This is a genomic window from Rhodopseudomonas pentothenatexigens, assembly GCF_900218015.1.
GTDB classification, from domain to species: domain Bacteria; phylum Pseudomonadota; class Alphaproteobacteria; order Rhizobiales; family Xanthobacteraceae; genus Rhodopseudomonas; species Rhodopseudomonas pentothenatexigens.
The window spans coordinates 1-55,599 of record NZ_UFQQ01000013.1 but is presented as its reverse complement, the minus strand read 5'-3'; the positions used below and the strand labels follow the sequence as shown (position 1 = coordinate 55,599).

Sequence of the window (55,599 nt, the reverse complement as noted above, 5' to 3'; positions counted from 1 at the left end):
GGCCACCCCAAGATCGTCTCGATGGAGGAGACCGACATCCGCAAGCTCGAAGGCACCCGTCTGCCGCAGCGGCCAGATGTGGTGGTGATCGATGCCAGCTTCATTTCGCTGAAGCAGGTGCTGCCCGCTGCGCTGTCGCTCGCCGCATCGCCGATGAGTCTGCTGGCGCTGATCAAGCCGCAATTCGAGGCGCCATCGAAACGCGGCATCGTCCGCGACGCCAAGGTGCATCGCGCGGTGTGCGACGAAGTCATTGCCTTTGCCGCCTCGCTCGGCTGCCGCGACATCGAGGTGTTTGCGTCCTCGATCTCCGGCGGGGACGGCAACGTCGAATTCTTCCTCGGTGCAAAGCGCGGCTAAGAGCTTCCAAGGCGCGACGTCTTGGCCGGAACCAAAGTCTTACTCCGGCCGCAACTTCGGTTATGGTGCGCGCTATGACCGTACCTGGTTCCAACATCGCCGCCGGCGCGCTCGCGCCGGCGAAGTCGTCTGCGTGGCGGACAGAGCTGATCGAAACGCTGTGGCTCGCGTGGCCGATGGCGCTGACCCAGCTCGGCCAGATCGCGATGATGACCACCGATCTGGCGCTGATCGGCCGGCTCGGCGACACCGCCGTGGCCGCGGCGGCGCTGGCGCATATCGTGCTGTTCTCCACCTTCACCATGGGGCTCGGCTTGGTTTCCGCGGTGACGCCGCTGGCCGCGCAGGCGTTCGGCGCCCGCGCGCCGCGGCAGGTCCGCGCGTCGCTCCGCGTCGGGCTGTGGGCGGGCGTGATCGCCGGCATTCCGCTGACGCTCGGCCAGTTGTATGGCGAGGAGTTGCTGGTCGCGCTCGGCCAGGACGCAACGACGTCGCGCCTCGCCGGCGACTATCTCGACGGGCTGGCGTGGTCGCTGGTGCCGGGCTGGCTGTTCATCGCGCTGCGCGGCTTCATGGGCGCGGTGAACCGGCCCGAGCCGGCGCTGTGGATCATGCTGACCGCAATCCCGATCAATCTCGGCCTTGCTTACGCGCTGATCCACGGCTCGCTCGGCCTGCCGCGGCTCGAGATCTTCGGCGCCGGCCTCGCCACCACCATCGTGTCGTGGGCGATGTGCATCGCCGCCGCAGTAGTATGCGTGACGATGCGGCCGTTCCGGAAGTACCAGGTGTTCGGCGAGCTGTTCCGGTTCGACGGCGAGCTGATGCGACGGCTGCTGCAGCTCGGCCTGCCGATCTCCGGCGCCTCCGTGCTCGAATACGGCGTGTTCGGCGCCGCCGCTCTGCTGATGGGCCTGTTCGGCACCACCGCGCTCGCGGCACACCAGATCGCCCTGCAGGTCGCAGCGATCATGTTCATGGTGCCGATGGGGATTTCGGTGGCCGCCACGGTGCGGGTCGGCCACGCGGTCGGCCGCGGCGATCCGCCCGGCGCGCGGCGCGCCGGCTTTGCGGCGATCGGCCTCGGCTTTGCGTTCATGGCGGCGATGACGCTGCTGGTGGCGCTGACCCGGCACCAGATCCCGTATCTGTTTCTCGGGGAATCCGACACCGCCGCCGCGACCGCGGCGCTCACCGCATCGCTGCTGATCGTCGGCGCCAGCTTCTTCATTGCCGACGGCCTGCAGGTGGTCGCCAATGGCGCGCTGCGCGGGCGCAACGATACAAAGATACCACTGCTGTTCGCGGTGCTCGGATTCTGGCTGATCGGCTTTCCGTTCTGCTGGGTACTCGGTTTCCACACCGCGCTCGGCCCGTTCGGCGTCTGGATCGGATTGGCGATCGGCCTGACCGTCTACGCCGCGCTGCTGATGTGGCGCTTCCACCGGCTGACGCGGGACTCGATGGCCGCCGCCGTCGCCGCCTGATCAGTTCCGGCTTTACGGCCTGCCGGCCGGAGACTATCGCATCGCCATGATCCAGACCCTGACGATCGATCAGCTCGGCCACCGCGGCGACGGCGTCAGCCTGTCGCCAGGCGGCGCGACTTACGTGCCGTTCGCGCTGCCCGGCGAAACCGTCGAGGCCGAACCGGTGCAAGGCCATCCCGATCGCCGCAAGCTGCTGCGCGTCGAGGTGCCGAGTCCCGACCGGATCACGCCGTTCTGTCCGCATTTCGGCGTGTGCGGCGGCTGCGCGATCCAGCATCTGCGCGACGAGCCGTATCGGACGTGGAAGCGCAACCTGGTAATCGAGACGCTGACGCAAGCGGGAATCGACGTTGCGGTCGATCCGCTGATCGACGCCCACGGCGCCGGACGCCGCCGCATCACGCTGCACGCCCGCAGGGGCACGCACGACATCCTCAAAGTCGGCTTCAGCGCCACCGCCAGCCACGAGATCATAGGCATCGATCACTGCCCGATTCTCGATCCGGCGCTCGGCGGCGCGCTGGAAGCGGCTTGGGCATTGGCCGAAGCGCTGACGCCGGTCGGCAAGCCGCTCGACATTCAAGTCACCGCCACCGAGAACGGCCTCGATATCGACCTGCGCGGCTCGGGGCCGCTGCCGCCGAAGATGATCACCTCGCTGTCGCAGCTCGCCGAGCAACACAAGCTTGCCCGGCTGACGCGCCACGGGGAATTAGTTCTGCTCCGCCGGCCGCCGGTGGTGACGATCGGCAAGGCCAAGGTGACATTGCCGCCGGGCGCATTCCTGCAGGCGACGGCGTTCGGCGAACAGACGCTGGCGGAGCTGGCGATGGCGCATCTCGGCCGCGCCAAGCAGGTGGCGGACCTGTTCTGCGGCGTCGGTCCGTTCGCACTCCGCCTCGCCGAGAAGGCGCGGGTGTTCGCCTGTGACAGCGACGCGCCGGCCGTCACCGCGCTGCAAAAAGCCGCACCGGCGACGCCGGGGCTGAAGCCGGTGAAGGCGGAAGCGCGCGACCTGTTCCGACGCCCGCTGGCGCCGCCCGAACTGCGCGACTTCGACGCCGTGCTGTTCGATCCGCCGCGCCAGGGCGCGCAAGCGCAGGCCACACAGCTCGCCGCCGGCCGCGTGCCGCTGGTGATCGCGGTGTCGTGCAACGCCACCACCTTCGCCCGCGACGCCAAGCTGCTGATCGACGGCGGCTACAAACTGGAACGCGTGACCCCGGTCGATCAGTTCAAGTACACGCCGCATGTCGAGCTGGTGGCGGTGTTCAGGAAGTGGTAGTTCAAAGCGTTTCTCCGGGACGCTCGCGAACGCGAGCGAACCCGGAATCTGGAGCTGTCGAGCAACCGGCATTCAACATGTCGGGATTCCGGGTTCACGCGCTCTGCGCGTGCCCCGGAATGACCGAGTAACAACTACCCGATCGCGATGCCGCCGCCGATGGTGCGGTTGAGGACTTGGGTGGTGCGCTCGATGCGTTCGGCTGCGCTGTTGAGTGCGGCGGCGACGGCGCGGTTGGTGGTCACGGTACGGTCGAGCGAAGCCGCACGATCGTTGCGCAATGCTTCCACTTCCTGCTGCAGGGCGGCGATGCGGCCATGAGCATCGAGCAGTTCGTCGGCCATCATCAACGCCGCCATCACAGTGAGCCGCGCATCGCCGATTTCGCCGAACCGGCCGCGCAGGCTCTGGATCCGCATTTCGAGATTCTCGGCGAGCCCGAGCAGCTGCGGCTCCTGACCCGGTTCGCAGGCCATCCGGTATTGCCGGCCGTTGATGGTGACGCTGACGTGGTTGGCGGATCCAGCGGAGTCGTTCGAGCTCATGACTCCTCCTCGGCCGGCTGCGGATCACCCGCTTCCGTATCGAGCACGTGGCGGATGGTATCGATGGCCGAATCGAGCCGCTGCGCGATCTCGCGGTTGACCCTCTCCAGCTTGCGGCTGCGCACCAGCGCGCCATCGAGTTCGTCGGCGAGCCGCGATCGATCGGCGCCGAGCGCCTGAATCCGCGATGCCAACTCGTCTTCGTCTCGATCAGCCTCGGCACGGCGCTCCACTGCGCTTTCCAGCGCTTCGAGCGCCGCGGAGAGGCGACGCGCCGCCGCAACGATCTCGGCCGGCGCCTGATCGGAAGCGATGGAACCGTGGGCAGGACGATCCGTCATGCTCGTTGCGCGACCCCTCGCAAGCTCCCACACCCGAGGTCTTTGCCGACCCCCACAAAAGGCACGATTGAACAAGCCTTTAGAGCGCGAAATTTACGTGGCAAGGAAGCCCAGCGCAACGCTGCCGCTGAACTATGCACCGCAAAGCGGCCGTTCCGGCTCCGGTTCCGCGCGCCCATGTTGGCCTGAGCGGTATCGGGTGCTATGCCGAACTGGCTTCCCGGCTATTCAGCCCCATCTGTTCTGTTCATCGCCTTGCCATGGAGGCAGGGCACGTTCCGATTCCACCGGAACACAGGCAACCCTCATTCTCAGGCGGATCCATCATGGCGCAGGTCGATCATTCCCGTATGGCAAACGCAATCCGGGCGCTGGCGATGGACGCCGTGGAAAAAGCGAAATCCGGCCATCCCGGCCTGCCGATGGGCGCCGCCGACGTCGCGACCGTGCTGTGGACGCAGTTTCTGAAATTCGACGCGGCTGATCCGCACTGGCCGGATCGCGACCGTTTCATCCTCTCCGCCGGCCACGGCTCGATGCTGCTCTATGCCCTCCTCTACCTCACCGGCAACGAGGAGGTGACGCTGGATCAGATCAAGAATTTCCGCCAATTGGACTCCAAGACCCCCGGCCATCCGGAGAACTGCATCACTTCGTCGGTCGAGACCACGACCGGCCCGCTCGGCCAGGGCGTCGCGTCTTCGGTCGGCACAGCGCTGGCGGAGCGGCTGCTGCAGGCGGAGTTCGGCGACATCGTCGATCACTTTACCTATGTGCTGTGCTCCGACGGCGACCTGATGGAAGGCGTCAGCCACGAGGCGATCGCGCTCGCGGGGCATCTCAAGCTGTCGAAACTGATTTTCCTGTACGACGACAACGGCATCTCGATCGACGGCCCGCTGTCGCTGACCGACAATGTCGATCAGGTCGCGCGTTTTCAGGCCCACGGCTGGAATTCGTTCCGGATCGACGGCCACGACCACAAGGCGATCGCCGATGCGATCCGCAAGGCCCAGGCCTCCGACCGGCCGACTATGATCGCCTGCAAGACCACGATCGGGTTCGGCGCGCCGCACAAGGCCGGCACGTCGAAGGCCCACGGCGAACCGCTCGGGGCCGAGGAACTCGCCGGCGCCAAGAAGGCGCTCGGTTGGGATTACGGCCCGTTCGAGATCCCCGACGACGTGCTCGGTGCCTGGCGCAACGTCGGCAAGCAGGGCGCTTCGGCGCGCACCGACTGGCTGACCCGGTTCGACGCCCTGCCGGCGGACAAGCGCGACGATTTCAAGCGCCGTGTGATCGACCGCAAGCGCCCGACAGCGATCGCGGATGCTATCCGCACGCTGAAGGACAAGCTGGTCTCCGAGCCGCAGACCATCGCGACCCGCAAGGCCAGCGAACTGGCTCTGGAAGCGCTGACGCCGGTGGTGCCGGAACTGCTGCTCGGCTCCGCCGACCTGACGCCGTCCAATAACACCCGCGTCAAACAGGCCAAGGACGTGACGCCGGACGATTTCTCCGGCCGCTACATCCACTACGGCATCCGCGAGATGGGCATGGCGGCGGCGATGAACGGCCTCGCGATGCATGGCGGTTTCGCGCCGGCGGGCGGCACCTTCCTGTGCTTCACCGACTACGCCCGGCCGTCGATGCGGGTGGCGGCGCTGTCGCATGTGCCGGTGGTCTACATCATGACCCACGATTCGATCGGGCTCGGCGAAGACGGCCCGACCCATCAGCCGGTCGAGCATCTGGCCGCGCTGCGGGCGATTCCGAACATGCGGGTGTTCCGTCCGGCCGACGCGGTGGAGACCGCAGAGTGCTGGCAGCTCGCGCTGGAGAACACCAACGGCCCGACCGTGCTGGCGCTGTCGCGGCAGAACCTAGCTCAGGTGCGCACCGCCACGTCCGAAGCCAACCTCAGCGCCACCGGCGGCTACGAGCTGATCCCGGCCCCCGGCAAGGCACAGGTGTCGATCTTCGCCACCGGCTCCGAAGTGGAGATCGCCGTCGCCGCGCAGAAGCTGCTCGAAGTGCAGGGCGTCGCCGCCCGCGTGGTCTCGGTGCCGTCGCTCGATCTGCTGCTGGCTCAGGACGACGCCACCCGTGCCGCGATTATCGGCGACGCGCCGGTCAAAGTCGCCGTCGAGGCGGCGGTGCGGTTCGGCTGGGATGCGGTGATTGGTCCGGACGGCGGCTTCGTCGGAATGACCGGCTTCGGCGCCAGCGCTCCGGCGAAGGACCTTTACAAGCATTTCGGAATTACCGCCGAGGCCGTGGCGGACGCCGCCAAGCGCCGGCTCGCGGCCTAATAACGCGGCGCCCACCGGCGGGCGATTAAGGATCGCGCAATTTCTGTGGGCGCGGCGGTTCACCGCATCAGGTGAGCCGCGCCTGCGGTAAGGCTTTGATCTGAATCATGAACGAGCGGATTGCAACTGCTCGGCATTTTGGGCATGAAACCGCGCAAGAGTACGGGGAGCGCCCCGTCATAGAACTGAAAATCATCGGCAGCGAGGAGAAATTGGATGGCAGTCCGGGTCGCGATCAATGGGTTTGGCCGCATCGGCCGCAACGTTATGCGGGCGATCTACGAGTCCGGTCGTAAGGACATCGAAGTCGTTGCGATCAACGATCTCGGCCCGGTCGAGACCAATGCCCATCTGTTGCGCTTCGACTCGGTGCACGGCCGGTTTCCGCACGAGGTGAAGGTCGACGGCGACACCATCGATGCCGGCCGCGGCAAGATCAAGGTGACGGCGATCAAGGATCCGTCGGCGCTGCCCTACAAGGAGATCGGCGTCGACATCGCGCTGGAATGCACCGGCATCTTCACGGCGCGCGACAAGGCCGCCGCGCTGCTGACCGCCGGCGCCAAGCGCGTGCTGGTGTCGGCTCCGTCGGACGGGGCGGATGCGACCATCGTCTACGGCGTCAACCACGAGACGCTGTCCAAGGACCACATGGTGGTGTCGAACGGCTCGTGCACCACCAACTGCCTGGCCCCGGTCGCCAAGGTGCTGAACGACACCGTCGGCATCGAAACCGGCTTCATGACCACCATCCACGCCTACACCGGTGACCAGCCGACCCTGGACACCATGCACAAGGATCTGTACCGCGCCCGTGCCGCGGCGATGTCGATGATCCCGACTTCGACCGGCGCCGCCAAGGCGATCGGCCTGGTGCTGCCGGAGCTCAAGGGCAAGCTCGACGGCGTCGCGATCCGCGTGCCGACCCCGAACGTCTCGGTGGTCGACCTCAAGATCATCGCCAAGAAGGCCACCACCAAGGAAGAGATCAACGAGGCGATCAAGCGCGCCGCCGAGCAGGAGCTGAAGGGCATCCTCGGCTACACCAACGCGCCGAACGTCTCGATCGACTTCAACCATGATCCGCACTCGTCCACCTTCCACATGGACCAGACCAAGGTGCAGAACGGCACGCTGGTGCGCGTGATGTCGTGGTACGATAACGAATGGGGCTTCTCCAACCGCATGGCCGACACCGCCGTGGCGATGAGCAAGCTGATCTGACGACCTGGTACTTGTGAACTCATGGTTCGAGACGCGGGCTTTCGCCCGCTCCTCACCATGAGGACTATGTCCGGCGCGAGGAGTTCGTCTCCTCGCCGCTTTGGAAGCCTCATCCTGAGGAGCCGAGCGCAGCGAGGCGTCTCGAAGGATGGGCCCCACACACAGGGTTCATCATGACCAAATCATTCCGCACCCTCGACGACGTCGACGTCAAAGGCAAACGCGTCCTGCTGCGCGTCGATCTCAACGTGCCGATGGATTCCGGCAAGGTCACCGACGCGACGAGGCTGGAGCGCGTCGCGCCGACCATCACCGAGCTGTCGGGCAAGGGCGCCAAGGTGATCCTGCTGGCGCATTTCGGCCGACCGAAGGGCCGCGACGACAAGAATTCGCTCAAGCCGGTCGCCGCTGCGCTGGCCGAGGTGATCAAGAAGCCGGTCGGCTTTGCCGAGGACTGCGTCGGCGAGCCCGCCGCCAAGGCGATCGCCGCGATGGCCGACGGCGACATCCTGTGCCTGGAGAACACCCGCTTCCATCCCGAGGAAGAGAAGAACGATCCGGCGTTCGTTGAGAAGCTCGCCGAACTCGGCGACATCTGGGTCAACGACGCATTCTCGGCGGCGCATCGCGCCCACGCCACCACCGAGGGCCTCGGCCACAAGCTGCCGGCCTATGCGGGCCGCACCATGCAGGCCGAGCTGGTCGCGCTGAACAAGGCGCTGGAAGCGCCGGTCAAGCCGGTGATCGCGATCGTCGGCGGTGCCAAGGTGTCGAGCAAGATCGATCTTCTCGAAAACCTGGTCACCAAGGTGCAGGCGCTGGTGATCGGCGGCGGCATGGCCAACACCTTCCTGCACGCCCAGGGCGTCAAGGTCGGCAAGTCGCTGTGCGAAAAGGATCTGGCGGAGACCGCGCTGCGGATCATGAACAAGGCCGAAGCCGCCAACTGCGCCATCATCCTCCCCGTGGACGCCACCGTGGCGTATCATTTCGAGGCCAACGCGCCGTCGTTCGCCTACGGGCTCGACGCGATCCCGCCGGACAGCATGATCCTCGACGTCGGCCCGCGCTCGATCGAGCGCATCCACGCCGCGATCGACGACGCCGCCACCCTGGTGTGGAACGGGCCGGTCGGCGCGTTCGAACTGACGCCGTTCGACAAGGGCACGGTCGAAGCCGCCAAGCACGCCGCCAAGCGCACCAAGGCCGGCAAGCTGGTATCGGTCGCCGGCGGCGGCGACACCGTCGCGGCGCTCAACCATGCCGGCGTCGCCGACGATTTCACCTACATCTCGACCGCCGGCGGCGCCTTCCTGGAATGGATGGAAGGCAAGCCGCTGCCGGGCGTCGAGGTGCTGCGGGTCAAGTAGGCCCCAACTCACGCCCACTCGGTCTCGAAGAACGCCCAGGTTGTAGACGCCTCGTTCCGCACCTACATTCCGAACGGGATGTGGTGCGGATCGCAGGACCAAGTTCCGCAGAGGTCATCACGGTGGGCACCAGTGACGATCGCGATTCTGAAGAGCGGGCTCGGGAGGCTGCGCGGCAGCTCCGAGCCGAGATGACGGCACCTGGACTGCGGCCGACCGATCCGCCGCTCCCTGACTTGGACGCTCCAGAGATCAAGGCAAAAATTCGCCGGGCCTGCGCCGCCATCAATGCAAGTGCAGGAGAACAAGAGCTCCTTGAGCAGCTTGGCGTTATGATGATCGAAGTCTGGGGCGACGACGGGAAGTGACGCGCCCGTCCTTACTGCATTCTTTCTCGTCATCGCCCGCGAAGGCGGGCGATCCAGTATGGCAGTGAACGGCGGATCGAACACGAGCGCTCTGGAATACTGGTTCCCCCGCCTTCGCGGGGGATGACGTTGGCCGCCGTTCTACCAACGACATGGCCGCGGTCAATCGCGCCCTCGCCATCTTCCTCGGCATTGTCTAAGACCCTGTCCGAACGGCTTCCCACCTCAACAAGAACAGCCAAAGGAGAGACGCGATGAACCTCGCTGACTTGAACCAGATCGCTCGCGCCATGGTCGCGCCCGGCAAGGGCATTCTCGCCGCCGACGAATCGTCGGGGACGATCAAGAAGCGGTTCGACGTGATCGGGGTGGAGTCGACCGAGACCAACCGCCGCGACTATCGCGAGATGCTGTTCCGCTCCAACGAAGCGATGAGCGACTACGTCTCCGGCGTCATCCTGTACGACGAGACGATCTGGCAGAACGCCGCCGACGGCACCCCGCTGGTGAAGCTGATCGAGCAGGCCGGCAGCATCCCCGGCATCAAGGTCGACGAAGGCACCCAGCCGCTGCCGAACTGCCCGGGCGAAACCATCACGGTCGGCCTCGACAAGCTCGCCGAGCGGCTCGCCAAATACTACAAGCAGGGCGCCCGCTTCGCGAAATGGCGCGCGGTGATCGACATCGACACCACCCGCGGCGTGCCGACCCACACCGCGATCATGACCAATGCCCATGCGCTGGCGCGCTATGCGGCGCTGTGCCAGCAGGCGCAGATCGTGCCGATCGTCGAGCCCGAGGTGCTGATGGACGGCGCCCACGACATCGACACCTGCTACAACGTCACCGAATGGGTGCTGAAGGAAACCTTCCAGCAACTGTACTTCCAGCGCGTCGCCCTCGAGGGCATGATTTTGAAGCCGAACATGGCGGTTCCCGGCAAGAAGTCGGCTAACAAGGCCTCGGTGCAGGAAGTCGCCGAGAAGACCGTGAAGCTGCTGAAGGCCTGCGTGCCGTCGGCAGTGCCGGGCATCGCCTTCCTGTCCGGCGGCCAGTCGGACGAAGAAGCCACGGCGCACCTCGATGCCATGAACAAGATCGGCGGCCTGCCCTGGGGCCTCACCTTCTCTTACGGCCGCGCCCTGCAGGCCGCGCCGCAGAAGGCGTGGTCGGGCAAGGCCGAGAATGTCGCGGCCGGTCAGGCCGCGTTCACGCACCGGGCCCGGATGAACTCGCTCGCCGCCAAGGGCGAGTGGAGCGCCGAGCTCGAAACCAAGAAGGCCGCCTGAGCCGCAATGAACGCCAAGCCTGCCCCATCGCGTCCGGCGCCGCGCCTGTATCTGGCGACGCCGGTGATCGCCGATCCCGCTGCGATCGTCCCAGCCCTGCCGAAGCTGCTGGCGGCCGCCGATGTGGCGGCGGTGCTGCTGCGGCTGGAACCGTCCGATCCACGCACCCTGACGTCGCGGATCAAGGCGGTGGCGCCGGTGGTGCAGGCAGGCGGCGCGGCGCTTCTGGTCGACGGCCACGCCGATCTGGTGGCGCGCGGCGGCGCCGATGGGGCGCATCTGACCGGCCTCGAAGCGATGCAGGAATGGCTGCCGCAATTGCAGCCATCCCGCATCGCCGGGGTCGGCGGGCTGGAAACCCGCCATGATTCGATGATCGCCGGCGAAGCCGGCGCCGATTACGTGCTGTTCGGCGAGCCGGGAACCGACGGCACCCGGCCTTCGGCGGACGCCATCGCGGAGCGGCTGGACTGGTGGGCGGAGCTGTTCGAGCCGCCGTGCATCGGCTATGCGGCCAGCCGCGAGGAAGTCCATCAATTCGCCACAGCAGGTGCCGATTTCGTGCTGGTCGGCGACTTCATCTGGAGCGCCGACGATCCCACGGCCGCGCTGGCGGACGCCGGCGAAGCGCTCCGCCAAGGCTTCGCTGCCGCCCCCCGGCAATGACACATTGGATTCGACGATGAAGGCGCTGCGCGCATTCGCGATTGTTGCGGCTTCGCTGCTGTTCGCCACCGGCGCCGCGGCGCAGATCTCGCTGTCGCCGCCGTCCGGGCCGAACCCGTTCCCGAAGCCGCTGGAGCCGGACAAGCCGAAGCCCAGGCCGGCGGCCCCTGCCAAGGCGCCCGCCACCGAGGCCAAGGACAAGGCCAATAAACCGGCCGCCAAGCCCGACGCCAAGGCTGCGAACGGCGCCGGCGCCACCGAAGCCGATGATCCCAACATCGATCTGGTCTACGGCGCCTATCAGCGCGGCTTCTACAAGACCGCTTTCGAGCTGGCGCAGAAGCGCGCCGCCGACAACGACGCCAAAGCCATGACCATGCTGGGCGAGCTTTACGCCAACGCCCTCGGGGTCAAGCGCGACTACAAGAAGGCGGTCGAGTGGTACCAGCGCGCGGCCGATCTCGGCGACCGCGAGGCGATGTTTGCGCTGGCGATGGCCCGGATGGGCGGCCGCGGCGGCCCGCCGAACCGCGAGGAAGCCGCCAAATGGCTGGCGCAGGCCGCCAAGCTCGGCGAGCCGAAGGCAGCCTATAATCTGGCGCTGCTGTATCTCGACGGCCAAACCTTCCCGCAGGACGTCAAGCGCGCCGCCGAGCTGCTCAGGATCGCCGCCGACGCCGGCAATGCGGAAGCGCAATATGCGCTGGCGACCTTCTACAAAGAGGGCAACGGCGTGCCGAAGAACGTCGAGCAATCGGTGCGGCTGCTGCAAGCCGCGGCGCTCGCCGGTAACGTCCCGGCGCAGGTCGAATACGCGATCGCGCTGTACAACGGCACCGGCACGCCGAAGAACGAGCCCGCCGCCGTGGCGCTGCTGCGCAAGGCTGCGCGCGCCAACAATCCGATCGCCCAGAACCGCCTCGCCCATGTGCTGGTCACCGGCCAAGGGGCGACGCGCGACATCGTCGATGCGATGAAATGGCATCTGGTCGCCAAGACCGCCGGCAAGGGCGATCTGTTGCTCGACCAGACCCTGGCGCAGATGTCGCCCGAAGATCGTGCCAAGGCCGAAGAAGCCGCCCGCACCTGGATCGGCGGCGCCAAATGATCCGGGTTGACGCCGGGCCCCGCAACGGGCACCCCTTCGCCGGCAATCCCCTCACAATCCCTTCCAGACCGGACCCGTTCGCAGGTCGTCACGAGACCAGACCATGATCCATTCCGCCCTCATCAACGTCATGGTCAAGGCCGCGCGCCGCGCCGGCCGCAGCCTCAAGCGCGACTTCGGCGAGATCGAGAATCTCCAGGTGTCGCTGAAGGGCCCGGCAAACTTCGTGTCCCGCGCCGACAAGCGGGCCGAAGAAATGCTGTACGAGGACCTGACGAAGGCGCGGCCGGGCTACGGCTTCCTCGGCGAAGAAGGCGGCACGCGCGAAGGCGCCGACAAGAGCCATCGCTGGATCGTCGACCCGCTCGACGGCACCACCAACTTCCTGCACGGCATCCCGCACTTTGCGATCTCGATCGGTCTCGAGCGCGAGGGCACGATGATCGCCGGCCTGATCTACAATCCGGCCAATGAGGAACTGTACATCGCCGAGCGCGGCAAGGGCGCGTTCCTCAACGATACGCGGCTGCGTGTCGCCAATCGCCGCGAACTCCACGACTGCGTGATCGGCTGCGGCCTGCCGCATATCGGCCGCGGCGACTTCGCGCAGAACCAGCGCGAGATGGCGGCGCTGCAGCCCAAGGTCGCCGGCCTGCGCCGCATGGGCACCGCCTCGCTCGACCTCGCCGCCGTGGCCGCCGGCCGCTTCGACGGCTTCTGGGAGCGCAATCTGTCGCCGTGGGACATCGCGGCCGGCATCGTCATGATCCGCGAAGCCGGCGGCACCGTCGGCGAAATCTGCGGCGGCGACGTGCTGCAGAGCGGCGACATCGTCTGCGGCAACGAAATCATCCACGCCGAGCTGACGCGGATCCTGAAGCCGCTGACCTGACGCTCGATGGTCCGACGCTCTTAACAAAGCGTCCGACGTTGCTAACAAAGGCCGTCATCGCCGGGCTCGACCCGGCGATCCATCTCCTTCAAGTGATACTGTCGAGCACACGCTGACGCGCGGATGGATGCGCGGGCCTTCGCTGCGCCGAAGGGGCTTCGGCCCCGCAGGCGGGTCAAGCCCGCGCATGACGGGACGCGTGGGGGGCCGCATAGCCACACCAAGGGTGGTCATCGCCCGCGCAGGCGGGCGATCCAGTATTCCAGAGCTTTGCTTCAAGAATCAGCGCACCACCGTACTGGACCCTCCGCCTTCGCGGAGGGTGACGATGGTGTTTGATGACATGCTGTCGAGCTTGAAGTCGGCGCGATGCGCTTACGCCGCCGGCACGATCCGTCGCACGTCGCCGCTGTCAGTGACGAACGCGGCGCCCGGCTTGGAGAACAGGAAGCCGTTCGACTTCTTCAGCGGGTAGAGCGCATCGAGCTTCTGCGCGCCTTCGGCCAGCGCGATCTTGCCGTCGATGACGTCGCGATACAGCCTCGCGACCGCCACCATGTCGCATTGTTGCGGCGACAGGCGCATCGAGGAGACGCCGGCATCCTTGAGCTTGTCGATGTCGCCGAGCAGGCTGGCGCAGGTGTAGGACAGCGTCTGCACACCGTTCATCGCCAGGAACGGTTCGTCGTCGAGCGTGGTCACGGCGAGGCCGTCGGGATCCTGCTCGCAAACGAACTTGCAATTGTCCTTCGCCAGCTTGTTGAGCCGGGCATGATAGCAACGCGCCGAGATCGCCAGCGGCACCCGGCCGAACGAGAACACCTCGAACGACACGTTTGGCAGCGACTTGGCGATGCTGCGGATCGCCGACAGCGGCAGCTCCGGCGGCAGGCAAACCCGGCTCGCGCCGCGCGAGGCGAAATACGCCGCGGTCGCTTCGTTGTAGATGTTGACGAACGGACCGATCGCGTGCGCCTTGCCGCCGAGCATGCCGAGGCAGGAGAGGTCGTTGACCTCCATCATGAAGCCGTCGTCGCCCGCGAGTTCGGCCATCGCCTTGCGCTCGCGCGGCAGCGACATCAGCACCAGCGAGCCCATCAGCACATTCTTGCCGGCGCCGGCGAGACGTTCGACCACCGCCGGGATGTGCTCCTCCAGGAACGGCTGGCGCTTCGAGCACACCACCTCGCCGACCACCACGGTGTCGACCGGCGCTTCGTCGGCGATGCGGAAATAGAAGTCGCGCCACTCTTCCGGCTTCCAGTTGAACAGCACCGGTCCAAGCGTGAGTTGCATGGGAGTAGCCTCGCTGTAGTTCGCGAACAATCTCTCGGCGCCGACGGGCGTCGGCGCCACGCTGTCAGCGCCAGGTCTTCTTGTAGGCGCCGGTGGTGGTGGACTGGCCTTCGGTCAGGCCGCGCAGTGCGTCGACCGGCAGCGGCCGTCCGTCGTCGAGCGCGGCGAGTACGTCCTTGAAGGTCTTCACCACCCGTTCAATATAGGCGCGACCGCGCTGGCGGCCTTCGATCTTCAACGCCGCGACGCCGGCGGCGCGGAGGTCGGGCAGCATCGTGGTTGCATCGAGGCTGGCCGGATCTTCGAACAGATAGCCGCAGCCTTCGTCGGTCTGGTAGCGGCCCTTGCAGAGCGTCGGATACGCCGCAGCCTCGCCCTTGGCGAATTTGTTGATGGTGAACTCGCCGAGCCGCGACACCAGCGAGCCGTTCTGCTCGCGATACTGGATCGAGGCGGCCGGCGAGCAGACGCCGTCCATGTTGGGCGACTTGCCGGTTGCGTAGGACGACAGCGAGCAGCGGCCCTCCTCCATCACGCATAGGCCGCCGAAGATGAAGACCTCGGTCTCGACCTTCACCTCTTTGGTGATCGCGGCGATTTCCTGCACGCTGAGCACCCGCGGCAGCACCACACGCTGGGCGTTGAAGCTGTCGACATAGAACCGGATCGAATCCGGATTGGCGGCGGCCGCCTGCACCGAGACGTGCAGCCGCTGCTCCGGATGGGTCTTGGCGCAGTAATCCATCACGCCGACATCGGCGAGGATCACCGCATCGGCCTCGGCTTCGACCGCATCGTCGACCGCGCGCTGCCACAGCTCGACATTGCCGGCGCGCGCGAAGGTGTTGATGGCCACCAGCACCTTGGTGCCGTAGCGATGCGCGTGCGCGATCGACTCCCGCATTTCCTCGCGGCTGAAATTCAGCCCCGGAAAGTTGCGCGCATTGGTTTCGTCGTTGAAGCCGCAATAGATCGAGTCGGCACCTGCGGCGACGGCATCGTGCAGCGCCGCGGGCGTGCCAGCCGGACAGATCAGTTCCATGCTCTAACCTCCGCCTCCGACGCCCAGCTCTTCGCGATAGCCGGGCTGCGCGCCGACCAGGCTGCGCAAGATCCGTTCGATCGGCGCCGCCAGCGGGCCGAACCACGCCACCGACTCCTTGAGAAAATCGACGCGGGAATCGTCGATCGCATTGCGCAGCGCCACCACCGCTTCCATGTCGCCGTCGATCTCGATGTCGCGCGAGAAGAACAGCGCGTCGCCGTCGTAGGAGCCGTCGGTCATGCCGATCAGCGCCGACAGCGGCCCCGCGATCCGCGCGTGAATGTTGGTGGGCAGCGTGCGCACCACCGTGACCCGGGGATTCATCCGCCGCGGCTCCAGCACGAACGCGATCGGCAGATCGGTCGGCGCGAGGCCGTAACGCTTGCCGGTGTGCGGACCGAGGCGATCGAAGATCCGGGGATGGCGCGCGCGAATTTCGCGCAGGCAGATTCCGAGCAGCACCTGCAGCGGCAACAGCGGCAACACCCGCGTCGCGAGGGCAAGCGGCGCGGGCATCCTGGAGACGGATGAATTGGATACCGACATGGGCCACCTTATCGTGAACAGTTCGCGTAGCCCGGCCCCGACGGTACTTCTTTGCGCCTGATCAAAGACAGGCTCGATGGCAAGTGCTGACCAATGATCTCCGTAGGGAGACATCATGCTGAACCGCGTCAAACCGCCCTTTCCGGATCTGCGGGCGTTCAGCGCCTATCTCGAATCCCGCGGACAATTGCACCGCATCCGCAAGCCGGTGTCGGTGATCCACGACCTCACCGAAATTCATCGCCGCGTGCTGCACGCTGGCGGTCCGGCACTCCTGATCGAGACCCCGATCAAGGCCGACGGCACGCCGTCCGAGATGCCGATCCTGGTCAATCTGTTCGGGACGGTCGAGCGGGTGGCCTGGGGCCTCGGCATCCTGCCGGAGAATCTGTCGCGGCTCGGCGAGGCGCTGGCCGAAATGCGCGAGCCAGCGCCGCCGCAGAGCCTGACCGACGCGCTCAGCAAATTGCCGATGGCCAAGGCCGCGTTGGCGATGCGGCCGAAGCTGGCGAAATCCGCGCCGGTGCAAGAGGTGGTGTTGACCGGCGACGCCGTCGATCTCGGCCGGCTTCCGGTGCAGATCCCGTGGCCGGGCGAGCCGGCGCCGCTGATCACCTGGGGCCTCGTTTTCACCAAGCCGCCGCCCGGCGCGCACGGCACCGACAATGTCGGCGTCTATCGGATGCAGGTGCTGGGTAAGGACCGCCTGATCATGCGCTGGCTGGCGCATCGCGGCGGCGCCAAGCATCACCACCAGTGGAAGGCCGAGAAGCGCGAGATGCCGGTGGCGATCGTGATCGGCGCCGATCCGTCGATGATTCTCTCCGCGGTGCTGCCGCTGCCGGAGACGGTGTCGGAAATCAAATTCGCCGGTCTGCTCGGCGGCGAGCGGCCGAGCCTGACGCCTTGCCAGACCATTCCGATCAGCGTGCCGGCCGATGCCGAGATCGTGCTCGAGGGCTTCGTATCGCCGACCGAGACCGCGCCGGAGGGGCCGTATGGCGACCACACCGGCTACTACAATGCGGTCGAGGAATTTCCGGTGATGCGGATCACCGCGATCACGATGCGGCGGCATCCGATCTATCTGTCGACCTATACGGGGCGGCCGCCGGACGAGCCGTCACGGCTCGGCGAGGCGTTCAACGACGTGTTTCTGCCCGTCGCGCGGCGGCAATTCCCTGAGATCGTCGATCTGTGGCTGCCGCCGGAGGCGTGCTCCTATCGGATCGCGGTCGCCTCGATCAAGAAGCGCTATCCCGGCCAGGCGCGCCGGCTGATGATGGGACTGTGGTCGATGCTGCCGCAGTTCAGCTACACCAAGCTGCTGATCATCGTCGACGACGACGTCGACGTCCGCGACTGGGCCGACGTGATGTGGGCGGTGTCGACGCGCTGCGACACCTCGCGCGACATGGTGTCGATCAGCGACACCCCGATCGACTATCTGGATTTCGCCTCGCCGAAATCCGGACTCGGCGGTAAGCTCGGCATCGACGCCACCAACAAGATCGGCACCGAGACCGAGCGCGAGTGGGGCAAGGTGCTGGAGATGGACCAGGACGTGATCGCACGGGTCGATGCGATATGGAGCAGCCTCGGGCTGTCGCCGGAACATCAACCGGCGGCCGGTCAGCGCCGGCTGATCCGGTGAGCGCGCGGCACCGCATCGCGGTCGGCATCAGCGGTGCCTCAGGCGCCGCGGTGGGGCTGCGGGTGGTCGAACTGCTCGCTTCGGTCGATTGCGAATTGCATCTGGTCGTGTCGAAGGCCGCGCGGCGGACCATCGCCTACGAGGCCGGACCGAACGCGCTCGATCACGCCATCGACCTGGTGCATCGCCACCACGAGATCGACGACGTCGGCGCCTGCATCGCTTCGGGCTCGTTCCGCACTTCCGGCATGATCGTGGCGCCGTGCTCGATCCGCACCCTGTCGGCGATCGCCCACGGCGATCTCGACAATCTGCTGGTGCGCGCCGCCGACGTCCAACTCAAGGAGCGCCGCCGCCTGGTGCTGATGCTGCGCGAGACGCCGCTGCATCTCGGCCATATCCGCAGCATGGCGCAGGCGACCGAGATCGGCGCGATCGTGGCGCCGCTGTCACCGGCGTTCTATCAGCGGCCGCGCTCGATCTCGGAAATGGTCGATCACATGGCGCTGCGCGCGATCGGGCTGCTCGGGCTGCACGATCTGGAGCTTGCCGCGCCGGAATGGTCCGACGACACCCCGCCGACCTGCCCGAAGAATTGAGCTACTCTTAAATGCACAGCCTGCTCCTTCTCCCCGCGCGCGGGGAGAAGGTTGGGATGTGGGGGCGTTTCCACGCCGCCGAGCGCGGATGCGGTCATCGGGACTTACGAACTAACAGGTCGAGACGCTCGGACTCGCGGAGACGCCCCCTCACCCGCCCGGCTTCGCCGGTCGACCTCTCCCCGCGCGCGGGGAGAGGTGGGCCGCACGCGCGTTAGCCGCAAAGCGGAATCCGTTCAGGGGCGGCCTCCTTCGGCACGTCCTTCCGCAGGTCCACATCCCTGGTCAGCGGGAAGAAATCGCCGGTGCGTTCGGTCTTCAGATAGGTCGTAACCAACGTTTTGGCCGGGAGCGTGCCGATGCGGCACGCTTCGGCGCCGACCCCAATCGTCAGCGAGCCGCGCTCGCCCTTCGCCTTATGGGCCCCCATTTGGTCGCGGACGGCGAGCAGCCGCGGCACGTCCTCGGGCGCCATCCGGAAGGCGTAGATCTTGGTGTCGTTCGTCACTTCGCCGGCCAGCGACAACAGTTCGCCGGGATCGTCCAGATCGGCCAACACGAACGCCTGCTCGGTTTTCTCTGCGCCGACCGCGACGGTGACGCGCAGCGTGACGCGGCGTGGCCGCAGCCCATGCGGCAGCCGCACGGCAATCCGCAGCGCCGCCGGATCCGTCGCCGACAGATCGGTACGCGCCAGCTTGAGCATGGAGGTGACCGGAACGGAGCTGCAGGCGGTCAGGGCGCCGAGAACGATGGCGGCGGCAACGAGCTTGAACGAAACTGGGAAGCGCATGACGCTTATCCTATCTTGACGATGATAAATTATCGTTTTACGATAATTTCATCTCGAAATAGATGATGGAGCTTCCCAATGCAAGCACGAACATCCGCTGGCTCCCCGCTTGGACTGGCTGATCCGGCGGCCGCCAGGTTGGTCCGGCTGTCACGGGCGATGGGCTGGGTGACGACGGTCGGAATCGTGCTGATCGTCGCGCTGGTCGGCGCTGCCTTCGTGGTGCCGAGCTGGGCACGCAATCTGCTGCTGGCGAAGCTCGGCGACATCGGCAATCGGCTGCCGCTCGATGCCGGCAATCAGGCGCTGGCAGCAATCATCATCGCCGTGCCGATCGCGGTGATGCTGTGGGGACTGTTGAATGTGCGAGCGCTGTTCGGCGAGTTCGCGCGCGGCCAGGTCTTCACCGCCACGGCCGCAACCCACCTGCAGCGCTTCGGCATCGCAGTTTTGGCGCAGGGCGCGCTCGGCCCGATCACCGCAACGGCATTGGCGCTGGCGCTGTCGCTCGGCAATCCGCCAGGGCAGCGGATGCTGGTGCTGACCCTCTCGAGCAATGACTACGTCTCGGTGATCGTCGGCGGCGTGCTGATCGCGGTCGCCACGGTGATGCGCGAGGCGACGCGGCTCGCCGACGAGAATGCGAGCTTCGTCTGATCGATGGCAATCGTGGTCAATCTCGACGTGATGCTGGCGCGGCGCAAGATGCGCTCGAAGGAACTCGCCGAGCACATCGGCATCACCGAGCAGAACGTATCGTTGCTCAAATCAGGAAAAGTGAAGGGCATCCGGTTCGAGACGCTGGAGCGGATCTGCGCGGCGCTCGGCTGCCAGCCCGGCGACATTCTCGAATATGTCGAGGACAAGTAGCGTCGAACAAGAGAAAGGGCCGGCAGCTGCGCGATGCAGATGCCGGCCCTTCGAATTTTCAAGTCGGCGCCGCAATCGGCGCTGGACAGATCGCCTTTCGATCAGGCGGTCGCCGGACGCGAGGCGTGCTCGTGCGGCCGCCAGTCTTCCGCCGCTTCGTCCCAATAGTGGGCGTCGTCGAAGCGCTTCCAGTGCGCGTTCTGCGCCACGACCTCGCGGCCGCCGATGATCAAGGCCACCAGACCGATCAGGCCGACCAGCCCGTAGATCGCTGCGATCAATGCAACAATGGTCAAGGCTCTTTCCTCACTGTTTGCGATGAGCACCCGTTAGGCTTGACGGCGGGTGCGCCCGTCTTGAACGCGAGACTCGGCTCGGAGAACTCAGTTAGCCCACGCGAACCAGCCGCTACGCTTCGCAGGCTGCTTCGCAGTCACCACCGGAGCCGGCGGCTGCGGTTGGGCACGCTGGGTCGCCTTCCGCCACAGGTCGTCCACCACCAGATACGCGATCAACGCAGGGCCGACGGCGCACGTCAGGAACAACACCAGCGATCCGACAGAATCCAGAAACACGTTACACCTCCTGCTTTCGTCGAAGGCAAAACTAGGGAAAGTACCGCTGACCGCATTGCGCCGGATCAATTTTGCCGGGCCGCCGCTACAACCAAGAACTGATTAGTTCCATGTAGTTAGCTGTTTATTAAACGGGATTTGGCGCCCCTTGGAGCGATCCGGGCGGCTTTACTCACCGTGTTGTGACTTCATCGCGGCGATTCGCTCCCGACCGGGACCGGCGTGCCGAGAGCTGTGCAGTACGCGCAGAGCGACAACACGTCGCGCCCCTCGACCGCGCCGTCAGGCCGGCTTCAGGCGGTAATGACTGACGCCCCACTCGTCACCATCGGCGTAGCCGAACAGCCCGGAAGTGGCGAGGAAGAACCAGCGCCAACGCCGCATCCACAGCGCGGTGTCGTCACCATAGACCGGCCGCAGGATAGTTTCGATCTCGCCGCGGTGACGATCGAAATTGACCAGCCAATCTTCGGCCGTGCGCTGGTAGTGACGGCCGCTCCAGCGCCACTGCTCGTCGATCGTGAACAGATCGGCATATTGCAGGATCAGCCGATGGCTCGGCATCACCCCTCCGGTGAAGAAATGCTGCGCGATCCAGTCGGCGCGATCGGAACGATCGAACAGATAAGCGCCGCGGCGATGGCTGAAGATGTGCATGAAGAACAGCCCGCCCGGCTTCAGCCAGCCGCGAATCCAGGTCATCAGCTTGCGCCAGTTCATCATGTGCTCGAACATTTCGACCGAGACGACCCGGTCGAATGTGTCGTGGGGTTCGAACGCGTTCATGTCGCAGGTGACGACGCGCAGATTCATCAGCCGCCGCGCGGCGGCCTGCGCTTCGATGTACTCGCGCTGCGATGTCGAGTTCGACACCGACTGGATCCGCGCATAGGGAAAGCGCTCGGCCATTGCCAGCGACAGCGAGCCCCAGCCGCAGCCGAGCTCGAGGATCGACTGGCCGTCGCGCAGATCGGCGTGCTCCATCGTGAGCCGCAGCGCCTCCGCCTCGGCCTGCGCCAGGCTGGTTTCGGCATCGCGATAGAAGCAGGACGAGTATTTGCGGTGCGGCCCGAGCACCTTGCCGAAGAACGCCGCCGGAACCTCGTAATGCTGGGCGTTGGCGGCGTCGGTATGCTCGGCCACCGCACGTTCGGCCATCGCCTGCGCGAAAGCGGCGTCGGTCGCCGGATTGCCCTGCGCCATCTTGGCGGCAGTCCGCGCGCACAGCATACGGATGCCGGCGCGGATCACCGCATCCGGCATCGGCACCCGCTCGGCGAAGTCGATCAGCGAGGCGAGTGCGTTCATGATGCGCCGGAGCGCCGCGGCGGCAGCGGGAAGAACATCGAGGTCCTGGCCTGATAGTCGCGATAGCGTTCGCCGCGCGATTTCAGCATCTGTTCTTCGAGCGGCGGAATGCCGGTGACGTACACCAGGATCCAGTACATGAACAGCGGCGCCAGCAGTGCGGCATAGCCCCAGACATAGGACAGCGGCTCGGCGAACGGGATCGCGATCACCGGATAGGCCAGCCAGCCGAACCACTGGAAGAAGTAGTTCGGATGCCGCGACCAGCCCCACAGCCCGGCGTCGCAAACCTTGCCCTTGTTGGCCGGATCTTCGCGGAACGCCTTGAGCTGGGAGTCGGCCAGCCCTTCGCCGGCGATGCCGACGATCAGGATCAGCACCCCGAGATAGTCCTGCAGCCGCAGGCCGCCTGCCGGCGCATGGGCCGCGACGAAGATCGCGAACACCAGTGGAATCGTGCCATAGGCCTGGTTCTGCAGGAAGAGGAACATCTTCTTCGGCGCGTCCGCGCCCCATTGCGCCGCATAGGCGGCGTAGCGCGGATCGTCGGTGATGTGCCGGGTGCGCGCCGCGATGTGCGATCCGAGCCGCAGCGACCACGCCGCCACCAGCACCGCCACCAGCCATTGCCGCGCGTCCGGCGCGCCGTCGATCGGCACCAGCGCCGAGGCCGCGCCGGTGAGCCCGAGCGAGAACGTCCAGATGGTGTCGACCCATCCGGAATTGCCGGTCCGCTGCTGCACCAGCCAGGCGCCCGCCATCAGCACCGCCAGCGCCACCGCGATCCCTGCCAGCGCCCCGAGATACACACTCGTCATCATCCACCCGTCGTTCGACTGCCATGCTGAGACGGCAGATACGTCTGGGGCCGCAGCGGGGTTTCGGATTCGGGTTCCGACCCACGCGGGCGGCGGATAACCGCCGCAACGGCTTCCTTCCGCGCCGTGCTGTGCCATATTGGGTGAAACAGCCGCTTCCGGCAAACCGGAGACAGAACCGACGATGGCTTCAGGCCCTTCCCCGCGCCACGCGATGGAGATCGAACTCGACAAGCTGTCGTCGCCGCGAATCTTCCTGGTGCGGATGCTGGTGTTCCTGGTGCTGTGCGCGCTGATCGTGGTGGTGCTGTACAAGCAGGTGCTGGCCGCATTTATGGCCAATCCGGGCCTCAACGGCCTGATCTGCGCGGTGCTGGTGATCGGCATCGCGCTGGCCTTCCGCCAGGTGATCCGGCTGTATCCCGAGGTCGCCTGGGTCAACAATTTCCGCATCAACGATCCCGGGCTGGCGCTCGACCAGCGGCCCAGCCTGCTGGCGCCGATGGCGGCGATCCTCGGCGGCGAGCGCTCCGGGCGGATCGCGATCTCGCCGCAGACGATGCGGCATCTTCTCGACTCGATCGCCACCAGGCTCGACGAAGCCCGCGACATCTCGCGCTACATGACCGGGCTGCTGGTGTTCCTCGGCCTGCTCGGCACCTTCTGGGGCCTGATCGAGACCGTCGGCTCGATCGGCGGGGTGATCGGCAATCTGAAGGTCACCGGCGATGCCGGCTCGCTGTTCGACACGCTGAAGGAAGGTCTCGCCGCCCCGCTCGGCGGCATGGGCATCTCGTTCTCGTCGTCGCTGTTCGGCCTCGCCGGCTCGCTGATCCTCGGCTTCCTCGATCTACAATCCAGTCAGGCCCAGAACCGGTTCTACACCGACCTCGAAGACTGGCTGGCCTCGACTGTGCGCAGTTCGGCGGGCGATGGCGCGCTCGCGGGCAGCGCCGACCTGCAGGCCGCCCTGGAGCGGCTGCGGCTGACGCTGGAGGACGGCGGCGCCAACCGCGCCACCACCGCCGCGATGGCCAACCTCGCCAACGCGATCCAAAGCCTGGTGGCGCACATGCGCAACGAGCAGCAGATGATCCGCGAATGGGCCGACGCCCAGGGCGAGCAGAACCGCGAGATCAAGGAGCTGCTGACCGAGCTGGTTCGCCAGCCGGAGAAGAGCGTGCGCGAGCCGGAGAAGAGCTGATGGCGCTCGCCCGCGGTCGCCGGCAGGAGACCGGCTTCAATTACTGGCCCGGCTTCGTCGATGCGCTGTCGACGCTGATTCTCGGCATCGTGTTCCTGCTCACGGTGTTTCTGGTGGTGCAATTCTTCCTGTCACAGGAGGTCACCGGCAAGGACAAGGCGCTGCAGGAGCTGAACGCCAAAATCGCCCAGCTCAACGACATCCTGTCGCTGGAGAAGCTCGGCAAGCTCAATCTCGAAGAACAGCTCGCGCAGATGCGCGCCGGGCTGTCGGCGGCCGAGAGCGAGCGCGACCGGGTCAAGGGCCTGTATGACGGCCTCGCCGGCGCCGGCAACGACGCCGCCGGACGCGCCGGCGAATTGGGCAAGGCGCTGGATTCGGAAAAGCAGATCTCGGCCCGCGCGCTGGCGCAGGTCGAGGTGCTGAATCAGCAGATCGCCGCGCTGCGCCGCCAGCTCGCCGCCCTCGAAGAAGCGCTCGACGCATCCGAAAGGCGCGGCAAGGAGTCCCAGAACAGAATCGCCGATCTCGGCCAGCGCCTGAACGTCGCGCTGGCGCAGCGGGTGCAGGAGCTGTCGCGCTACCGCTCGGAGTTCTTTGGCCGGCTGCGCGCCATCCTCGGCGACCGGCCCGACATCCGCATCGTCGGCGACCGCTTCGTGTTCCAGTCCGAAGTGTTTTTCGATACCGGCCAGGCGCTGCTGCTGCCGGAAGGCCGCGCCGAGCTCGACAAGGTGGCCGAGGCACTGAAGGAGCTCGACAAGAAGATCCCGGCCGAGCTGCCGTGGGTGGTGCGGGTCGACGGCCACACCGACAAGCGGCCGATCACCGGCGCCTTCAAGTCCAACTGGGAGCTGTCGAGCGCCCGCGCCATCTCGGTGGTGCAGTATCTGATCTCGCTCGGCGTCCCGGCCCAGCGCCTGGTCGCCGCCGGCTTTGCCGAATTCCAGCCGCTCGACACCGCCGACTCCGAAGACGCCTACAAGCGCAACCGCCGCATCGAATTGAAGCTGACGGAGCGTTGAAGTTGTTCTTGTCGTCGCCCCCTCGTTGGTCATTCCGGGGCGCCGCGAAGCGGCGAACCCGGAATCTCGATCGGTGCCCGTGTCAGATTCCGGGTTCGCGCGCAGCTGCGCTGCGCCGGCCCCGGAATGACGGCACTTGGTGACGGCGATGCCCAGCTTCACCCTCCGCCCCTACACCGAAGCCGACGAAGCCCCCGCGATCGCGCTGTGGCTGCGGACCTGGCAGCTCGCCTACCCGGCGATCGACTTCACCAAACGTGTCGAGTGGTGGCGCGAGCGTTGGCGCACCGAATTGGTGCCGCAGGCGGCGATTATCGTCGCCGCGCAGGACCGCGCGCTGATCGGCTTCGTCACCATCGATGCGGCCGGCTATCTCGACCAGCTGGTGGTCGAACCGGAACACTGGGGATGGGGTGTCGCCGAGGCGCTGGTGGACGAAGCCAAGCGCCGCTCCCCCGCTGAGGTGACCCTCAAGGTCAACGCCGACAACTACCGCGCCATCAAGTTCTACCGCCGCAATGGCTTCGCGGTCACCGGCGAGGAGCTGAACAGTTCCGGCCGTCCGGTGCTGAACATGCTGTGGCGGCCGGCTTAGCGTGTTGTCTGTTCAACCAGCACGGTAGTCATCCTCCGCGAATGCGGAGGATCCAGTACTCCGAAAAATTGCTCTGAGAGTGAAAGGCTCGGGGCTACTGGATCGCCCGCCTGCGCGGGCGATGACGGCGTTGATGAGGCGAACCTACGCGGCCTCGAACTGCAGCTTGGCGAGGCGCGCGTAGAGGCCGCCGCGGGCGACGAGTTGGGCGTGGGTGCCCTGTTCGACGATGCGGCCGTGCTCCATCACCACGATGCGGTCGCACGACAGCACGGTGGCGAGACGATGGGCGATCACCAGCGTGGTGCGGTCGCGCATCAACTGCTGCAGGGCGGTCTGCACCAGCACTTCGCTTTCGGCGTCGAGCGACGAGGTCGCTTCGTCGAGCAGCAGCAGCGGCGCGTCGCGCAGGATCGCGCGGGCGATGGCGATGCGCTGGCGCTGGCCACCGGACAGCGTCACGCCGCGCTCGCCGAGCTTGGTGTCGAAGCCTTCCGGCAGACGGGAAATGAACTCGGTGGCGTGGGCCTGCTGCGCGGCGCGCTCGACCTCGAGCTCGCTGGCCTCGTCGCGGCCGAACCGGATATTGTCGCGGGCGGACGCAGCGAACACCACCGAATCCTGCGGCACCAGCGCGATCCGTTCGCGCACCGCCTGCGGATCGGCAGCGTTGATGGCGACGCCGTCGAGCGAAATCGTCCCCGAACTCGGATCGTAGAACCGCAGCAGCAGGTGAAACAGCGTGCTCTTGCCGGCGCCGGAGGGACCGACGATCGCGACCTTTTCTCCCGCGCGAATGCTCAGCGACAATCCGTCCAGCGCCCGGAAATCCGGGCGGGTCGGATAGGTGAAGCTGACATTGTCGAACACCACCTCGCCGCGCACCGGCATCGGCAGCGCCTTCGGCTGCGCCGGCGCCGCGATCTCCGGCTTCACCCGCAGGATTTCGAACAGCCGCTCGGCCGCGCCGGAGGCCGCCGAGACTTCGCCCCACACCTCGCTGAGCTGGCCGAGGCTGGAGGCGGCGAACACGGCGTACAGGATGAACTGGCCGAGCCGGCCCGGCGTCATGATGCCGGTGGCGACATCGTGCGAGCCGACCCACAGGATCGCCACCACGCTGGCGAACACGATGAAGATGATGATCGCGGTGAGCAGTGCCCGCGCCGCGGTCGAGCTGCGCGCCGCCTCGTAGGACTGTTCGACCGCGCCGCCGAACCGCGCATTGGCTACGCGCTCGTTGGTGTAGGCCTGCACGGTGCGGATCGCCCCGACCAGTTCGGCTGCGTAGGCGGAGGCGTCGGCGAGCGTATCCTGCGCGTTGCGCGACAGCCGTCGCACCCAGCGTCCGAACGCCACCAGCGGGATCACGATCAGCGGAATCGCCGCCAGCACGAAGCCGCTCAATCGCGGACTCGACACCACCATCATCGAGATCGCGCCGACGAACAGCAGCATGTTGCGCAGCGCGATCGACACCGAAGCGCCGACCGCGGATTTGATCTGGGTGGTGTCGGCGGTCAGCCGCGAGATCAGCTCCCCGCTGCGCGCGGAATCGAAGAACGCCGGCGACAGCGCGGTGAGATGCCGGAACACGTCGCGCCGGACGTCGGCGACGATCCGCTCGCCGATCGTCATCACCAGGTAATAGCGAGCCGCACTGGCGATCGCCAGCACCACCACCACGACGAGCATCACGCTGAAATAGCCGTTGATCAGTTCGACGCCTTCGGCGCTGAATCCGAAATCGATCAGCCGGCGGACCGCGATCGGCACCACCAGCGTGGTCGCGGCCGCGACGATCAGCGCGATCAACGCCAGCGTGGCGCGGCCGCGATAGCGCGCCACGTAAGGCATCAGCGACAGCAGCGGCCGCAGCCGGCTGCGCTTGACGACGGCAGCAACTTCCTCGACCTGGCTCGGATCCGCATCGGCCCGCAACGTGCCGGTGCGCGGCCCGACATTCTCGGTCGCCGCGATCGCATCCAGCGACAGACTGATCGCCGACGCGTCGGAATTGGAGCTCTGCGGTTTGTTCGGTGCCTTCATTCGGAACTGCCAAATCGATGAAAACGCTTCAGCCGGCACCACATAGGCCGCAATCGCTGCGGCTGGCAAATCCGGTACAGCCCGGTCACCGGATCGTGTGCTGTGCCTTGTGCAGGCGGCGCGGCTGGGATATAGAGCCCGGCAAATTCGCCCGAAATCATCGCGATGCAGGCGCCGGCGAGCGCAAGGGATTACCCATGAAGACCGAAATTCACCCGGACTATCATACCATTACCGTCGTCATGACCGACGGGACCGAGTACCAGACGCGGTCGACCTGGGGCAAGGAAGGCGACAAGCTGAACCTCGACATCGACCCGAAGTCGCATCCGGCGTGGACCGGCGGCACCCAGCAGGTGCTCGACCGCGGCGGCCGTGTGTCGCGCTTCCAGAAGAAGTTCTCGGGCTTTCTCAAGAAGGATTGAGCCGGCGCCGGCTGTTCGCCGCTTCTTCAAGATCCGATACGTCGAACGCCCCGCTCGCGCGGGGCGTTGTGCATTGGTGGACCTTTGTGTTGGTGGTCCTTTGGATCTGCGGATCAATTCGCCGCCGGCTTCGGGCGTTCGGCATCTCAGCCAAGCCCCCAAAATGCCAATGGCCGGGACGAGCCCGGCCACAGCCGCTTCAAATCTGATCGACGTCAGAGACGTCAGTTCTCAAACGCCGCCTTCAGCATATTGAGCTGCGGCACCAGCGGGTTGCCGAGCGCCGGCGGCTCCGGCGGAGTGTGCATGGTGGAGTCGAGCCGGCGAATCCGGCTTTGCAGGCTCATCGACCGGGCGATCAGCGACTGCAGCTGTTCGGGCAGCCGTTCCAGAACGTCCGGCGCGCCCGGATCGGCGGCGGACAGCTTGACCTTGGTCTTTTCGCGGTTGGCCTGGATCAGCGTCATCTCGCCTTCCTTGACCGCGCGATGCAGCAGCAGCCAGGAGGCGAGTTGCATCAGGCGGGTCGTGAGCCGCATGCTTTCAGTAGCGTAGGTCAGGCTCACCGCCCGATCGAGCAGCTTGGCCTCGGCGCGACCGGCGCCGTCGAGATAGGCGGCGGTCTCCTCGACCAGATCCATGCCCTCCCGAAACAGAGCCGTGAACGCTGCCGAACTGGTCAGCCGCTCGCTGAGCACCACCAAGGCAGATTCGCCCTGCGCGACATCAGACATGATCAACGCCTCACACTACCGGATACTTGTGCCGGGTCGCGAAGCTACGCACCGGCTTATGATGAACAAATCATTACGCCGCCGTTGTCCAGAGTCCAGCGGACCCGCGTACAAAGGTTAACGCAGCTTCAGAGACAGCATTGTGGCGGTCAATGACCAAAGCGTGACGCCGGCACTGCGGACGATACCGAGGCCAAAAAAGAGCCGCCGTTTCCGGCGGCTTTTAAGTTGATAACAGGGAGGCGTCAAAACAGAGTGGACAGGAGCCACTCGGTCCAAAGATGGACATCCACAGTAATACGCGGGAAAGCTTAATCGCGCGTAAATGAGCGGATTTGTTTACGGTCGATTTGCCATGCCGGCGGCGACCGCGGGTGTCCCGAGATGGGACAGCGCCGCTGGCCGCGCCTCGGCGTTCAGCTCTTGAAGATCCGGTCGGCGGCCTCGCGCGTCGCCCGCTTCATCGTCAGCGCGGTTTCCAGCCTGGCGATCTCCGCCTTGAGCAGTGCGACCCGGGCACTCAGTTCTTCCACCGAGAGCAGCGACAGATCCTGCCCGATCTCGTGGCTGGTCTTGATCCTCGGCTTGTCGTCGTCCTCGATCGCCATCGTGGTCCTCGCCCGTTCGTGATCCGCTGCGGTTGCCAGCCGAGCTCCGGCTGTCTAATCACAGCCTGTTCCGGCAGATGACACCCGCCCGCTCCGCCAGCCAAGGAAAAACCATGGAACCGATCCCTTCGCAAATGACCGTGGTCGGCATCAGCAAGCCCGGCGGTCCCGAGGTGCTGATACCCGAAACACGCGACGTGCCGAAGCCCGGCCCGGGGGAAATCCTGGTCAAGGTCTCGGCGGCCGGCGTCAATCGGCCCGACGTGGCGCAGCGCTCCGGTTCCTATCCGCCGCCGCCGGGTGCGAGCGATCTTCCCGGGCTGGAGATCGCCGGAACGGTGGTGGCGCTCGGCGACGGCGCGACCCGGCACAAGCTCGGCGACCAGGTGATGTCACTGGTAGCCGGCGGCGGTTACGCGGAATACTGCATCGCCCAGGACGCCCAGGCCATGAAGGTGCCGGCGGCCTTTTCGTTGATCGAAGCCGGCGCCACGCCAGAGACGCTGATGACGGTGTGGCACAACGTGTTCGAGCGCGGCGGGCTGAGATCCGGCGAAACGCTGCTGGTGCACGGCGGCTCGTCCGGCATTGGTACGATGGCGATCCAACTGGCGGTCGCGCGCGGCGCCAAAGTGATCGCCACGGTCGGCTCCCAGGACAAGGCCGAGGCCTGCCTGAAGCTCGGTGCCTCCCGGGCGATCAACTACAAGACCGAGGACTTCGTCGCCGCAGTGAAGGAAGCGACCGACGGCAACGGCGCCGACGTAATCCTCGACATGGTCGGCGGCGATTACATCGAGCGCAACTACGACGCCGCCGCGTTCGACGGCCGCATCGTGCAGATCGCATTTCTTGGCGGCGCAAAGGCCAACGTCAATTTCGCCAAGCTGATGACCAAGCGGCTGCATCACACCGGCTCGACCTTGCGGCCACGCTCCAACGCCGACAAAGCCGCAATGGTCGCGGCGATCGAACGCGAGGTGATACCACTGCTCGATCAGGGAAGGATCAAGCCGCTGATCGACGGCACCTTTGCGCTGCGCGACGCCGCCGATGCTCACCGGCGGATGGAAACCAGCCAACATATTGGCAAAATTGTGTTGACGGTGTGAGTGGGGCAAGTCCGAGGCTCGCTGTAAAGTCTATGTTTTCACGTGCTTTCGTGTCATCTATCGATTGCTCACGGCGTGCGGGGCCGCGCCGTCAGGGCCAGTGTGAACGCGGAGAACCGACTTGCGTCTGATCAGATGCCTCGCGCTGCTGGCGCTGGGCGTGATGATGATTGCGGCTGCCCCGCAGGCCCACGCGCTCGACGCCGTCAGCGTCCGTAGCGACGCGCCGGCGATCGATCTGACCGGCGTGCTCGAGCATCTGCACAGCGACAATGACCGGGTTCAGATTTCCACCGCTCCGGGCAATGACGGCATCGTCCGCCGCGTCGAGGTGCGCGCCCGAGAGGGCGGCCAGAACTGGGTGGTGTTCGCGCTCGCCAACAACTCCGACGATCAGCTCGATCGGCTGATTGTGGCGCCGCACTACCGGATGGTCGGCTCCGGGCTGCTGTGGCCCGACCTCGGCATGTCGCGGATCGCCACCATCACGCCGTCGACCGGCGACCGTCCCGAACGGCAGGAAGGCCCGACCGCCGACATCTTCCGCATCACCCTCGATCCCGGCTCGGTGATCACCTTCGTGGCCGAACTGCGCACCGACAAGCTGCCGCAGCTCTATCTGTGGGAGCCGGAGGCCTACAAGGACAAGGTCAACTCGTTCACGCTGTACCAGGGCATCGTGATCGGCATCTCCGGCCTGCTGGCGCTGGTGCTGACGATCCTGTTCGTGGTCAAGGGCAGCATCATGTTCCCGGCGGCGGCCGCGCTGGCTTGGGCGGTGCTGGTCTATATCGGGATCGATTTCGGCTTCTGGGGCAAGGTGCTGGACATGTCGTCCGGCGCAGAGCGGGTGTGGCGCGCCTCCGGCGAGGCGATCCTCGCCGCGACGCTCCTGGTGTTCCTGTTTGCCTATCTCAATCTCAGTCGCTGGCACGTCCGCTATTCGCACATCACGCTGGGTTGGCTCGCCTTTCTCGGCTCGCTTGTGGCGCTGGCGCTGTTCGACCCGGCGGTCGCGTCAGGAATTGCACGCATTTCGCTGGTGCTGATCGCCTTCGCGGGCTTTGCGCTGATCCTCTATCTGTCGACCCACGGTTTCGACCGCGCCGTGCTGCTGATCCCGACCTGGTTCCTGCTGGTGGTGTGGGTGGTGGCCTCCGGCATGGCGGTGGCCGGCACCGTCACCAACGATATCGTCGGTCCGGCGTTGCTCGGCGGCCTGGTGCTGATCGTGATGCTGATCGGCTTCACCGTGATGCAGCACGCTTTTGCGGGCGGCGGCGCTACCGGCGGGGTGATCTCCGACGTCGAGCGCCGGGCACTGGCGCTGATCGGCTCCGGCGACCTGATCTGGGACTGGGACGTCTCGGCCGACAAGGTGTTCACCAGCCCTGAGACCGAAGCGCTGCTCGGCCTGAAGCGTGGCGCGCTGGAAGGGTCGGCGGCGAGCTGGCTCGAAGTGCTGCACCCGCTCGATCAGGACCGCTTCCGCGCCGCGCTCGACTCGGTGCTCGACCAGCGCCGCGGCCGGCTGACCCAGGATTTCCGGCTGCGCACTCCGGACGGCCACTTCATGTGGTTCTCGCTGAAGGCGCGGCCGGTGGTCGGCACCGACGGCGAAGTCACCCGGGTGGTCGGCACCCTGACCGACGTCACCGAGATCAAGAACGCCGAAGAGCGGATGCTGCACGACAGCGTCCACGACAATCTCACCGGCCTGCCCAATCGCAAACTGTTCATCGACCGGCTCGGCGCAGTGGCGAATTTCGCCAAGACCATGCCGAACTTGCGGCCGACCCTGATGGTGATCGACCTCGACCGTTTCAAGCAGGTCAACGATTCCGTCGGCATCGCGGTCGGCGATTCGATCCTGCTGACGCTGGCGCGCCGGCTCAGCCGCATCCTCAAGCCGCAGGACACGCTGGCGCGGATCGCCGGCGATCAATTCGGGCTGATCCTGCTGTCCGAGCAGGACCCGGCCAAGATCACCGCCTTCGCCGAGACCATCCGCAAGACCATCAAGGCGCCGATCGCGTTCAACGAGCGCGAGATCTTCCTCACCGCCTCGATCGGCCTCGCGCTGTCCGACCCGCAGACCCAGCTGTCCGACGAGATCATCAAGGACGCCGAGCTGGCGATGTATCACTCCAAGCGGATCGGCGGCGACCGCATCGACGTCTACAAGCCGGCGATGCGAGCTCGGAAGTCGGACCGGCTGACGCTGGAATCCGAATTGCGCCGGGCGATCGAGCGCAAGGAAATCACCATCCTGTATCAGCCGATCGTGCGGCTCGAAGACCGCTCGATCGCCGGCTTCGAAGCCTTGGCGCGCTGGGATCATCCCAAACTCGGCCGGATGTCGCCGAGCGAGTTCATCTCGATCGCCGAGGAAATCGGGCTGATCGTCGAACTGGGTACCTTCGTGCTCGACCAGACCGCCAAACAGCTGTCGGTATGGCAGCGGGCGATGCGCGCACGCGAGCCGATCTTCGCCTCGGTCAACGTGTCGTCGCGGCAGCTGCTGCGCCACGATCTGCTGCACGACATCCGCACCGTGACGTCGCGTTCGTCGGTGGCGCGCGGCACGCTCAAGCTGGAGCTCACCGAGTCGCTGGTGATGGAGAATCCCGAGCACGCCGCCCAGATGCTGCACCGGATCCGCGAACTGGGCGTCGGGCTGTCGCTCGACGATTTCGGCACCGGCCATTCGTCGCTGAGCTATCTGCAGCGCTTCCCGTTCGACACCATCAAGATCGATCAGTCGTTCGTCCGCACCACCAGCCGCGGCACCCGCCCGGTGATCCTGAAGTCGATCATCGCGCTGGCGCACGACCTCGGCATGGACGTGGTGGCGGAGGGCGCCGAAACCGATTCGGATGCGGTGGAGCTGTATCAGCTCGGCTGCGAATACGCCCAGGGCTTCGCGTTCGGCGAACCGATGGATGTGGATGCGGCGATGAAGCTGCTGACCGAAGAACAGCGCCTGGAAGCGGCGAGCTGAAGCGACTACGCTGTCAGCTCAGCACGCGGCGCATGGCAAATCGTGGCGGCTTGTAGCCCGCCACACCCTCCCGAAACACCCACGTCATCGCCCGCGTACGCGGGCGATCCAGTACGGCGGTGAGTTCGCGATGGAGTAAGGGCGGCCCTGGAATACTGGGTCGCCCGCATGCGCGGGCGATGACGTCAGTGCTACGCGTGCCCTGCCTCCGCCGACAGCATGCCCGGCTCGATGCCGAGCTTGTGCAGCGCGCGGTCGTATTTGTCTTCGATGTCGTCGCCGAAGATCAGGTCGGCGTCGGCGTCGCAATGCAGCCAGCCGTTTTCCTGGATTTCGTTTTCGAGCTGGCCGGGCGCCCAGCCGGCATAGCCGAGCGCCAGAATGGCGTGCTTGGGGCCGGTGCCGCCGGCGATCGCCTTGAGGATGTCCACGGTGGCGGTCAGACAAATGCCGTCATCGATCGGCAAGGTGGCGTCCTTGATGAAGAAGTCACTCGAATGCAGCACGAATCCGCGGCCGGTCTCGACCGGTCCGCCTCTCAGCACCTTCATGGACTCGGCGTGATCGGGGAGCTTGATCTGTTCGGGCTTCTCGACGATGTCGAGCTGCACCAGCAGTTCTGGGAAATCGATGCTGCCGGCCGGGCGATTGACGATGATCCCCATGGCGCCCTCCGATGAATGCGCGCAGATGTAGATCACCGAGCGCGCAAACCGCTCGTCTTCCATCACCGGCATCGCGATCAGGAGCTGGCCGTCAAGATAGCTCGGCCCATCGCCGCGCGCCTTGGCGGCGGGCTTCTTGGCTGCGCCGGACTTCGGCCTTTTGGATGCAGTCTCCATCAGGGGATCCTCGCGTTGCACCATCATCCTGATATCGGGTGCCGATCCTGTCAATCAATCTCGGGCCGCCGAATAGTCGCGCTTTCACCGCCATTTCAGTGGCCCCGGCCTCGCGCAAACTCTAGATACGCCGGATGACCGCAATCGTTCCGTCCCGAGCCGCTGTGTTCGCCGCCGCCGTTCTTGCAGCCTCCGCCTGCGGTGCGCGCGCCGACGACGTGTCGCCCTGGGTCAGCGATCAGCACTCCGCCGTTCGGCTGCTGGCCGGATCGCGCAGCGGCGCCGTGCTGCTGGGTGGGATCGCTTTCCAGTTGCAGCCGGGCTGGAAGACGTATTGGCGCACCCCGGGAGATTCCGGCGTGCCGCCGCGATTCGATTTCTCGAAGTCCGAAAACGTCGAGGCGGTGACGATCCTGTGGCCTGCGCCGCAGGCGTTTCCCGATGGCGCCGGCGGCATTTCGCTGGGCTACAAGGGCCAGGTGGTTCTGCCGCTGCGCATCGTGACCAAACATGCCGACAAGCCGGTGACGCTGCGCGCCACGGTGGATTACGCGGTGTGCGACAAATTGTGCGTCCCGGTTCAGGCCGCCCCGGAGCTGTCGTTCGCCAGCGTCGCCTCGACCCAGGACGGTGCGCTTGCGGCGGCGCTCGATACCGTTCCCGTCCCGGCCAGCGTCGGCGACGCCGGCCCTGTGACGATCCGCGACGTTGTCCGCAAAGGTGACAAGGACGTCGAAGTCGACGTCGTCGCACCGACCGGCGTCAAGGTCAGCCTGTTCGTCGAAGGCCCGACGCCGGACTGGGCGCTGCCGGTGCCCAAGGAAATCAAGGGAACGTCGCCGGACATTCGCCGCTTCGGCTTCGTGCTCGACGGATTGCCGCCCGGCGCGCAGGCAACTGGCGCGGTGCTGAAGTTCACGCTGGTCGGCCCCGACAAGGCCTACGAGGTCAACGTCACGCTCGAGTAATTCGGACGCGCCGATCAGCGCGCGCTCCGCCGCTTGCGGCCGAGACGTCCGAGCCGATCGGCGAGGAATTCCGACAGCACCTCGACCCGTGCCGGCCGCGGCCCGCCCGGCGGCGTCACCAGATGCACCGCGCTCTCGCGCTGGTGCCAGCCATCCAAGATCACTTCGACTTCGCCGGCCGCGATCGCATCACCGACGATGAACTCCGGCAGATCGGCGATACCGAGCCCGGCGATCACCGACGGCAGTAGCGCCTCGCCGTTGTTGACCCGCAGCGGCCCGCCCGGCCGCACCGCGACCTGATCGCCGGCATCGTTAGTGTAGTGCCAGGTGTTCGGCGTCGACAGATAGGCGTAGCCGAGACAGCGGTGCTGGGCGAGATGCATCGGATGCGTCGGCTGGCCGTGCGCCTGCAGATAGGATTTCGACGCCACCGTGTAACGCGGCATCGCGCACAGCCGCCGCGCCACCAGCGAGGAATCCGGCAGCGTCGCGATCCGGACGCCGGCGTCGAAGCCATCGCCGATGAGATCGACCATCGCGTCCGACAGATGCAGGTCGATCGACACGTCCGGATAGGCCGCGAAGAACTCCGGCAGCAGCGGCGCGATCACCTTGACGCCGAACGTCATCGGCACCGCCAGCCGCACCAGGCCGCGCGGCACCGCCGATTGCGCCAGCGCCTCGGCCTCGGCAGCCTCGCCGTCCGCCAGAAGCTGCGCGGCGCGCTCGGACAGCCGGTGGCCGGCGTCGGTCAGCGCCAGCCGCCGCGAGGTGCGGTTGAACAGCCGCGCGCCGAGCCGGGTTTCCAGCCGGGTCACCGCCTTTGACACCGTCGCCTTCGACAGCGCCAACTCGGCCGCCACCGCCGCGAACGAGCGCAGCTCCACGACTTTGGCGAAGATCGCCAGCGCTTCGAAGTCCGGCAGCTTGGTCATGGTACCGCTGTAGCCTAATTTCAGAAACAATGTGTTTCGATCATTTCTATTTATGAAACGATTGGTCGTCCTTATTCAAGAGCCAACGCAAGTCAGTGGCGCCAACCCGGCGCCCCACATCAGGAGGCTTCAATGATTGAACTCCGCCCCTTCGACCGGCTCGGCGGCGCCGACCATGGCTGGCTCAAGGCCAAGCATCACTTCTCGTTCGCCAGCTATTACGACCCCAACAACATGGGCCACGGCGCCTTGCGGGTCTGGAACGACGACGAGATCGCCCCGGACACCGGCTTCCCGCCGCATCCGCATCGCGACATGGAGATCATTACCTATGTGCGCGACGGCGCAATCACCCACCAGGACTCACTGGGCAACAAGGGCCGCACCGAAGCCGGCGACGTCCAGGTGATGAGCGCGGGTTCGGGCGTCCGGCATTCCGAATACAACCTCGAACCGGAGACCACCCGGATCTTCCAGATCTGGATCGAGCCGACGCAGAGCGGTGGCCAGCCGACCTGGGGCTCCAAGCCGTTCCCGAAGGCGAACCGCTCCGGCAAGCTCGTCACCATCGCGTCGGGCATCGCGGGCGACAATGATGCGTTGCCGATCCGCGCCGACGCCCGGGTGCTGGCGACGACGCTGAAGGCCGGCGAGACCGCCACCTACGACGCCGACAAGGCGCGGCACCTCTATCTCGTGCCGGCCGTCGGCAGCGTCGAGGTCAACGGTGTGCACGTCAATGCGCGCGACGGCGCCGCGATCCACGGCGAGACCAAGCTCACCATCACGGCGCTCGCAGACGCCGAGCTGGTGCTGGTCGACGCGGCGTAAGGCAGCCGTCTCTCGTCACCAACGTCATGCGCGGGCTTGACCCGCGCATCCATCCTACTGCGCAAGAGTCGTAGCGAAGAAAGATGGATGGCCGGGTCAAGCCCGGCCATGACGGCCTACTAACAATTTCAACTCCCCCACCCCATCACCAACCAAACGGAGAGAATCCATGGCGAAGGTTCTGGTTCTTTACTACTCGGCCTACGGCCACATCGAAGCGATGGCCAACGCGGTCGCCGAAGGCGCGCGCGAGGCCGGTGCCCAGGTCGACATCAAGCGCGTGCCCGAGCTGGTGCCGCCGGAGGTCGCCAAGGCATCGCACTACAAGCTCGATCAGGCCGCGCCGGTGGCGACCATCGAGGATCTCGCCAATTACGACGCGATCGTCGTCGGCACCGGCACCCGGTTCGGCCGCATGGCGTCGCAGATGTCCAACTTCCTGGATCAGGCCGGCGGCCTGTGGGCGCGCGGCGCGCTGAACGGCAAGGTCGGCGGCGCCTTCACCTCGACCGCGACCCAGCACGGCGGCCAGGAGACCACGTTGTTTTCGATCATCACCAACCTGCTGCATTTCGGCATGGTGGTGGTCGGCCTCAACTACGGCTTCGGCGACCAGATGCGGCTCGATCAGATCACCGGCGGCGCGCCCTATGGCGCCACCACCATCACCGGCGGTGACGGCTCGCGGCAGCCGAGCGAAACCGAACTCGCCGGTGCGCGCTACCAGGGCAAGAGCATCGCCGAGACTGCGATCAAGCTGCACGGCTGATCGGAACGGCGGGGCGCCAGGACCGCGCCCCGCCGCCATCCGGCCAGTTTTAATGCAGTTGCATGTATCGCATGCCTGCTGCGCTGCAGCGGGACTACTGCGAGCCCCGCCTCCGCCCCATCTCCATCTTGCTAGTGGGGAGACGACGACATGCTCGAGATGGTGTTCATACTTCAATTGGCGCGCAGCCCGTTGCAGGCGATGGCCAAGCGATTGGTGTGCAAGAGCCTCAGCATCGCCACCCATGGCAAGCGGCAGTGCCGCAGTTGCACCGGCGCGCCCCCGCCCGACGCGGACTGATCCCTTACGCGGTCGCGACGCACGTTGGTCCCCGGCCGGGGAACACCTTCTCGCAGAGTGATGAACGGGCCGCCAGCATGTACGGCCCGCCCTCCCCGTAACCTCACATCAGCTTGTCGAGCGTCAGCGGCAGATCGCGGATGCGCTTGCCGGTGGCGTTGAACACGGCGTTGGCAACCGCCGCGCCGACGCCGGTGATACCGATCTCGCCGATGCCGCGGGCGCCCATCGGGGCGCGCGGATCGGGGATGTCGGTCCACGTCACATCGATCTCCGGCACGTCGAGATGCACCGGGACGTGATACTCGGCCAGACTCGGATTCATGATCCGGCCGTTGCGCTCGTCGAACTGCGTCTCCTCCATCAGCGCCAGGCCGAGGCCCATGATGATGCCGCCACGGAACTGACTCGCCGCGGTCTTCGGATTGAGGATGCGGCCGCAATCGTAGGATCCGAGGAAGCGCCGGACGCGTGTCTCGCCGGTGACGCTGTTGACGCCGACCTCGCAGAACAGCGCGCCGAACGAATGCATCGACCAGTGCATGGTTTCGAGCGGCGCCGACGCGCTGCCTTCAGCCGAAACATGGTCGCGGCCCGAGCGCGTCAGGATCGACACGTAGCTCTCGTGCCGCGACGTGTCGTCGAGCTTGGCAAGGCCGCCATTCACAGTACCGACCTCCTCGGCGCTGAGACCGGCAAGCGGCGAGTCGTTGCCGGCGAGCTTGAGCAGTTCCTTGATCAGCACGTGATGCGCCGCGATCACCGAGGCGCCGATCGACGCGGTCTGCTGCGAGCCACCCGCCAGCACCACGCCCGGGAACATCGAGTCGCCATAGGCAAACGTGACCTGATCGCGCGACAGCCCGAGCCGTTCGGCCACCACCTGGGTATGCGCGGTCGCGGTGCCCATCCCCATTTCATGCGCGGCGATCTCGACCTTGACGGCGCCGTCGCGGGTCAGGGTGATGCGCGCCGCGCCGCCCGGCATGCGGTGGTACGGATAGGTCGCGGTGGCGCAGCCCATGCCGACCAGCCACTCGCCATCGCGAACACTGGCGGCGGTCGGATTCCGTTTCGACCAGCCGAAGCGTTCGGCACCGGCCCGCCATGCCTCGGCGATATGCCGCGACGAAAACGGCGTGCCCTTCAGCGGATCTTCCGTAGGCTGATTGAGGATGCGCAGCTCGACCGGATCGATGCCGAGCGCCACCGCCATCTCGTCGATCGCCGATTCCATCGCGAAGGTGCCGACCGACTCGCCCGGCGCCCGCATGAAGGTGTTGGCCAGCATGTCGAGATGCACGGTCTCGACCTCGAGCTTGATGTTCGGCGAGCCGTAACTACTCATCGTCGGCAGGATGAACGGTTCGGGAAATGCGTTCTGTCGCGACGTCGGGGCGACGCCGGTGTGGATCAGCGCAACGAAGCGACCATCCGGCTCGGCGCCTATCGCGAAGCGCTGCTCGGTGAGGGTGCGGCCGCCGATCATCCGGTACACGCCCTCACGCGACAGCGCGATCCGCACCGGCCGGCCGGCGAGCTTGGAAGCCGCCGCGCCCAGCACCTGATGCTGCCACAGACATTTGCCGCCGAAGCCGCCGCCGACGAACGGCGAGGTGACGTGGACCTGCTCCTCGGCGATGCCGAACACATCCCCGAGCGACCACGCGGTGTGCTGCACCGCCTGCGAGGCATCGTGCACGATCAGTTTGTCGCCCTGCCACATCACCGTGGCGGCGTGCGGTTCGATCGCATTATGATTGTGCCGCGGCGTCGAGTAGCGGCGATCGACCCGGACTGGCGCGTTGGCGAACGCCGCTTCGGCGTCGCCCTTCTCGGCTTTGAGCGGCTGCCCCATGAACAGGCCGGGCTCGGTGCCCTTGGCTCTGGCGGTGGCGAGACTGGTCAGCGCCGCTTCCGCCTCATAGGTGGCACGAATCAGCGATACGGCGTGATCGGCCTGCTCCTGCGTCTCGGCCAGCACGACCGCGATCGGCTGGCCATTCCAGTGGATGCGATCGTCCTGCATGATCGGCAGATTGTCGCCGCCGCCGGCCTTTTCGGCGGTCATGAACAGCGGCATCGGCTTCATCCGCGGCGCGTTGCGATGAGTCATCACCAGCGCGACGCCCGGGGCGGCTTCGGCCGCAGCCGTTTCGAGCGTGGCGATCCGGCCCTTCGGCACGGTGCTGAACATCAGCGCCGCATAGAGCATGCCGTCGAGCGCGAACTCCGCCGCGAACGGCGCGGCGCCGCGAACTTTCAACGGGCCGTCGATCCGCGGGATCGAGGCGCCGATCGAGCCGTGCTTGGTGCGGATCAAGGGATCAGGCTCGCCGCCCGGCATCCAGCTGTCGGGTGCGAGCGCGACGGCTTTCTCCATCACATCCATCGCGGCGCCGCGCACGGCTTGTTTGGCTTCGTTGACGATGCTCATCGGGCATCTCCTGCGAGTTCGCCGAGAACGGCAGTGATCGTTCGTTTGGCCAGTTCGATCTTGAAGGCGTTGTCGCGCAACGCGACCGCATCGGTGAGCTCCGCCTCGGCCGCGGCGCGGAACGCATCCGCCGTGGCCTCGCCGCCGTGTAGCGCCTGCTCGGCCTTCAGCGCCCGCCACGGCTTGTGCGCGACGCCGCCGAGCGCGAGCCGGATGTCCTTGACCTTGCCGCCGTCGAGTTCGAGAGCGGCCGCGACCGAGACCAGCGCGAACGCGTAGCTCGAGCGGTCGCGCACCTTGCGATAGGTCGAGCGCGCCGCGATCGGCTGCGACGGCAGCTCGATCGCGGTGATCAGTTCGCCGGGCTGAAGCGTTGTCTCCTGATCCGGGCGGTCGCCCGGCAGGCGATGGAAGTCGCCAAACGGCAGCGCCCGCTTCCCGGCGTGCCCTTCGACATGGACCACCGCGTCGAGCGCGGCGAGCGCCACGCACATGTCGGACGGATGCGTCGCCACGCAGGCCTCCGACGCGCCGAGGATGGCGTGATTGCGGTTGAAGCCTTCAATGGCGTCGCAGCCCTGCCCCGGATTGCGCTTGTTACAGCGCGAGCCGGCGTCGTCGTAAAAGTAAGTACAACGTGTCCGCTGCAGCAGATTGCCGCCGACCGTCGCCATGTTGCGGATCTGCGCCGAGGCGCCCGCCAGGATCGCGCGCGACAGCATCGGATAGCGCCGGCGCACCGCGCGATGCTCTGCGAGCGCGGTGTTGCGCACCGCCGCGCCGATGATGAGGCCGCCATCGTCGCGCTCGGTGATCTCCGCCGGCAGGCCGGTGATATCGACCAGCGCCGCCGGGCGCTCGATGGTCTCGCGCATCAGGTCGACCAGATTGGTGCCGCCGCCGAGAAATTTGGCCTGAGTGGCGGCGCCGAGCCGCACCGCGTCGGCGATGTCGCCGGCTCGTGAATATTCAAAGGGAGTCATTCCGCAGCCTCCGCATAGGTGTCGCGGATCGCCGCGATGATGCCGTTGTGCGCGCCGCAGCGGCATAGATTGCCGCTCATGCGTTCGCGGATTTCGTCGTGGCTCGGCGCGACGTGCTCGTCCGCGAGATCGCGGGTGACGTGGCTCGGCACGCCGCGCTTCAGCTCGGCCGCCATCCCGACCGCCGAGCAGATCTGCCCCGGCGTGCAGTAGCCGCACTGGAAGCCGTCGTGTTCGATGAAGGCCTGCTGCAGCGGATGCAGTCGCGCCTCGTCCGTGAGGCCCTCGATGGTGGTGACGCTGCGGCCGGCGTGCTGCACGGCGAGCGACAGACACGACACGATGCGTTCGCCGTCGACCAGCACCGTGCAGGCGCCGCAGGCGCCCTGGTTGCAGCCCTTCTTGGTGCCGTGGAGATTCAGGGTTTCGCGCAGCAGGTCGAGCAGCGAGACTCTCGGATCGGCGGGGACCGGACAGTCGACTCCATTGATTCGGATCGCCGCGGCAGGCGCGACAGTGCGATCAGCGGTCATGGGACCTCCTTCGGAACGAAGTGAAAACAGCGCGCAAACGACCACGCTCGCGCGCACGTTGTGCGGGACGAAAGTGTGTGAGACGAAAAATTCGCTAACCGCGGAGCGGCTGGTTAGTTCGGAGCGTTTGGTTGTTTGGCCGAGGCCGGATAGCCCGGCGGGGTTCGATATGAGATAACGAACCAGCAACTCCTTATACGGAACGTTGTTCCGTTTATCAAGAGGTATTCTTGTGTCCGAAAAGCCGCCCCGGAAAGGCACCTCCGCGGCCCGCGCGCCGCGTCGGGTCCGGGCGGACGCGCAGCGCAATCTGAAGACGCTGCTCGAGGCGGCCCGGGCGGTGTTCGCGACGGCGGGCGTGGATGCGCCGGTGCGGGACATCGCCGAGAAAGCCGGCGTCGGGATCGGCACGCTGTATCGGCACTTCCCGCAGCGGTCGGATCTGATTGTCGCGGTGTTTCGCAACGGCGTCGATTGTTGCGCCGATGCAGCCACGACGCTGGCGCAGGAGTATCCGCCGGTCGAGGCGCTGACGCACTGGATGCAGCACTATGTCGACTTCATCGCCACCAAGCGCGGTCTGGCGGCGGCGCTGTATTCAGGCAATCCGGCCTATGACAGCCTGCCGGCCTATTTCGAACAGCGGCTGGTCCCGGCGCTGCAATCCCTGCTCGATGCGGCTGGCGCGGCCGGCAAGATCCGCCGCGATGTCGACCCGTTCGATCTGCTCAAGGCCGTCGCCCAGCTCTGCAATTCGGCACCCGGCGGCGATCCCGAGCATACCGGCCGCATGGTGGCGCTGCTGATCGACGGCCTGCGCTACGGGGCGGGCAAGGAGACTCGGCCCGGCGATTGACCGCCCATGGCATCGATCCAACTGGGCACGGTGCTTCGAAACGAGCGGACCGGATGCAGGTGAGGTGACGGAGGAAAGCGGAGCGATCCGCCGAGGAATGGTGGGCGCGACAGGGATCGAACCTGTGACCCCCTCGATGTCAACGAGGTGCTCTCCCGCTGAGCTACGCGCCCTCAGATCGTCTTCACGGGTGGCGTCCCTATATCGGCTCTGGGCCGGTCAGGCAAGGACACCAAAGCAGGATTTCGACGCCAATCTCAGGCGGCAAGCATCTTGTTCACTTCGCTGACCAATTCCCGCAGATGCACCGGCTTGGCCAGGACCTTGGCGTTCTTCGGCGCGTCCGAATCGGAATTCAGAGCGACCGCGGCGAACCCGGTGATGAACATGATCTTGATGTCGGGATCGAGCTCGGAGGCGCGCCGCGCCAGCTCGATTCCATCCATCTCCGGCATCACGATGTCGGTCAGCAGCATTTCGAACGGCTCTTCGCGAAGCCGCTGGTAGGCCGACATGCCGTTGTCGAACGAGGAAACCTGGAAGCCGGCGTTTTCCAACGCCTTCACCAGGAAGCGGCGCATGTCGTTGTCGTCTTCGGCGAGGAGAATCTTGTGCATGTGGCTGGAACTTCAAATCCGGGCGAGGAGAACCGATCGATCCAGTTAGACCGAAGTCTGGTAAATTTCGGGTGAAACTTCTGCGCCCGCCGCCGCCCCAGGGGAGTGTGGATAATCCTGCGCCCGATGGCGCTTAGAATCAAACAATCCGCAAGTCGGCACTTTTGTTCAGATCCCGCGTTCGCCACCACTCTCTGGAATGATTTTGCTTGGCAGCGCCGGCCCGATTGCCGACAATACCGCCCAACAAATCACCAGACGAACTGTCGGTCAGACAGGAGAGCGGCGAATCTGACGGGTGGCGGACGACGATGACCGAATTCGACGGTGAGTTCTCCCCCGCCTTCGAGATCGCCGAACCGGCGATTTGGCGAGCGCCGATCATCTTCAATTCTCCGCATTCCGGGTCGGTGTATCCCAACGCCTTCCTGAACGTGTCGCGGATCGATCTCGAGGCGCTGCAGCGCTCCGAAGATTCGTTCATGGACGAGCTGATCGGCCACCTGATCCACGACGGCTTTCCGGTGGTGCGGGTGCATTTCCCGCGCTCCTATATCGACGTCAACCGGGAACCTTACGAGCTCGACCCGCGGATGTTCAGCGGCCGGCTGCCGAGCTTTGCCAACACCCGGTCGATGCGGGTCGCCGGCGGCCTCGGGACGATCCCCCGCGTGGTCGGCGACGGTCAGGAGATCTATCACGAGCGGATTCCGATCGACGACGCGCTCGGCCGGATCGAGACACTTTACAAGCCGTATCATCGCGCGCTGCGCCGGCTGATCCATCAGGCGCACCAGCAGTTCGGTTCGGTGATGCTGGTGGATTGCCATTCGATGCCGTCCGTCGGCATCTCGCGCGACGAGCCGAAGCGGCCGGACGTCGTGATCGGCGATCGCTACGGCACCAGTTGCTCGCCGCTGATCGCCGCCGTGATCGAAGAGACGATGGCGGCACGTGGCTATTCGACCGGCCGCAACAAGCCCTATGCGGGCGGCTTCATCACCGAGCATTACGGCAACCCGGGAAACGGGTTGCACACCGTGCAGGTCGAACTCAACCGCGCAATCTACATGGACGAGCGACTGCGGCTGCGCAGCGATCGATTTCCCACGGTGGCGGAGGATTTCAGTCGCCTCGCCGAAGCGCTCGCGGCGGTCCCGCTCGACGATCTCCGCCCGTTCCAAGCCGCGGCCGAGTAGCCGCTGCTCTTCCCCTTCTGATTTCCGGACTTCGCATCCCACTATGGGTTGCATGTGCCACGAAAGCAGATGCCAAGAAAAAAGGGCCGCTTGCGATGGCAAGCGGCCCAAGTCTAGGGAGGAAACGCCCAAGGAGGGCAGCGATAGCGCGAGGCGCTACCGCACCGCAACAATATGCGACCGCGCCGCACAAAACGCAAGTATTTTCGGCCGTTTTTCCATGCAAAAAACGCATGTCAGAGCATCGTCCGCGCCGTGAAACTGCACGAATTATTTGAGCCAGATCAATGAGATGGACACCTCGCGACCAATGGACGCGACGGCGACCCTTTGTTTGCAAATCCGAGGATTTGAGGGTCGAGTTCCGTTGTGCCGCGGCGCGGTGAAAGCTGTGCGTCCGGCTTATTGCCGACGAGCGAGGCTATGGACCGCGACTCGCCCGCCATAATAAAGGTGGCACAGGGTCCGAAATCCGCTTCGCCGGGGTCGTCGGCTCCTGTGTTCGGCCCCGCATCGCTCGCATAGGGAACGCCCGTGACGGTCATCGACTTCGCCGCCTTTATCGGACGCCTTGCCACTTCGTCGGGCGACACCATCCTGCCATTCTTCCGGACCTCGCTGACGATCGACAACAAGCATCCCGGCCGCGATTTCGATCCGGTAACCGAAGCCGACCGCGCCGCCGAGGCGGTGATGCGGCGCCTGATCAAGGCGAGCTTTCCCCAGCACGGCATCATCGGCGAGGAATTCGGCAACGAGCGGGAAGATGCCGACTACGTCTGGGTACTGGACCCGATCGACGGCACCAAATCCTTCATCGCCGGCTTCCCGGTGTGGGGGACGCTGATCGCGCTGTTGCACAAGGGCGCGCCGGTGTTCGGCATGATGCATCAGCCATTCATCGGCGAGCGGTTCTCCGGCGACAACGGCTCTGCCACCTACAAGGGCCCTTCCGGCGAGCGTAAGCTCAGCGTCCGGCGCTGCGCTGCGATCAAGGACGCAGTGCTGTTCACGACGTCGCCGCTGCTGATGAACGACGCCGACCGCGCGATCTTCGAACGCGTCCAGGCCCAGGCGCGGCTGACCCGCTACGGCGGCGACTGCTATTCCTATTGCATGCTGGCGGCCGGACAGCTCGATCTGGTGATCGAGACCGAGCTGAAGCCGTACGACGTCGCCGCCCTGATCCCGATCATTACCGGCGCCGGCGGCATCATCACCACCTGGGAGGGCGAGCCGGCCCAGAACGGCGGCCGGATCGTCGCCGCCGGCGACAGGCGCGTGCACGAAGCCGCGATGAAGATCCTCAACGGCTGAGCCATGCCGCGGCGGTCAGCGCCGCAGCCCTTCGATCAGCGCACGCAGGACAGTCAGGCATTCACCGCGATCGCCGCCCTGCGCGATCTCCAGCGCCGCGCGATCGAACGCGGCGCCGAGCAGTTTTGCTGCGGCGTCGATCGGAATCGGCGCGATCGCCCCCCCGTCGACCGCAGCCTGCAGCCCGTCCCGTGATGTCCCGACGCCGTGCCGGGCGTCGATCGCATCGGCCTCGGCGCGGCCGAGCACCGCGGGCGCCTCTATCAGCAACAGCCGGGTGCGGCCGGGCGCGGCCATCGCGGCCAGATAAGCCTCCCCGCCCGAAATCAGCGCCGCGATCGGCGAGTCTTCCACAGCTCCGGCCTCGACCGCAGCCGCCACCGCGGCGGATTCGGCCTCGACGACCGCCCGAAACAGCGCCTGCTTGTCGGCGAAGTGATGGTACAGCGCGCCGCGGGTGACGCCCGCCGCCTCGACCAGGTCGGGAGTGCTGGTGTCCGCATAGCCTCGAGCAACGAACGCCTGCCGGGCGGCGGCGATCAAGGCCGCCTGGGTGGCGCTGGACCGTTCGGGATTGGTGCGTCGCTTGGTCGCCTTCATACATGCATCCTGTATGTTTTATACATACCCACTGTATCTTTCTGTTGGCAAGGAGGAAAGCGATGCGATCGACCAGCTATTACCCGGTGATCATGACCTCGGAGGTCGCCGGCACGGCGCAGTTCTACGCCGCGCATTTCGGCTTCCGGCCGCTGTTCGAAGCGGACTGGTACGTCCATCTGCAATCGGCCGAGGATCCCGCCGTCAATCTGGCGATCCTCGACGGCCAGCATGCGACGATTCCCGCCGCCGGCCGCGGCCGGGTGTCGGGGCTGATCCTGAACTTCGAAGTCGACGATCCGGACCGCGAGTACGAGCGGCTGCAACGGGCCGGCCTGCCGATCCTGCTGACGCTGCGCGACGAGGAGTTCGGCCAGCGCCATTTCATTACCGCCGATCCGAACGGCGTGCTGATCGACATCATCAAGCCGATCCCGCCGAGCGCGGACTACGCGACGCAATATGCCGAGGGCGCCGCGGCCGCACAGCCATGAGCGCACTGCGGGTTGTGTGATACCGGACGAGCATGCAATTTGCGCCGGTGTCCGATCCGTTTCTCCTGATCATCGCTGCGGTCTTTGCGCTCGCCGGCTTCATCAAAGGCGTCATCGGCCTTGGCCTGCCGACAGTGTCGATCGGCCTGCTCGCGATCGCAATGCCGCCGGCCCAGGCGGTCGCCATCGTGATCGTGCCGGCGATCGTCACCAACATCTGGCAGACCTTCGTCGGCAGCTATCTGCGCGACATCCTGCGCCGGCTGTGGCCGCTGCTGCTCGGCACCGTGATCGGCATCCGCCTCGGTGCCGGGCTGATGACCGGGCCTTACGCCCGCTACGGCGCGCTGGTGCTCGGCGTACTGCTGGTGGCCTACGGGATCCTCGGCCTGAGCAAGCGCCGCTTCCACCTCGCGCCGACCCGGGAGAAATGGGTCGGCGGTCCGGTCGGTCTGGTCACCGGGGTGATCTCGGCCGCGACCGGCGTCCAGGTGATTCCGTCGATGCCGTATCTGCAGGCGATCGGGATGGAGAAGGACGAGCTGGTGCAGGCGCTCGGCGTGTTCTTCACCACCGCCACGCTGGCGCTGGCCGTCAACCTCACCGACGCCGGGCTGCTGTCGACCGCCACCGCCCTGCCCGGCGTGATCGCGATGGTGGCCGCCTTCGCCGGCATGTTCGCCGGCCAGGCGGTGCGAACCCGGATGCATCCCGACACGTTCCGGCGCTGGTTCCTGATCGCGCTGATCGGGCTCGGCATCTACCTCGCCGCCACTACGCTGGTGAAGCTGATCGGCTGACCGGCGCGGACGCGATCAGGCGCGCGCCAGCGCCACCCGCACCCCGAGCGCGACGAACAGCGCGCCGAGTCCGCGGTTGATCCACTGCAGCACCGTGCCGGAGCCGCGCAACCGGTCGGCCGCACGCGCCGCGAAGGCGGCGAGCGCCAGGCAATACAGCGTGCCGTTGACCACGAAGATCAGCCCGAGCACCAGAAACGCCAGCGCCTTGTCCGGCGCATCGGCGGCGACGAACTGCGGCAGGAAGGCGAGAAAGAACAGCGCCACCTTCGGGTTCAGCACATTGGTGAGCATGCCCTGGCGAAACACCGCCGGCAGCGACAGCGCTGGGACGGCACCTGCGCTCGCGGCGAAATCGGCCGGCCCGGACAGCAGCATCCGCACCCCGAGCCAGATCAGATAGGCGGCGCCGACCAGCTTGAGCACGCCGAACGCCAGCGTCGAAGCCATCAGCAGCGCCGACAGCCCCGCGGCCGCCGCGGCGACGTGCACCAGACAGCCGGCGCCGACGCCGAGCGCAGCCGCTGCGCCGCCGCGCCAGCCGAACTGCAGGCCGCGGCCGACGATGTAGGCGGTGTCGGGTCCAGGCGTGACATTGAGTAGCAGTCCGGACGCAACGAACAGCCAGAAGTCATGAATCCCGAGCATCGCGGTTGCACCAGTGTTGCGGCGATATCCGGCATCACGGCCGCGAATCTCGCCGACGGTCAAGTCCGTTCCCCGGCCGCGAATCGGTACGGCCGCTGACGCCAAAAAAACGCTTTGTTAAGCTGATCGAAACGTCGAACTGGCCTCCTCGCGGCCGGGGGCAGATGCGAGCAGACGGGATCGATCGATGACGGCAACTCACAATCGGCTGGCGCGCGCGGCAACGGTCGCGCTGATCGGCGTGACGCTGCTGCCGGCGGCGGCGACCGCACAGACCGCCGAGCGCAACAATCCGTTCGCGATCTTCGACCTGTTCACCGGCGCGCTGCCGGGCAGCCGGCCCGCCGGCGCCGCGCCGCAGCCGGTCAATGCCCCCGCCCAGGCGCCGACCCCCGCGCCGGTCAGCTCGACGCCGCAATGGAGCGGCGAGGACGGCGGTTCGGGTCACCCGCTGATGACCGCCGCGGCGATCCGGCAGGCGGCGGCGAATTTCGACAATTGCGTCGCCTCGATGTGGCCGGACGCCGCGCGCCGCGGCATCTCGCGCGAGAGCTTCGCCCGCTTCACCGCCGGGCTCAGCCCCGATCTGCGGCTGATGGACCTGATGGATTCCCAGCCCGAATTCACCAAGTCGATCTGGGATTATCTCGACATCCTGGTGAACGACACCCGGCTCGCCAGGGGCCGCGAGATCCTGGCGCAGTACAAGCCGCAGTTCGACGCCGTCGAGCGCGCCACCGGCGTCGACCGCTACATCATCGCATCGATCTGGGGCATCGAATCGAACTACTCGACCCAGATGGGCGATCGCTACGTGGTCAATTCGACCGCGACGCTGGCCTGCGTCGGCCGCCGGCAGAAATACTTCAAGGACGAATTCCTCACCGCGCTGGAAATCCTGCATCACGGCGATCTGCGGCCCGAGCAACTGCGCGGCTCCTGGGCCGGCGCGTTCGGCCCGACCCAGTTCATGCCGACCGCGTTCAAGCGCTTCGCGGTCGACGCCGACGGTGACGGCCGCAAGGACGTCGTCGACAATCCCTACGATTTGATCGCCTCGACCGCCAACAACCTGAAGAAGGACGGCTGGCAGAGCGGCGAGACCTGGGGTTACGAGGTCGTGGTGCCGAAGGGCTTCAACTACATGCTGGCCGACCGCCGCCACAGCCAATCGCTGGCGCAGTGGCAGCAGATGGGCCTGCAGCGCCCGACCGGGCAGCCGTTCCCCCGCCCGTCCGACAAGGCCTATCTGCTGGCGCCGGCCGGCGCCGATGGCCCCGGCTTCCTGATGCTCACCAATTTCCGGGTGATCATGAAGTACAACCCGGCCGAGGCTTATGCCCTGGCGATCGGCCATTTCGCCGACCGGCTGCGCGGCGGCGCCCCGTTCGTCCAGGACTGGCCGCGCCAGGAAAAGGCCCTGTCGCGCACCGAAAAGCTGGAATTGCAGCAGCTTCTCGCCAACCGCGGCTTCTACCGCGGCACCCCCGACGGCCAGTTCGGCAGCATGACACGGGAAGCGCTGCGGAATTTCCAAGCCTCGATCGGCGCACCCGCGGACGGGTTCGCGACGGGAGAGATGCTGGAGAGGTTGAGAGGAAGGTAGCTGCTGCTTTGAGGAAAGTAGCTGCTACACTCCCGGGCCGGCGCAGTTCGATCTCTCAATTGACATCGAGCTTTCCACCGCCCATCTTCCGCCGCATGATCGTTCGTGCCGCCGCTTCGAAATCGAAAGCCAGCGCTCCTTCAGGGGCCGGTGGTTTGCGCGCGCGATAGATCAGTCTCGCTTTTGACGCACGCACCCCAACCCCGCCGGTTTCGACGGGGTTTTTGGTGCAGCTCCGTCTCCGGCCCGACCTTCAAGGAGACCGAAGATGGACACCCCCACCGACCAACCGGACGAGACGCCGCAGCCGCGCGGGCTGTGGCTGCCGCTGATCACGCCGTTTCGGGACGGCGAGCTCGACGCCGCATCGCTGCGCCGGCTGATCGCCCACTACGCACGCGCCCCGCTCGACGGGCTGATCCTGGGCGCCACCACCGGCGAAGGGTTGACGCTGGATGAAGACGAGCTCGAGCGCCTGGTGATGCTGACCGCCGACGCGCTGGCGGCGAGCGGCCGCAAGCTGCCGGTGTATCTCGGGCTGTCGGGCAGCGACACGCGCAAGCTCACCAAGGCGCTGCAGCGGACCGCGCCCTGGCCGATCGACGGCCTACTGATCGCCTGCCCGTACTACACCCGCCCGTCGCAGCAGGGGATGGTGCTGCATTTCGAGGCCGCGGCGGACGCCACCGCGCGGCCGATCCTGATCTACAACATCCCGTATCGCACCGGCGTCAATCTGCACGACGAGGCGATGCTGCGGCTCGCGGAACGCGCCAACATCGTCGGCGTCAAGGATTGCTGCGCCGATCCGGCGCAGACCGCGGAGCTGCTGCGGCTGCGGCCGCCGGGCTTCGCGGTGCTCACCGGCGAGGACGCGCTGGCGTTCGATGCGCTGAGCCGCGGCTGCGACGGCGCAATCCTGGCTTCGGCGCATCTGGAAACCGAGGCGTTCGCCGCGATGATGCATCGGCTGCAGGCCGGCGACCGGCTCGGCGGCGCGACCGAATGGCAAAATCTCGCGGACCTGCCGAAGCTGCTGTTCGCCGAGCCGTCACCGGCGCCGATCAAGCATGCGTTGTGGCGACGCGGGCTGATCGAAAGCCCCGAGGTGCGGCTGCCGATGACACCAGTCTCGCCCGCGCTCGCCGCCGCCCTCGACGCCCGTCTTTGGCCCGGCCGATCCGCCGCTTGAGCGGCCACCCGCGGCCCGGCCGAAACCCTTGACGGGCACGGCCGGGACCGCCTTATGGAGCCGGCGAAAGCTGCCCGGTTGCGGCCCGAATCCGCTAGTATAGGGATCAGCTCCCGTCTGTTCCGGTGGCGATTGCGCAAGATCCGCATGTCCGACAAGCCGAGATCCTTCTTTGGCGTCTTCACCGAGCGCGGCCCGCTGGGTGTGCTCGCGGTCGCCGCCTTGCTGCTGCTCGGCATCGTCGGGCCGGCCTCGGCGCAGTTCTTCGATTTCGGCGGCGGCCCGCCGCAGCGCCAGCAGCGCGGCGGCGGCGGTGGCGGCGGCGGATTCGGCTGGTTCGGCAACGATGTGTTCCAGCCCTTCCACCAGAACCAGCCGCAGCGCCGCGCCGCGCCGCGCGAGGACTATTCCAAGGCGCCGGCGCCGGAGAAGCGCGACACCGTGCCTGACCGCACCGTGCTGGTGCTCGGCGACTCGATGGCCGACTGGCTCGGCTATGGCCTGGAACAGGCTTACGCCGAACAGCCGGAAGTGGGCGTGGTCCGCAAGTTCAAGACCATCTCCGGCCTGTTGCGCTACGCCCCGAAGGGCGAGCCGTCCGACTGGGTCGCCGCCGCCAGGGAGGTGATCGCCCAGGAGAACCCGGACGCGATCGTGGTGATGCTCGGCCTGTCCGACCGCATCCCGATCCGCGAGCAGGCGACGCCCGAGAAGGACAAGAAGAAGGACGACACCGCCGCCAAGCCCGGTGAGGAGGCCAAGCCCGGCGCCAAGCCGGACGACAAGCCTGCCGAGCAGGCGGCGGACGATGACGACGACGATGACGATTCGCTGCGGATCATGACCGAGAAGGGCAAGCGCGCCGCCAGCGGCGTGGCTCAGTTCCGCGACGATCGCTGGTCGGAGCTCTATGCCAAGAAGATCGAGGACCTGATCAACGTCCTCAAGGCCAAGAACGTGCCGATCCTGTGGGTCGGCCTGCCCGCGGTGCGCGGCACCAAGGCGACCTCGGACATGCAATTCCTCAACGCGCTGTATCGCGACGGCGCCGCCAAGGCCGGCATCACCTATGTGGACGTGTGGGACGGCTTCGTCGACGAAGGCGGTCGCTACGTGCTGCAGGGCCCCGACTTCGAAGGCCAGATCCGCCGGCTGCGCTCCTATGACGGCGTGTATTTCACCAAGGCCGGCGCCCGCAAGCTGGCACACTACGTCGAGCGCGAGATCGCCCGCCTGCTGGCGGCGCGCAGCGGCCCGATCGCACTGCCGACCGAGCCGGCGACACCGGAAGAGGCCAAGCCGCCGAGCGGACCGGCGCCGCGCCCGCTCGCCGGACCGATCCTGCCGCTGGTCGCCTCCTCGGTCTCGACCGACCGCTTGCTCGGCGGGCCGGGCACTCCACCGGCGCCGGTCGATGCGCTGGTGGCGCGCACGCTGGTGAAGGGCGAGCCGCTGTCCGCGCCGGCCGGCCGTGCCGACGACGACGTCTGGCCGCGCCGCGAAGTCTCGATCGAAAAGGCCCAGGAGCCGCCGCCGCCGAAGGAGCCGCCGAAGCCGGACATTCCCGTGGCGAGCGCCAAACCGGGCAGCAGCGCGCCCACCGCCGCCGGACAGCCGCAGCAGACCCAGCGCCGGGTCGCCCGCTCTGCAGCGCCGCCGCCGCCACCGCCGACCGCATCCGGCTTCTTCGGGTTCGGCTTCGGCGCGCAGCAGCCGCAGCAAGGCCGCCGCGCCCCGCCGCCGAGCGCATCGGGCTTCTTCTCGATCTTCCGCTGAGGCGCACGACCTTGTCGTTGGTCATTCCGGGGCGCGCGCAACGCGAGCCCGGAATCCATACGCCGCAGCGTTCATGATTTCGCGAGGCTGTAGTCATAAACGACGCGACATAACCGCCACTTCGGCGGATATGGATTCCGGGCTCACGCGCTTTGCGCGTGCCCCGGAATGACGACGGGTCAGTTCGTAGGATGGGTCGAGCGCAGCGAAACCCATCTTGCCGCGCGTCCCGCATGGGTTTCGCTCCGCTCAACCCATCCTACGGACTCCGCTACAAAATCAGCCCGCCGTCGACCACCAGCGTCTGGCCGAGCACATAGGCCGACAGCGGCGAGGCCAGGAACAGCGCGGCGCCGGCCATGTCTTCGGGCGTGCCGAGCCGCTTCATCGGAATGCCTTCGATCGCACCGGCGAGCCGCTTCGGATTGTCGGTGGTGACCTTGGTCATCTTGGTATCGACCAAGCCGGGCGCGATGCCGTTGACGCGGATGCCGTCCTCGGCCCACGCCTGCGCCAGCGTCCGGGTCAGGCCGTAAGCGCCGGTCTTCGAGGCGTTGTAGGCCGGGTTGCCCTTGGTGGCGTGGAATGCCGCGGTCGACGACACGATGATCAGCTTGCCGGCCGAGGCTTTGAGCTGGGCGTGGAATTTCGACGCGCAGGCCATCAGGCTCATCAGGTTGACTTCCATGACGTGGCGGAAGCCGTCCATCTCGAACTCGCCGCGGCGATAGATCACCGCGCCCTGCGCCAGCACCAGCACGTCGAGCTTTCGAATCGGCGGCGCGAACGCATCGACCGCCTGCGCCTTGCCGACGTCGAGCTGCACGTAGGTCAGTCCATCGAAGTTGCTGCCGTCTTCGCGCGCGTAGTCCGATGGCGCCGCGCGCGTGCCGGTGACGCAGACCTCGGCGCCGCGGGTGCGAAACGCCTGCGCGATGCCGTTGCCGATGCCGCTCGAGCCGCCGACCACCAGAACCTGCTTGCCGCTGAAATCGAGATCGCTCACGCGCGTCCTCCTGTTTGTTTGTTGTTCGTCGTCTGCGCGACGTTTGACCTGTGTGTCGATCGATGTCAGCCTTGTCAATCGGAAGGCGGCGCGCCCCGCGCGCCGCACATTCCGCAACAAGAAACAAACCGGAGGAAACCGATGTCGTACAAGCCCCTCAGCCGTTCGGTCAAAGACTTGCGCGTTCTGGTCACAGGCGCCGCGAGCGGCATGGGCCGCGCCACCGCGCATGTGTTCGCCGACGAAGGTGCGCGCGTCGCCGTCACCGACGTCACGCTGGCCGGCGCGCAGCCGGTCGCCGACGCCATCAAGGCGCGCGGCGGTGACGCCACCGCGTTCGCGCTCGACGTCGGCAACGCAGAGGCGATCAAAAGCGGCGTCGATCAGATCGCGCAGGCGCTCGGCGGGCTCGACATCGTCATCAACAACGCCGGCATCTCGGCGGCGCTGCCGATCGACGACGCGAATTACGACGCGGTGTGGGACCGCGCGCTGAATATTCTGCTCACCGCACATCCGCGGGTGATCCGCGCCGCGCTGCCGTATTTGCGCAAGTCGCAGAGCCCGCGCATCGTCAACATCGCCTCCACCGAAGCACTCGGCGCCACCGCGCCGCACAGCCCGTATTCGGCGGCGAAAGCCGGTGTCACCGGCCTGACGCGGTCGCTCGCGGTCGAGCTCGGCCCCGAGGGCATCACCGTGAATTGCATCTGCCCCGGCCCGATCACCACCGGCATGACCGACCGGATCAGCGCCGAGCACAAACAAAAATACGCCCGCCGCCGCACCGCTTTGCACCGCTACGGCGATCCGGAAGAAGTCGCCCACATGACACTGAGCCTGTGCCTGCCCGCCGCTTCGTTCATCACCGGCGCGGTGATCCCGGTCGACGGCGGCTTGATGGCGCGGAATGCGTGAGGATCACATGATCCTCACGTTTGTCATTCCGGGGCGCGCGAAGCGCGAACCCGGAATCCATACGCCGCAGCATCAGTGATGCGGCAAAGACGTAGTAACGGGTGCCTCGACGTAACCGCGAACACAGGGGCTATGGATTCCGGGTTCACGCAGCTTCGCTGCGCGCCCCGGAATGACTCGTGGATAGTTTGTACCTGATAGCGTCGCCCCACCCTCAGCCGTCATCCCCGCGCATGCGGGGATCCAGTATCGCGGAGCGCTAGCAGCAAAGCACCGCATCGCCACAGGCGCTCTGGAATACTGGGTCGCCCGATCAAGTCGGGCGATGACGCCGTGAGTGAGGCAGGCGCCCCGCATCTCCACGTTGTCCGATCCACACTGTCAAACAGCCACGGCCAATCGCTCTCGCGGCTCGATGAGCCCGAGTTGTGCGCCCGTCGCTATCGCAGCGAGGGGCGGGGC

General features: G+C 66.5%; 56 protein-coding genes and 1 tRNA gene (1 of these 57 only partly in view). 34 read left to right on the top strand and 23 right to left on the bottom strand.

Going from position 1 to position 55,599, the window contains the following annotated elements; translation table 11 throughout:
- The 3 genes from DWA33_RS13855 to DWA33_RS13845 all read left to right on the top strand — a co-directional run.
- Positions 1-360: the 3' end of a TlyA family RNA methyltransferase gene (locus DWA33_RS13855; RefSeq protein WP_114358664.1), read on the top strand. Its footprint begins 381 nt before the window's first position; only the last 360 of its 741 coding nucleotides appear in the window; its start codon lies off the left edge, out of view; its stop codon occupies positions 358-360.
- A gap of 62 nt (positions 361-422) precedes the next feature.
- On the top strand, positions 423-1,847 hold the full coding sequence (locus DWA33_RS13850; protein WP_114358663.1) for an MATE family efflux transporter: 1,425 nt from the start codon (positions 423-425) through the stop codon (positions 1,845-1,847).
- A gap of 46 nt (positions 1,848-1,893) precedes the next feature.
- On the top strand, positions 1,894-3,135 hold the full coding sequence (locus DWA33_RS13845) for a class I SAM-dependent RNA methyltransferase (RefSeq protein ID WP_114358662.1): 1,242 nt from the start codon (positions 1,894-1,896) through the stop codon (positions 3,133-3,135).
- Positions 3,136-3,269: 134 nt separating this feature from the next.
- On the opposite strand, the gene DWA33_RS13840 is transcribed toward DWA33_RS13845, so the two are convergent.
- Both DWA33_RS13840 and DWA33_RS13835 read right to left on the bottom strand, forming a co-directional pair.
- On the bottom strand, positions 3,270-3,680 hold the full coding sequence (locus DWA33_RS13840; RefSeq protein ID WP_114358661.1) for a cell division protein ZapA: 411 nt from the start codon (positions 3,678-3,680) through the stop codon (positions 3,270-3,272).
- Entirely contained in the window at positions 3,677-4,021 is a 345-nt protein-coding gene (locus DWA33_RS13835; RefSeq protein ID WP_114358660.1) for a DUF4164 domain-containing protein, read from the bottom strand. The genes DWA33_RS13840 and DWA33_RS13835 overlap by 4 nt, the downstream gene beginning before the upstream one ends.
- Before the next feature lie 326 nt (positions 4,022-4,347).
- Here DWA33_RS13835 and tkt point away from each other — a divergent pair, with 326 nt between their 5' ends.
- From tkt to DWA33_RS13795, 8 genes are all read left to right on the top strand, one after another.
- Positions 4,348-6,333 (top strand): transketolase, encoded by a 1,986-nt coding sequence (tkt, locus tag DWA33_RS13830; protein ID WP_114358659.1) that lies wholly within the window; start codon positions 4,348-4,350, stop codon positions 6,331-6,333.
- 216 nt (positions 6,334-6,549) lie between these two features.
- On the top strand, positions 6,550-7,557 hold the full coding sequence (gene gap, locus DWA33_RS13825) for a type I glyceraldehyde-3-phosphate dehydrogenase (RefSeq protein WP_114358658.1): 1,008 nt from the start codon (positions 6,550-6,552) through the stop codon (positions 7,555-7,557).
- Positions 7,558-7,730: 173 nt separating this feature from the next.
- Complete coding sequence (locus DWA33_RS13820; RefSeq protein ID WP_114358657.1) at positions 7,731-8,927, top strand: phosphoglycerate kinase; 1,197 nt, start codon at positions 7,731-7,733, stop codon at positions 8,925-8,927.
- Complete coding sequence (locus DWA33_RS25610) at positions 8,876-9,295, top strand: antitoxin MazE-like protein (protein WP_114358656.1); 420 nt, start codon at positions 8,876-8,878, stop codon at positions 9,293-9,295. The genes DWA33_RS13820 and DWA33_RS25610 overlap by 52 nt, the downstream gene beginning before the upstream one ends.
- A 254-nt stretch (positions 9,296-9,549) precedes the next feature.
- Positions 9,550-10,584: a class I fructose-bisphosphate aldolase gene (locus DWA33_RS13810; RefSeq protein ID WP_114358655.1), complete on the top strand. Its 1,035-nt coding sequence runs from the start codon at positions 9,550-9,552 to the stop codon at positions 10,582-10,584.
- 6 nt (positions 10,585-10,590) lie between these two features.
- A complete protein-coding gene (locus DWA33_RS13805; protein WP_114358654.1) occupies positions 10,591-11,250 on the top strand; it encodes a thiamine phosphate synthase in 660 nt (219 codons plus the stop codon).
- 16 nt (positions 11,251-11,266) lie between these two features.
- Positions 11,267-12,358 carry a tetratricopeptide repeat protein gene (locus DWA33_RS13800; RefSeq protein WP_114358653.1) on the top strand — a complete coding sequence of 364 codons (1,092 nt, stop codon included), beginning with the start codon at positions 11,267-11,269 and terminating at the stop codon, positions 12,356-12,358.
- Positions 12,359-12,461: 103 nt separating this feature from the next.
- On the top strand, positions 12,462-13,250 hold the full coding sequence (locus DWA33_RS13795; protein WP_114358652.1) for an inositol monophosphatase family protein: 789 nt from the start codon (positions 12,462-12,464) through the stop codon (positions 13,248-13,250).
- A 375-nt stretch (positions 13,251-13,625) separates the two neighbouring features.
- Here DWA33_RS13795 and DWA33_RS13785 read toward each other — a convergent pair whose 3' ends face one another.
- From DWA33_RS13785 to ubiT, 3 genes are all read right to left on the bottom strand, one after another.
- On the bottom strand, positions 13,626-14,546 hold the full coding sequence (locus tag DWA33_RS13785) for a U32 family peptidase (RefSeq protein ID WP_114358650.1): 921 nt from the start codon (positions 14,544-14,546) through the stop codon (positions 13,626-13,628).
- A 64-nt stretch (positions 14,547-14,610) separates the two neighbouring features.
- Complete coding sequence (gene ubiU / locus DWA33_RS13780) at positions 14,611-15,588, bottom strand: ubiquinone anaerobic biosynthesis protein UbiU (protein ID WP_114358649.1); 978 nt, start codon at positions 15,586-15,588, stop codon at positions 14,611-14,613.
- Positions 15,589-15,591: 3 nt separating this feature from the next.
- Positions 15,592-16,137, bottom strand: coding sequence for a ubiquinone anaerobic biosynthesis accessory factor UbiT (ubiT, locus tag DWA33_RS13775; RefSeq protein ID WP_011156467.1), 546 nt, complete (start codon positions 16,135-16,137; stop codon positions 15,592-15,594).
- A 115-nt stretch (positions 16,138-16,252) separates the two neighbouring features.
- On the opposite strand from ubiT, the gene DWA33_RS13770 reads away from it, so the two are divergent.
- Positions 16,253-17,791, top strand: coding sequence for a UbiD family decarboxylase (locus DWA33_RS13770; RefSeq protein ID WP_114358648.1), 1,539 nt, complete (start codon positions 16,253-16,255; stop codon positions 17,789-17,791).
- The gene (locus DWA33_RS13765) at positions 17,788-18,390 is read left to right on the top strand and encodes a UbiX family flavin prenyltransferase (RefSeq protein ID WP_114358647.1); all 603 of its coding nucleotides are present in this window, start codon (positions 17,788-17,790) and stop codon (positions 18,388-18,390) included. The genes DWA33_RS13770 and DWA33_RS13765 overlap by 4 nt, the downstream gene beginning before the upstream one ends.
- Positions 18,391-18,604: 214 nt before the next feature.
- On the opposite strand, the gene DWA33_RS13760 is transcribed toward DWA33_RS13765, so the two are convergent.
- The gene (locus DWA33_RS13760; protein WP_114358646.1) at positions 18,605-19,183 is read right to left on the bottom strand and encodes a hypothetical protein; all 579 of its coding nucleotides are present in this window, start codon (positions 19,181-19,183) and stop codon (positions 18,605-18,607) included.
- Positions 19,184-19,261: 78 nt separating this feature from the next.
- On the opposite strand from DWA33_RS13760, the gene DWA33_RS13755 reads away from it, so the two are divergent.
- Positions 19,262-19,840 carry a DUF2975 domain-containing protein gene (locus DWA33_RS13755; RefSeq protein ID WP_114358645.1) on the top strand — a complete coding sequence of 193 codons (579 nt, stop codon included), beginning with the start codon at positions 19,262-19,264 and terminating at the stop codon, positions 19,838-19,840.
- Between the two features lie 3 nt (positions 19,841-19,843).
- Positions 19,844-20,053, top strand: coding sequence for a helix-turn-helix domain-containing protein (locus DWA33_RS13750; RefSeq protein ID WP_114358644.1), 210 nt, complete (start codon positions 19,844-19,846; stop codon positions 20,051-20,053).
- 101 nt (positions 20,054-20,154) lie between these two features.
- On the opposite strand, the gene DWA33_RS13745 is transcribed toward DWA33_RS13750, so the two are convergent.
- From DWA33_RS13745 to DWA33_RS13730, 4 genes are all read right to left on the bottom strand, one after another.
- Positions 20,155-20,349, bottom strand: a complete 195-nt coding sequence (locus DWA33_RS13745) for a hypothetical protein (RefSeq protein WP_107343081.1) — start codon at positions 20,347-20,349, stop codon at positions 20,155-20,157.
- Positions 20,350-20,436: 87 nt separating this feature from the next.
- Positions 20,437-20,628 (bottom strand): hypothetical protein, encoded by a 192-nt coding sequence (locus DWA33_RS13740; RefSeq protein WP_047309264.1) that lies wholly within the window; start codon positions 20,626-20,628, stop codon positions 20,437-20,439.
- A 282-nt stretch (positions 20,629-20,910) separates the two neighbouring features.
- Entirely contained in the window at positions 20,911-21,936 is a 1,026-nt protein-coding gene (locus DWA33_RS13735) for an SAM-dependent methyltransferase (RefSeq protein WP_114358643.1), read from the bottom strand.
- A complete protein-coding gene (locus DWA33_RS13730; protein WP_114358761.1) occupies positions 21,933-22,754 on the bottom strand; it encodes a DUF1295 domain-containing protein in 822 nt (273 codons plus the stop codon). The genes DWA33_RS13735 and DWA33_RS13730 overlap by 4 nt, the downstream gene beginning before the upstream one ends.
- Before the next feature lie 184 nt (positions 22,755-22,938).
- Between DWA33_RS13730 and DWA33_RS13725 the strand changes: the two genes are divergently transcribed.
- From DWA33_RS13725 to DWA33_RS13715, 3 genes are all read left to right on the top strand, one after another.
- Positions 22,939-23,958 (top strand): flagellar motor protein MotA, encoded by a 1,020-nt coding sequence (locus DWA33_RS13725; RefSeq protein ID WP_114358642.1) that lies wholly within the window; start codon positions 22,939-22,941, stop codon positions 23,956-23,958.
- Positions 23,958-24,983 (top strand): peptidoglycan -binding protein, encoded by a 1,026-nt coding sequence (locus tag DWA33_RS13720; RefSeq protein ID WP_114358641.1) that lies wholly within the window; start codon positions 23,958-23,960, stop codon positions 24,981-24,983. Before DWA33_RS13725 ends, DWA33_RS13720 begins: the two co-directional genes overlap by 1 nt.
- A gap of 148 nt (positions 24,984-25,131) precedes the next feature.
- Entirely contained in the window at positions 25,132-25,578 is a 447-nt protein-coding gene (locus tag DWA33_RS13715) for a GNAT family N-acetyltransferase (RefSeq protein ID WP_114358760.1), read from the top strand.
- 144 nt (positions 25,579-25,722) lie between these two features.
- Here DWA33_RS13715 and DWA33_RS13710 read toward each other — a convergent pair whose 3' ends face one another.
- On the bottom strand, positions 25,723-27,627 hold the full coding sequence (locus DWA33_RS13710) for an ABC transporter transmembrane domain-containing protein (protein ID WP_114358640.1): 1,905 nt from the start codon (positions 27,625-27,627) through the stop codon (positions 25,723-25,725).
- A 197-nt stretch (positions 27,628-27,824) separates the two neighbouring features.
- Here DWA33_RS13710 and rpmE point away from each other — a divergent pair, with 197 nt between their 5' ends.
- Entirely contained in the window at positions 27,825-28,052 is a 228-nt protein-coding gene (gene rpmE, locus DWA33_RS13705) for a 50S ribosomal protein L31 (RefSeq protein ID WP_011156453.1), read from the top strand.
- Between the two features lie 224 nt (positions 28,053-28,276).
- Here the strand turns inward: rpmE and rcdA are convergent, their stop codons facing one another.
- Entirely contained in the window at positions 28,277-28,786 is a 510-nt protein-coding gene (rcdA, locus tag DWA33_RS13700; RefSeq protein ID WP_114358759.1) for a protease adaptor protein RcdA, read from the bottom strand.
- A 416-nt stretch (positions 28,787-29,202) separates the two neighbouring features.
- On the bottom strand, positions 29,203-29,394 hold the full coding sequence (locus DWA33_RS13695; protein ID WP_114358639.1) for a DUF1192 domain-containing protein: 192 nt from the start codon (positions 29,392-29,394) through the stop codon (positions 29,203-29,205).
- Positions 29,395-29,507: 113 nt separating this feature from the next.
- On the opposite strand from DWA33_RS13695, the gene DWA33_RS13690 reads away from it, so the two are divergent.
- Both DWA33_RS13690 and DWA33_RS13685 read left to right on the top strand, forming a co-directional pair.
- On the top strand, positions 29,508-30,506 hold the full coding sequence (locus DWA33_RS13690; protein WP_114358638.1) for an NAD(P)H-quinone oxidoreductase: 999 nt from the start codon (positions 29,508-29,510) through the stop codon (positions 30,504-30,506).
- 121 nt (positions 30,507-30,627) lie between these two features.
- Positions 30,628-33,507: an EAL domain-containing protein gene (locus DWA33_RS13685; RefSeq protein WP_167443212.1), complete on the top strand. Its 2,880-nt coding sequence runs from the start codon at positions 30,628-30,630 to the stop codon at positions 33,505-33,507.
- Between the two features lie 191 nt (positions 33,508-33,698).
- Here the strand turns inward: DWA33_RS13685 and DWA33_RS13680 are convergent, their stop codons facing one another.
- Positions 33,699-34,349, bottom strand: coding sequence for a YqgE/AlgH family protein (locus DWA33_RS13680; RefSeq protein ID WP_114358757.1), 651 nt, complete (start codon positions 34,347-34,349; stop codon positions 33,699-33,701).
- Between the two features lie 134 nt (positions 34,350-34,483).
- Here DWA33_RS13680 and DWA33_RS13675 point away from each other — a divergent pair, with 134 nt between their 5' ends.
- Complete coding sequence (locus DWA33_RS13675) at positions 34,484-35,317, top strand: protein-disulfide reductase DsbD domain-containing protein (RefSeq protein ID WP_114358637.1); 834 nt, start codon at positions 34,484-34,486, stop codon at positions 35,315-35,317.
- A 14-nt stretch (positions 35,318-35,331) separates the two neighbouring features.
- On the opposite strand, the gene DWA33_RS13670 is transcribed toward DWA33_RS13675, so the two are convergent.
- Entirely contained in the window at positions 35,332-36,255 is a 924-nt protein-coding gene (locus DWA33_RS13670) for a LysR family transcriptional regulator (protein WP_114358636.1), read from the bottom strand.
- A gap of 132 nt (positions 36,256-36,387) precedes the next feature.
- Here DWA33_RS13670 and DWA33_RS13665 point away from each other — a divergent pair, with 132 nt between their 5' ends.
- The 3 genes from DWA33_RS13665 (at position 36,388) to DWA33_RS25230 (ending at position 38,155) form a co-directional block, all read left to right on the top strand.
- Positions 36,388-37,086, top strand: a complete 699-nt coding sequence (locus DWA33_RS13665) for a pirin family protein (RefSeq protein ID WP_114358635.1) — start codon at positions 36,388-36,390, stop codon at positions 37,084-37,086.
- A 169-nt stretch (positions 37,087-37,255) separates the two neighbouring features.
- Positions 37,256-37,855 (top strand): NAD(P)H:quinone oxidoreductase, encoded by a 600-nt coding sequence (gene wrbA / locus DWA33_RS13655; protein ID WP_114358634.1) that lies wholly within the window; start codon positions 37,256-37,258, stop codon positions 37,853-37,855.
- Between the two features lie 150 nt (positions 37,856-38,005).
- The gene (locus DWA33_RS25230) at positions 38,006-38,155 is read left to right on the top strand and encodes a hypothetical protein (protein WP_167443211.1); all 150 of its coding nucleotides are present in this window, start codon (positions 38,006-38,008) and stop codon (positions 38,153-38,155) included.
- A 103-nt stretch (positions 38,156-38,258) separates the two neighbouring features.
- Here the strand turns inward: DWA33_RS25230 and DWA33_RS13650 are convergent, their stop codons facing one another.
- The 3 genes from DWA33_RS13650 to DWA33_RS13640 are packed head-to-tail and all read right to left on the bottom strand — an operon-like array spanning position 38,259 to position 42,108.
- Positions 38,259-40,547 (bottom strand): xanthine dehydrogenase family protein molybdopterin-binding subunit, encoded by a 2,289-nt coding sequence (locus tag DWA33_RS13650; protein ID WP_208639121.1) that lies wholly within the window; start codon positions 40,545-40,547, stop codon positions 38,259-38,261.
- Between the two features lie 41 nt (positions 40,548-40,588).
- Positions 40,589-41,575: an FAD binding domain-containing protein gene (locus tag DWA33_RS13645; protein ID WP_114358632.1), complete on the bottom strand. Its 987-nt coding sequence runs from the start codon at positions 41,573-41,575 to the stop codon at positions 40,589-40,591.
- Positions 41,572-42,108 (bottom strand): (2Fe-2S)-binding protein, encoded by a 537-nt coding sequence (locus tag DWA33_RS13640; RefSeq protein ID WP_114358631.1) that lies wholly within the window; start codon positions 42,106-42,108, stop codon positions 41,572-41,574. The genes DWA33_RS13645 and DWA33_RS13640 overlap by 4 nt, the downstream gene beginning before the upstream one ends.
- Positions 42,109-42,340: 232 nt before the next feature.
- On the opposite strand from DWA33_RS13640, the gene DWA33_RS13635 reads away from it, so the two are divergent.
- Positions 42,341-42,964 (top strand): TetR/AcrR family transcriptional regulator, encoded by a 624-nt coding sequence (locus tag DWA33_RS13635; protein WP_114358630.1) that lies wholly within the window; start codon positions 42,341-42,343, stop codon positions 42,962-42,964.
- Positions 42,965-43,062: 98 nt separating this feature from the next.
- Here the strand turns inward: DWA33_RS13635 and DWA33_RS13630 are convergent.
- Together DWA33_RS13630 and cpdR are read right to left on the bottom strand one after the other, a co-directional pair.
- Positions 43,063-43,137: transfer RNA gene (locus tag DWA33_RS13630), tRNA-Val, on the bottom strand.
- A gap of 84 nt (positions 43,138-43,221) precedes the next feature.
- Entirely contained in the window at positions 43,222-43,581 is a 360-nt protein-coding gene (gene cpdR / locus DWA33_RS13625) for a cell cycle two-component system response regulator CpdR (RefSeq protein ID WP_011156442.1), read from the bottom strand.
- Positions 43,582-43,892: 311 nt separating this feature from the next.
- On the opposite strand from cpdR, the gene DWA33_RS13620 reads away from it, so the two are divergent.
- A complete protein-coding gene (locus tag DWA33_RS13620; protein ID WP_114358629.1) occupies positions 43,893-44,780 on the top strand; it encodes an N-formylglutamate amidohydrolase in 888 nt (295 codons plus the stop codon).
- 534 nt (positions 44,781-45,314) lie between these two features.
- A complete protein-coding gene (hisN, locus tag DWA33_RS13615; RefSeq protein ID WP_114358628.1) occupies positions 45,315-46,097 on the top strand; it encodes a histidinol-phosphatase in 783 nt (260 codons plus the stop codon).
- A gap of 15 nt (positions 46,098-46,112) precedes the next feature.
- Here the strand turns inward: hisN and DWA33_RS13610 are convergent, their stop codons facing one another.
- Complete coding sequence (locus tag DWA33_RS13610) at positions 46,113-46,697, bottom strand: TetR/AcrR family transcriptional regulator (protein WP_114358627.1); 585 nt, start codon at positions 46,695-46,697, stop codon at positions 46,113-46,115.
- A gap of 62 nt (positions 46,698-46,759) precedes the next feature.
- Between DWA33_RS13610 and DWA33_RS13605 the strand changes: the two genes are divergently transcribed.
- Positions 46,760-47,191, top strand: coding sequence for a VOC family protein (locus tag DWA33_RS13605; protein WP_114358626.1), 432 nt, complete (start codon positions 46,760-46,762; stop codon positions 47,189-47,191).
- A gap of 32 nt (positions 47,192-47,223) precedes the next feature.
- The gene (locus DWA33_RS13600; protein ID WP_114358625.1) at positions 47,224-47,991 is read left to right on the top strand and encodes a sulfite exporter TauE/SafE family protein; all 768 of its coding nucleotides are present in this window, start codon (positions 47,224-47,226) and stop codon (positions 47,989-47,991) included.
- Positions 47,992-48,006: 15 nt separating this feature from the next.
- Here the strand turns inward: DWA33_RS13600 and DWA33_RS13595 are convergent, their stop codons facing one another.
- Positions 48,007-48,639 carry a LysE family translocator gene (locus DWA33_RS13595; RefSeq protein WP_114358756.1) on the bottom strand — a complete coding sequence of 211 codons (633 nt, stop codon included), beginning with the start codon at positions 48,637-48,639 and terminating at the stop codon, positions 48,007-48,009.
- Positions 48,640-48,826: 187 nt separating this feature from the next.
- Between DWA33_RS13595 and DWA33_RS13590 the strand changes: the two genes are divergently transcribed.
- The 3 genes from DWA33_RS13590 (at position 48,827) to DWA33_RS13580 (ending at position 53,213) form a co-directional block, all read left to right on the top strand.
- Complete coding sequence (locus DWA33_RS13590; protein WP_181902413.1) at positions 48,827-50,245, top strand: lytic murein transglycosylase; 1,419 nt, start codon at positions 48,827-48,829, stop codon at positions 50,243-50,245.
- 268 nt (positions 50,246-50,513) lie between these two features.
- On the top strand, positions 50,514-51,437 hold the full coding sequence (gene dapA, locus DWA33_RS13585; RefSeq protein WP_114358624.1) for a 4-hydroxy-tetrahydrodipicolinate synthase: 924 nt from the start codon (positions 50,514-50,516) through the stop codon (positions 51,435-51,437).
- A 147-nt stretch (positions 51,438-51,584) separates the two neighbouring features.
- Entirely contained in the window at positions 51,585-53,213 is a 1,629-nt protein-coding gene (locus DWA33_RS13580; RefSeq protein ID WP_114358754.1) for an SGNH/GDSL hydrolase family protein, read from the top strand.
- Positions 53,214-53,484: 271 nt separating this feature from the next.
- Here DWA33_RS13580 and DWA33_RS13575 read toward each other — a convergent pair whose 3' ends face one another.
- Positions 53,485-54,219: an SDR family NAD(P)-dependent oxidoreductase gene (locus DWA33_RS13575; protein WP_114358623.1), complete on the bottom strand. Its 735-nt coding sequence runs from the start codon at positions 54,217-54,219 to the stop codon at positions 53,485-53,487.
- Between the two features lie 141 nt (positions 54,220-54,360).
- Here DWA33_RS13575 and DWA33_RS13570 point away from each other — a divergent pair, with 141 nt between their 5' ends.
- Positions 54,361-55,137 (top strand): SDR family NAD(P)-dependent oxidoreductase, encoded by a 777-nt coding sequence (locus tag DWA33_RS13570; protein WP_114358622.1) that lies wholly within the window; start codon positions 54,361-54,363, stop codon positions 55,135-55,137.
- Positions 55,138-55,599: the final 462 nt, after the last annotated feature.

Bases quoted from the DNA above. Each gene is read 5' to 3' on its own strand.
- DWA33_RS13695 (WP_114358639.1), bottom strand. From the start codon at position 29,394: ATGGCGATCGAGGACGACGACAAGCCGAGGATCAAGACCAGCCACGAG.
- DWA33_RS13805 (WP_114358654.1), top strand. From the start codon at position 10,591: ATGAACGCCAAGCCTGCCCCATCGCGTCCGGCGCCGCGCCTGTATCTG.
- DWA33_RS13835 (WP_114358660.1), bottom strand. From the start codon at position 4,021: ATGACGGATCGTCCTGCCCACGGTTCCATCGCTTCCGATCAGGCGCCG.
- DWA33_RS13820 (WP_114358657.1), top strand. From the start codon at position 7,731: ATGACCAAATCATTCCGCACCCTCGACGACGTCGACGTCAAAGGCAAA.
- rcdA (WP_114358759.1), bottom strand. From the start codon at position 28,786: ATGTCTGATGTCGCGCAGGGCGAATCTGCCTTGGTGGTGCTCAGCGAG.
- ubiT (WP_011156467.1), bottom strand. From the start codon at position 16,137: ATGTCGGTATCCAATTCATCCGTCTCCAGGATGCCCGCGCCGCTTGCC.
- DWA33_RS13640 (WP_114358631.1), bottom strand. From the start codon at position 42,108: ATGACCGCTGATCGCACTGTCGCGCCTGCCGCGGCGATCCGAATCAAT.
- DWA33_RS13795 (WP_114358652.1), top strand. From the start codon at position 12,462: ATGATCCATTCCGCCCTCATCAACGTCATGGTCAAGGCCGCGCGCCGC.
- DWA33_RS13570 (WP_114358622.1), top strand. From the start codon at position 54,361: ATGTCGTACAAGCCCCTCAGCCGTTCGGTCAAAGACTTGCGCGTTCTG.
- DWA33_RS13580 (WP_114358754.1), top strand. From the start codon at position 51,585: ATGTCCGACAAGCCGAGATCCTTCTTTGGCGTCTTCACCGAGCGCGGC.
- DWA33_RS13750 (WP_114358644.1), top strand. From the start codon at position 19,844: ATGGCAATCGTGGTCAATCTCGACGTGATGCTGGCGCGGCGCAAGATG.
- DWA33_RS13590 (WP_181902413.1), top strand. From the start codon at position 48,827: ATGACGGCAACTCACAATCGGCTGGCGCGCGCGGCAACGGTCGCGCTG.
- DWA33_RS13665 (WP_114358635.1), top strand. From the start codon at position 36,388: ATGATTGAACTCCGCCCCTTCGACCGGCTCGGCGGCGCCGACCATGGC.
- DWA33_RS13605 (WP_114358626.1), top strand. From the start codon at position 46,760: ATGCGATCGACCAGCTATTACCCGGTGATCATGACCTCGGAGGTCGCC.
- DWA33_RS13595 (WP_114358756.1), bottom strand. From the start codon at position 48,639: ATGCTCGGGATTCATGACTTCTGGCTGTTCGTTGCGTCCGGACTGCTA.
- DWA33_RS13670 (WP_114358636.1), bottom strand. From the start codon at position 36,255: ATGACCAAGCTGCCGGACTTCGAAGCGCTGGCGATCTTCGCCAAAGTC.
- DWA33_RS13770 (WP_114358648.1), top strand. From the start codon at position 16,253: ATGCTGAACCGCGTCAAACCGCCCTTTCCGGATCTGCGGGCGTTCAGC.
- dapA (WP_114358624.1), top strand. From the start codon at position 50,514: ATGGACACCCCCACCGACCAACCGGACGAGACGCCGCAGCCGCGCGGG.
- DWA33_RS13645 (WP_114358632.1), bottom strand. From the start codon at position 41,575: ATGACTCCCTTTGAATATTCACGAGCCGGCGACATCGCCGACGCGGTG.
- DWA33_RS13810 (WP_114358655.1), top strand. From the start codon at position 9,550: ATGAACCTCGCTGACTTGAACCAGATCGCTCGCGCCATGGTCGCGCCC.
- DWA33_RS13720 (WP_114358641.1), top strand. From the start codon at position 23,958: ATGGCGCTCGCCCGCGGTCGCCGGCAGGAGACCGGCTTCAATTACTGG.
- DWA33_RS13840 (WP_114358661.1), bottom strand. From the start codon at position 3,680: ATGAGCTCGAACGACTCCGCTGGATCCGCCAACCACGTCAGCGTCACC.
- DWA33_RS13710 (WP_114358640.1), bottom strand. From the start codon at position 27,627: ATGAAGGCACCGAACAAACCGCAGAGCTCCAATTCCGACGCGTCGGCG.
- DWA33_RS13690 (WP_114358638.1), top strand. From the start codon at position 29,508: ATGGAACCGATCCCTTCGCAAATGACCGTGGTCGGCATCAGCAAGCCC.
- gap (WP_114358658.1), top strand. From the start codon at position 6,550: ATGGCAGTCCGGGTCGCGATCAATGGGTTTGGCCGCATCGGCCGCAAC.
- DWA33_RS13715 (WP_114358760.1), top strand. From the start codon at position 25,132: ATGCCCAGCTTCACCCTCCGCCCCTACACCGAAGCCGACGAAGCCCCC.
- DWA33_RS25610 (WP_114358656.1), top strand. From the start codon at position 8,876: ATGGATGGAAGGCAAGCCGCTGCCGGGCGTCGAGGTGCTGCGGGTCAA.
- tkt (WP_114358659.1), top strand. From the start codon at position 4,348: ATGGCGCAGGTCGATCATTCCCGTATGGCAAACGCAATCCGGGCGCTG.
- DWA33_RS13730 (WP_114358761.1), bottom strand. From the start codon at position 22,754: ATGACGAGTGTGTATCTCGGGGCGCTGGCAGGGATCGCGGTGGCGCTG.
- DWA33_RS13850 (WP_114358663.1), top strand. From the start codon at position 423: ATGGTGCGCGCTATGACCGTACCTGGTTCCAACATCGCCGCCGGCGCG.
- DWA33_RS13760 (WP_114358646.1), bottom strand. From the start codon at position 19,183: ATGCGCTTCCCAGTTTCGTTCAAGCTCGTTGCCGCCGCCATCGTTCTC.
- DWA33_RS13620 (WP_114358629.1), top strand. From the start codon at position 43,893: ATGACCGAATTCGACGGTGAGTTCTCCCCCGCCTTCGAGATCGCCGAA.
- DWA33_RS13680 (WP_114358757.1), bottom strand. From the start codon at position 34,349: ATGGAGACTGCATCCAAAAGGCCGAAGTCCGGCGCAGCCAAGAAGCCC.
- DWA33_RS13650 (WP_208639121.1), bottom strand. From the start codon at position 40,547: ATGGATGTGATGGAGAAAGCCGTCGCGCTCGCACCCGACAGCTGGATG.
- cpdR (WP_011156442.1), bottom strand. From the start codon at position 43,581: ATGCACAAGATTCTCCTCGCCGAAGACGACAACGACATGCGCCGCTTC.
- DWA33_RS13735 (WP_114358643.1), bottom strand. From the start codon at position 21,936: ATGAACGCACTCGCCTCGCTGATCGACTTCGCCGAGCGGGTGCCGATG.
- DWA33_RS13600 (WP_114358625.1), top strand. From the start codon at position 47,224: ATGCAATTTGCGCCGGTGTCCGATCCGTTTCTCCTGATCATCGCTGCG.
- DWA33_RS13610 (WP_114358627.1), bottom strand. From the start codon at position 46,697: ATGAAGGCGACCAAGCGACGCACCAATCCCGAACGGTCCAGCGCCACC.
- DWA33_RS13725 (WP_114358642.1), top strand. From the start codon at position 22,939: ATGGCTTCAGGCCCTTCCCCGCGCCACGCGATGGAGATCGAACTCGAC.
- DWA33_RS13845 (WP_114358662.1), top strand. From the start codon at position 1,894: ATGATCCAGACCCTGACGATCGATCAGCTCGGCCACCGCGGCGACGGC.
- DWA33_RS13675 (WP_114358637.1), top strand. From the start codon at position 34,484: ATGACCGCAATCGTTCCGTCCCGAGCCGCTGTGTTCGCCGCCGCCGTT.
- DWA33_RS25230 (WP_167443211.1), top strand. From the start codon at position 38,006: ATGCTCGAGATGGTGTTCATACTTCAATTGGCGCGCAGCCCGTTGCAG.
- DWA33_RS13800 (WP_114358653.1), top strand. From the start codon at position 11,267: ATGAAGGCGCTGCGCGCATTCGCGATTGTTGCGGCTTCGCTGCTGTTC.
- rpmE (WP_011156453.1), top strand. From the start codon at position 27,825: ATGAAGACCGAAATTCACCCGGACTATCATACCATTACCGTCGTCATG.
- ubiU (WP_114358649.1), bottom strand. From the start codon at position 15,588: ATGGAACTGATCTGTCCGGCTGGCACGCCCGCGGCGCTGCACGATGCC.
- DWA33_RS13785 (WP_114358650.1), bottom strand. From the start codon at position 14,546: ATGCAACTCACGCTTGGACCGGTGCTGTTCAACTGGAAGCCGGAAGAG.
- DWA33_RS13755 (WP_114358645.1), top strand. From the start codon at position 19,262: ATGCAAGCACGAACATCCGCTGGCTCCCCGCTTGGACTGGCTGATCCG.
- wrbA (WP_114358634.1), top strand. From the start codon at position 37,256: ATGGCGAAGGTTCTGGTTCTTTACTACTCGGCCTACGGCCACATCGAA.